The 46,566-nt window shown below is 33.2% G+C and carries 47 protein-coding genes and 2 tRNA genes; 32 read left to right on the forward strand and 17 right to left on the reverse strand.

Annotated features, from left to right (window positions below; genetic code table 11):
* The 3 genes from ABDH49_07770 to ABDH49_07780 form a co-directional block, all read right to left on the reverse strand.
* A partial coding sequence (locus ABDH49_07770) for a hypothetical protein (GenBank protein MEN3046856.1) occupies nt 1–704 on the reverse strand: 704 nt, incomplete at its 3' end.
* Nucleotides 701–2,083, reverse strand: coding sequence for a class II fumarate hydratase (locus tag ABDH49_07775; protein ID MEN3046857.1), 1,383 nt, complete (start codon nt 2,081–2,083; stop codon nt 701–703). The genes ABDH49_07775 and ABDH49_07770, both read right to left, overlap by 4 nt.
* Nucleotides 2,080–3,156: an alanine--glyoxylate aminotransferase family protein gene (locus ABDH49_07780; protein MEN3046858.1), complete on the reverse strand. Its 1,077-nt coding sequence runs from the start codon at nt 3,154–3,156 to the stop codon at nt 2,080–2,082. The genes ABDH49_07775 and ABDH49_07780 overlap by 4 nt, the downstream gene beginning before the upstream one ends.
* Nucleotides 3,157–3,296: 140 nt before the next feature.
* On the opposite strand from ABDH49_07780, the gene ABDH49_07785 reads away from it, so the two are divergent.
* The 11 genes from ABDH49_07785 (at nt 3,297) to hypF (ending at nt 15,224) form a co-directional block, all read left to right on the forward strand.
* Nucleotides 3,297–3,869 (forward strand): 4Fe-4S dicluster domain-containing protein, encoded by a 573-nt coding sequence (locus tag ABDH49_07785; protein MEN3046859.1) that lies wholly within the window; start codon nt 3,297–3,299, stop codon nt 3,867–3,869.
* Nucleotides 3,866–4,753 (forward strand): CoB--CoM heterodisulfide reductase iron-sulfur subunit B family protein, encoded by an 888-nt coding sequence (locus ABDH49_07790; protein MEN3046860.1) that lies wholly within the window; start codon nt 3,866–3,868, stop codon nt 4,751–4,753. The genes ABDH49_07785 and ABDH49_07790 overlap by 4 nt, the downstream gene beginning before the upstream one ends.
* 15 nt (nt 4,754–4,768) lie before the next feature.
* Nucleotides 4,769–6,760 (forward strand): CoB--CoM heterodisulfide reductase iron-sulfur subunit A family protein, encoded by a 1,992-nt coding sequence (locus ABDH49_07795; GenBank protein ID MEN3046861.1) that lies wholly within the window; start codon nt 4,769–4,771, stop codon nt 6,758–6,760.
* Between the two features lie 31 nt (nt 6,761–6,791).
* On the forward strand, nt 6,792–7,247 hold the full coding sequence (locus ABDH49_07800) for a hydrogenase iron-sulfur subunit (GenBank protein ID MEN3046862.1): 456 nt from the start codon (nt 6,792–6,794) through the stop codon (nt 7,245–7,247).
* Between the two features lie 12 nt (nt 7,248–7,259).
* Nucleotides 7,260–8,246 (forward strand): oxidoreductase, encoded by a 987-nt coding sequence (locus ABDH49_07805; GenBank protein ID MEN3046863.1) that lies wholly within the window; start codon nt 7,260–7,262, stop codon nt 8,244–8,246.
* Between the two features lie 6 nt (nt 8,247–8,252).
* Nucleotides 8,253–9,719: a Ni/Fe hydrogenase subunit alpha gene (locus ABDH49_07810; protein MEN3046864.1), complete on the forward strand. Its 1,467-nt coding sequence runs from the start codon at nt 8,253–8,255 to the stop codon at nt 9,717–9,719.
* On the forward strand, nt 9,712–10,185 hold the full coding sequence (locus tag ABDH49_07815) for a hydrogenase maturation protease (protein ID MEN3046865.1): 474 nt from the start codon (nt 9,712–9,714) through the stop codon (nt 10,183–10,185). Before ABDH49_07810 ends, ABDH49_07815 begins: the two co-directional genes overlap by 8 nt.
* A 19-nt stretch (nt 10,186–10,204) precedes the next feature.
* A complete protein-coding gene (locus tag ABDH49_07820; protein MEN3046866.1) occupies nt 10,205–11,872 on the forward strand; it encodes a formate--tetrahydrofolate ligase in 1,668 nt (555 codons plus the stop codon).
* A complete protein-coding gene (locus ABDH49_07825; GenBank protein MEN3046867.1) occupies nt 11,872–12,219 on the forward strand; it encodes a hydrogenase maturation nickel metallochaperone HypA in 348 nt (115 codons plus the stop codon). Before ABDH49_07820 ends, ABDH49_07825 begins: the two co-directional genes overlap by 1 nt.
* Nucleotides 12,220–12,294: 75 nt before the next feature.
* Complete coding sequence (gene hypB, locus ABDH49_07830; GenBank protein MEN3046868.1) at nt 12,295–12,960, forward strand: hydrogenase nickel incorporation protein HypB; 666 nt, start codon at nt 12,295–12,297, stop codon at nt 12,958–12,960.
* A complete protein-coding gene (hypF, locus tag ABDH49_07835) occupies nt 12,957–15,224 on the forward strand; it encodes a carbamoyltransferase HypF (GenBank protein ID MEN3046869.1) in 2,268 nt (755 codons plus the stop codon). The genes hypB and hypF overlap by 4 nt, the downstream gene beginning before the upstream one ends.
* Here the strand turns inward: hypF and ABDH49_07840 are convergent.
* The 5 genes from ABDH49_07840 to ABDH49_07860 are packed head-to-tail and all read right to left on the reverse strand — an operon-like array spanning nt 15,212 to nt 19,841.
* Nucleotides 15,212–16,051 (reverse strand): FkbM family methyltransferase, encoded by an 840-nt coding sequence (locus tag ABDH49_07840; GenBank protein MEN3046870.1) that lies wholly within the window; start codon nt 16,049–16,051, stop codon nt 15,212–15,214. The genes hypF and ABDH49_07840 overlap by 13 nt on opposite strands.
* 8 nt (nt 16,052–16,059) lie before the next feature.
* On the reverse strand, nt 16,060–16,731 hold the full coding sequence (locus ABDH49_07845; protein ID MEN3046871.1) for a segregation/condensation protein A: 672 nt from the start codon (nt 16,729–16,731) through the stop codon (nt 16,060–16,062).
* Nucleotides 16,728–19,280, reverse strand: coding sequence for a S8 family peptidase (locus ABDH49_07850; GenBank protein ID MEN3046872.1), 2,553 nt, complete (start codon nt 19,278–19,280; stop codon nt 16,728–16,730). The genes ABDH49_07845 and ABDH49_07850 overlap by 4 nt, the downstream gene beginning before the upstream one ends.
* Nucleotides 19,277–19,471, reverse strand: coding sequence for a MoaD/ThiS family protein (locus tag ABDH49_07855; GenBank protein ID MEN3046873.1), 195 nt, complete (start codon nt 19,469–19,471; stop codon nt 19,277–19,279). Before ABDH49_07855 ends, ABDH49_07850 begins: the two co-directional genes overlap by 4 nt.
* Nucleotides 19,472–19,478: 7 nt before the next feature.
* Entirely contained in the window at nt 19,479–19,841 is a 363-nt protein-coding gene (locus tag ABDH49_07860; GenBank protein ID MEN3046874.1) for a sulfite exporter TauE/SafE family protein, read from the reverse strand.
* A gap of 70 nt (nt 19,842–19,911) precedes the next feature.
* Between ABDH49_07860 and ABDH49_07865 the strand changes: the two genes are divergently transcribed.
* Genes ABDH49_07865 through hypE form a run of 5 tightly spaced genes read left to right on the forward strand, consistent with a single transcriptional unit; the run spans nt 19,912 to nt 23,563 of the window.
* A complete protein-coding gene (locus ABDH49_07865) occupies nt 19,912–20,895 on the forward strand; it encodes a zinc metalloprotease HtpX (GenBank protein ID MEN3046875.1) in 984 nt (327 codons plus the stop codon).
* Nucleotides 20,892–21,218, forward strand: coding sequence for a hypothetical protein (locus tag ABDH49_07870; protein MEN3046876.1), 327 nt, complete (start codon nt 20,892–20,894; stop codon nt 21,216–21,218). The genes ABDH49_07865 and ABDH49_07870 overlap by 4 nt, the downstream gene beginning before the upstream one ends.
* Before the next feature lie 26 nt (nt 21,219–21,244).
* Nucleotides 21,245–21,496 (forward strand): HypC/HybG/HupF family hydrogenase formation chaperone, encoded by a 252-nt coding sequence (locus ABDH49_07875; GenBank protein ID MEN3046877.1) that lies wholly within the window; start codon nt 21,245–21,247, stop codon nt 21,494–21,496.
* Nucleotides 21,480–22,565 carry a hydrogenase formation protein HypD gene (gene hypD, locus ABDH49_07880; protein ID MEN3046878.1) on the forward strand — a complete coding sequence of 362 codons (1,086 nt, stop codon included), beginning with the start codon at nt 21,480–21,482 and terminating at the stop codon, nt 22,563–22,565. Before ABDH49_07875 ends, hypD begins: the two co-directional genes overlap by 17 nt.
* A complete protein-coding gene (gene hypE, locus ABDH49_07885; protein ID MEN3046879.1) occupies nt 22,562–23,563 on the forward strand; it encodes a hydrogenase expression/formation protein HypE in 1,002 nt (333 codons plus the stop codon). The genes hypD and hypE overlap by 4 nt, the downstream gene beginning before the upstream one ends.
* A gap of 109 nt (nt 23,564–23,672) precedes the next feature.
* Here hypE and ABDH49_07890 read toward each other — a convergent pair whose 3' ends face one another.
* The 7 genes from ABDH49_07890 to ABDH49_07920 are packed head-to-tail and all read right to left on the reverse strand — an operon-like array spanning nt 23,673 to nt 28,766.
* Nucleotides 23,673–24,704 (reverse strand): DUF1028 domain-containing protein, encoded by a 1,032-nt coding sequence (locus tag ABDH49_07890; GenBank protein MEN3046880.1) that lies wholly within the window; start codon nt 24,702–24,704, stop codon nt 23,673–23,675.
* A gap of 18 nt (nt 24,705–24,722) precedes the next feature.
* On the reverse strand, nt 24,723–25,997 hold the full coding sequence (locus ABDH49_07895; protein MEN3046881.1) for a hypothetical protein: 1,275 nt from the start codon (nt 25,995–25,997) through the stop codon (nt 24,723–24,725).
* A complete protein-coding gene (locus ABDH49_07900; GenBank protein ID MEN3046882.1) occupies nt 25,994–26,560 on the reverse strand; it encodes an energy transducer TonB in 567 nt (188 codons plus the stop codon). Before ABDH49_07900 ends, ABDH49_07895 begins: the two co-directional genes overlap by 4 nt.
* The gene (locus ABDH49_07905) at nt 26,560–26,943 is read right to left on the reverse strand and encodes a biopolymer transporter ExbD (protein ID MEN3046883.1); all 384 of its coding nucleotides are present in this window, start codon (nt 26,941–26,943) and stop codon (nt 26,560–26,562) included. Before ABDH49_07905 ends, ABDH49_07900 begins: the two co-directional genes overlap by 1 nt.
* Nucleotides 26,921–27,613 (reverse strand): MotA/TolQ/ExbB proton channel family protein, encoded by a 693-nt coding sequence (locus ABDH49_07910; GenBank protein ID MEN3046884.1) that lies wholly within the window; start codon nt 27,611–27,613, stop codon nt 26,921–26,923. The genes ABDH49_07905 and ABDH49_07910 overlap by 23 nt, the downstream gene beginning before the upstream one ends.
* The gene (gene ybgF / locus ABDH49_07915) at nt 27,610–28,287 is read right to left on the reverse strand and encodes a tol-pal system protein YbgF (GenBank protein MEN3046885.1); all 678 of its coding nucleotides are present in this window, start codon (nt 28,285–28,287) and stop codon (nt 27,610–27,612) included. Before ybgF ends, ABDH49_07910 begins: the two co-directional genes overlap by 4 nt.
* Nucleotides 28,284–28,766, reverse strand: coding sequence for an OmpA family protein (locus ABDH49_07920; GenBank protein MEN3046886.1), 483 nt, complete (start codon nt 28,764–28,766; stop codon nt 28,284–28,286). The genes ybgF and ABDH49_07920 overlap by 4 nt, the downstream gene beginning before the upstream one ends.
* A gap of 184 nt (nt 28,767–28,950) precedes the next feature.
* On the opposite strand from ABDH49_07920, the gene ABDH49_07925 reads away from it, so the two are divergent.
* From ABDH49_07925 to ABDH49_07965, 9 genes are all read left to right on the forward strand, one after another.
* On the forward strand, nt 28,951–31,059 hold the full coding sequence (locus ABDH49_07925) for a hypothetical protein (GenBank protein ID MEN3046887.1): 2,109 nt from the start codon (nt 28,951–28,953) through the stop codon (nt 31,057–31,059).
* A 44-nt stretch (nt 31,060–31,103) separates the two neighbouring features.
* Nucleotides 31,104–31,181, forward strand: a tRNA-Glu gene (locus ABDH49_07930).
* A 9-nt stretch (nt 31,182–31,190) separates the two neighbouring features.
* Nucleotides 31,191–31,262 (forward strand) — tRNA-Gln (locus tag ABDH49_07935).
* A gap of 97 nt (nt 31,263–31,359) precedes the next feature.
* Nucleotides 31,360–32,871 (forward strand): Do family serine endopeptidase, encoded by a 1,512-nt coding sequence (locus tag ABDH49_07940; protein MEN3046888.1) that lies wholly within the window; start codon nt 31,360–31,362, stop codon nt 32,869–32,871.
* Between the two features lies 1 nt (nt 32,872).
* A complete protein-coding gene (gene lepB / locus ABDH49_07945) occupies nt 32,873–33,604 on the forward strand; it encodes a signal peptidase I (GenBank protein MEN3046889.1) in 732 nt (243 codons plus the stop codon).
* Nucleotides 33,585–34,517, forward strand: coding sequence for a TIGR00269 family protein (locus ABDH49_07950; protein ID MEN3046890.1), 933 nt, complete (start codon nt 33,585–33,587; stop codon nt 34,515–34,517). Before lepB ends, ABDH49_07950 begins: the two co-directional genes overlap by 20 nt.
* On the forward strand, nt 34,504–35,253 hold the full coding sequence (locus tag ABDH49_07955) for a glycosyltransferase family 2 protein (GenBank protein MEN3046891.1): 750 nt from the start codon (nt 34,504–34,506) through the stop codon (nt 35,251–35,253). The genes ABDH49_07950 and ABDH49_07955 overlap by 14 nt, the downstream gene beginning before the upstream one ends.
* A gap of 1 nt (nt 35,254) precedes the next feature.
* Nucleotides 35,255–35,944 (forward strand): bacillithiol biosynthesis deacetylase BshB1, encoded by a 690-nt coding sequence (gene bshB1 / locus ABDH49_07960; protein MEN3046892.1) that lies wholly within the window; start codon nt 35,255–35,257, stop codon nt 35,942–35,944.
* Entirely contained in the window at nt 35,945–37,075 is a 1,131-nt protein-coding gene (locus ABDH49_07965; GenBank protein ID MEN3046893.1) for a hypothetical protein, read from the forward strand.
* Here the strand turns inward: ABDH49_07965 and ABDH49_07970 are convergent.
* On the reverse strand, nt 37,059–37,964 hold the full coding sequence (locus ABDH49_07970) for a CdaR family protein (protein MEN3046894.1): 906 nt from the start codon (nt 37,962–37,964) through the stop codon (nt 37,059–37,061). The two genes, ABDH49_07965 and ABDH49_07970, sit on opposite strands and share 17 nt — an antisense overlap.
* Nucleotides 37,965–37,967: 3 nt before the next feature.
* Entirely contained in the window at nt 37,968–38,501 is a 534-nt protein-coding gene (locus tag ABDH49_07975; protein ID MEN3046895.1) for a macro domain-containing protein, read from the reverse strand.
* A 38-nt stretch (nt 38,502–38,539) separates the two neighbouring features.
* Between ABDH49_07975 and ABDH49_07980 the strand changes: the two genes are divergently transcribed.
* From ABDH49_07980 to ABDH49_08010, 7 genes are all read left to right on the forward strand, one after another.
* Nucleotides 38,540–40,231 (forward strand): hypothetical protein, encoded by a 1,692-nt coding sequence (locus ABDH49_07980; GenBank protein MEN3046896.1) that lies wholly within the window; start codon nt 38,540–38,542, stop codon nt 40,229–40,231.
* Nucleotides 40,232–40,246: 15 nt separating this feature from the next.
* Nucleotides 40,247–41,395 carry an ADP-forming succinate--CoA ligase subunit beta gene (gene sucC / locus ABDH49_07985; GenBank protein MEN3046897.1) on the forward strand — a complete coding sequence of 383 codons (1,149 nt, stop codon included), beginning with the start codon at nt 40,247–40,249 and terminating at the stop codon, nt 41,393–41,395.
* Between the two features lie 6 nt (nt 41,396–41,401).
* Nucleotides 41,402–42,334 carry an aspartate-semialdehyde dehydrogenase gene (locus ABDH49_07990; GenBank protein ID MEN3046898.1) on the forward strand — a complete coding sequence of 311 codons (933 nt, stop codon included), beginning with the start codon at nt 41,402–41,404 and terminating at the stop codon, nt 42,332–42,334.
* The gene (locus ABDH49_07995) at nt 42,327–43,565 is read left to right on the forward strand and encodes a sigma-70 family RNA polymerase sigma factor (protein MEN3046899.1); all 1,239 of its coding nucleotides are present in this window, start codon (nt 42,327–42,329) and stop codon (nt 43,563–43,565) included. The genes ABDH49_07990 and ABDH49_07995 overlap by 8 nt, the downstream gene beginning before the upstream one ends.
* Nucleotides 43,562–44,371, forward strand: coding sequence for a nitrilase-related carbon-nitrogen hydrolase (locus tag ABDH49_08000; protein ID MEN3046900.1), 810 nt, complete (start codon nt 43,562–43,564; stop codon nt 44,369–44,371). Before ABDH49_07995 ends, ABDH49_08000 begins: the two co-directional genes overlap by 4 nt.
* 381 nt (nt 44,372–44,752) lie before the next feature.
* On the forward strand, nt 44,753–46,048 hold the full coding sequence (locus ABDH49_08005) for an SNF2-related protein (protein ID MEN3046901.1): 1,296 nt from the start codon (nt 44,753–44,755) through the stop codon (nt 46,046–46,048).
* Nucleotides 46,020–46,566 (forward strand): helicase-related protein (locus tag ABDH49_08010; GenBank protein ID MEN3046902.1); only part of this gene is annotated, 547 nt, incomplete at its 3' end. The genes ABDH49_08005 and ABDH49_08010, both read left to right, overlap by 29 nt.

The following is a 46,566-nucleotide window of genomic DNA, read 5'->3' on the forward strand; positions in this document are numbered from 1 at the left end:
ATTTCTGGATTATATGGATTTTTGTATATAAAATCAAAATAATAGGTATCTTCAGGACTTTTTAATGTTGCTCTTGTTCTTAAAAACCACAAAAATGTTGGAATGAAAAAAATTGTTGCTGAAATTAAAAAATCTTTAAATTTCTTTCTGATTAGAAGAAGCGTAAATAGCCCAAAAACAAGGGCAATTCCTGAATTTCTTATAAAAAATGTTATTGTTGAAAAAATCGAAGAAATGAAATAATTTCCCTTCAATACAAAATATATTGCTAAAAGAGAGAAAAAAAGAAAAGTTGATTCAGATAGTAACTTACTACTATAACTGATTAGAATTGGAGTAACTGAAAAAACAAGTACTATCCAAAAATCTTTGATTATAAAAATAAGAAAAATAAAAGAAAAGATAGAAGAGATGAACGGAAGGATTTTTAAAAATGATTCATTTAATCCAAAAACTTTATAGAAGGGAACAAGAAGTAAAGGAAAAAAGGGTGGGAAACGGTTATGAGGAGGAGAAGAAACTATATGTAAATTAGAGTAACTCTTATGATCAGCAATAGACTTAGCAAGTATCATGTAAACAACATTATCCCCTCCCGTATCAACCTTTATATCAAAAAGCAAAAGACAAAATAAAAGATAAATTAAAAAGGGAACCAGAAATAAAACCCTAAGTTTTAAAGACTTTTTTAAAATCTTTTTCATTTGATCATTTTAAAGGGATCTAAAATTTGATCAATTTCTTTTGCACTTAAAATCTTCTCCTCTAATAGCATCTCTTTGAGTGTTTTTTTCTCCCTCTTTGCCTTTAATACTATCTTCGAAGCTAAATCATAACCTATCTTTTTTGTAAGAGGTGTTATAAGTGCCAAACTCATCTCAGCATATCTCCTACATACATCTTTATTGGCTTTTATCCCTATAAGACACTTCTCGTTAAGTATACTAACCCCCCTCGTTAAGATCTTAATTGAATTTATTGTAAAAAATGCTATCAAGGGCATCATCATGTTAAGTTCAAGAGGTCCAGTTTCAGATCCTATTACTACAGAATTATAAGCACCATGAACAAAGGCACATATCTGTATCATCATCTCAGGAATTACTGGATTTACTTTTCCTGGAATTATTGAACTACCTGCCTGAAGAGTAGGAAGTTCAATCTCATTTAATCCTGCCAAAGGTCCACTTGAAAGAAGTCTTAAATCGTTTGATATTTTCATAAGTGAACTGGCAAGCGTGTTTAAAGCTCCCATAAGCTCAACCATACAGTCTCTTGAGGAAATATACTCAAATTTATTCTTTGCTTCTCTAAATTTAATTTTTGTTCTCTTTGAAATTTTTTCACATATTCTCTTTCCAAACTCTGGATGAGCACCCAAACCAGTGCCAATAGCAGTCCCTCCAAGAGGTAAGGCACAGAGGCTATCATAGACTTTCTTTATTCTTTTTATGTTACTTTCAATTTGAGACCTGTAACCTGAAAACTCCTGTGCAAGAGTCATCGGCACTGCATCCTGAAGATGAGTTCTCCCAATCTTTATAACTCCCTTAAACTCCCTCTCCTTAACTTTAAATGTTTTCGCAAGATTTTTAAGCTCCAAAATTAAATTGTCAAGTAGTATTCTACAGGCAATTTGCATAGCCGAAGGAATTACATCATTTGAGGATTGCCCCATATTTACATGGTCGTTAGGATGACAGGGGCTTTTGCCACCTTTTTTTCCAGTTAATATTTCATTAGCTCTTCCTGCAATTACCTCGTTAACATTCATATTTGTGCTTGTCCCCGAACCTGTTTGAAAAATATCCAACGGAAAATTATCACTTAGTTTACCTTCATAGATTTCCTCTCCAGCCTTTACTATCGCTTTGTAAATCTTTTCATCAAGATTAGAAAGTTCATAATTAACCTCAGCCGCACAGATCTTTATCAAAGCTATCGACCTTATAAGCTCAAAGGGAACCTTAAAATCAGAGACAGAAAAATTCTCTAAGGCGCGTTGAGTGTGTGCTCCGTAATAGTACCTATCTAAAACTTCTACCTTCCCGAAGGAATCTTCCTCTATCCTTTTACCACTCAACTTATTAAATCATCAATGTTTTCTAAGAGTTTCTCAATTTCCTCTACTTTCAAATCCCCCATATGCCCTATTCTAAAGGTTATGTTCTTAAGTTTCCCATAGCCATTTGCTATCTTAAACCCCCTCTCTCTTAATTTATCTATTAAATTAGGAACATCAATATTCCTGTTATTTTTTATTACAGTCACAGTGTTGCTTTCAAACCCCTCTTCTGGAAATAGTTCAAATCCCCTTATTTTTGCCCATCTTCTTACTTTTTCTGCCATCTCATAGTGTCTTTTATATCTATTTTCAATACCCTCCTTAAGCATTCTGTCAAGTTGAACATCTAAGGCATATAAAAGAGAGATCGCTGGAGTAGCTGGTGTCTGCCTTCTCTCATCGTAATATCTTTTCATTTCGAGAAAATCGAAATAGTAGCCCCTATCCTTCACCTCTTTAGCCTTTTCTAATGCTCTTTCACTTACAACCGTGACAGTTAAACCTGGAGGTAAGGCAAAGCACTTTTGAACACTCGCAAAAATTACATCAATCCCCCAGTTATCAATTAAAATTTCTATCCCCGCTAAAGAACTTACAGCATCAACCAAAATAATGGTTTCAGGAGATACGCTTTTTACCGCTTCTATTATCTCCTTTAATGGATTTGTAACACCTGTTGAGGTTTCATTATGTGTTATAAGAATTGCCTCATACCCATTATTTTTAAGCTCCCTTTCAACCATATCAGGCTTTATTGCTTTACCCCATTCAACCTCAATACTCTTTACCTTTTTTCCACATCTTAGGGCAATATCAGCCCACCTGTGGGAGAATGCTCCACATACCGTTGAAAGAACTTTCTCCTTAACAACATTACGTATAGAACCTTCCATTACACCAGTAGCGGAGGAGGTAAAAACAGTAACGAAATTCTTTGTTTTTAAGAGCTTGGTTAACTTCTCTATTATCCTTTCATACAGAACAGAAAAATCTTTCTCTCTATGACCAATCATCCACCTTTTCTGAGCTTCAAGCACCTCCTCCACAACCTCCGTAGGCCCAGGGATGAATAACTTTTTCCTTTTTTCCATTACTAATTATAAGAAAATGTTTCTCTGTGTCTCAAAAAAATGTATCAAAGATACACAAAATAAAATAAAATTCGTATGGAACAGAATTTGCTTATAATTGTTAAAGTTAGGTTCAAATCCGGAGGGCACGTAAAAGGAAGATGGAACATTTTGTAAGAACAATTAAATATGAAAGAGAATTAAATAGGTCTTTTACAAAGGAAGTGTTAAGTATGCCGGGTTGTGAAGGTTTAACCAGTTGCATTCAATGTGGAACATGTTCTGGGACTTGCCCTGTTTCTATTTATATGGATTACCCACCAAGAAGAATTATCGCAATGGTTAGGGAAGGTTTTAAAGATGAGGTTTTATCCTCAAAAACCATTTGGCTATGTGCCTCCTGTTACGCTTGTACAGTTGAGTGTCCTCAAAACATAAAGATAACAGATATCATGTATACCTTAAAAAGAATGGCTATAAAGGAAGGAAAATACCCTAAGGGATTTCCCATTCCTATTCTTGCTAAAGCATTCTTTGATATTGTTGTAAGCAAGGGTAGACAAACTGAATCAAGACTTGTTATGAATGTTTGGCTAAAAATCTCTCTATTTAAAATTTTAAAGAACTCTCTATTTGGTCTTAAACTTTTAAGAAAAGGAAAACTTCACTTTAAAGAAGAAAAAATAAAAGACATAAAATCTTTAAAGACTTTGCTTGAGGAGGTTAAAAAATGAATGAGAATAAAAAATTTTTTTATTATCCAGGATGTTCTCTAAAAGGTACAAGTCTTGCTTATGAGAAGTCTTTACTTGCTGTTTTCAGGTATTTTGGTTTTGAAGCACCAGAACTCCCAGATTGGAATTGTTGTGGAGCAACAAGCTATATGTCTATAGATGAAATGGCAGCCTTTTCCCTTGCGGCAAGAAATCTTGCTATAGCAGAAAAAGAAAATAAAGATATTGTTGCACCATGTCCAGCTTGCTACGCAGTATTAAATAAGGCAAAAAAATATATTGAAGAATATGAAGATGTAAAAAATGTAATACTTAAAGGATTAGAAAAAATCGGTCTAAAAGAATACTTCAAAGGATATGTAAAAGTAAGACACGCTCTTGATGTGATCATAAACGAAATAGGTATAGAAAACATAAAGTCAAATATAAAAAGAAAACTGAATGGCGTAAGAGTTTTCTCCTATTATGGATGTCTTCTTGTAAGACCCTTTACCGATTTTGATAATCCGAGATATCCTACTAAGCTTGATGAACTTATTAGAGCCACAGGGGCTGAAACAGTAGAAAGTCCACTAAAAACAAAATGTTGTGGTGGATCTTTAACTGGAACTCTTGAAAGTGTGGGACTTAGGCTCTCCTATCTTATAATTAAAGAGGCAAAAAGAAGGGGGGCTCATCTGATTGTAACGGTATGTCCTCTTTGCCAATTTAATCTTGAAGCCTATCAAGATAAAATGGAAAAAACCTTTAATGATAAGTTAGGTATACCAGTTATATTCTTTACCCAACTTTTAGGAGTTGCCCTTGAAATAGATAAAAAAGAGTTAGGTTTTGAACATAGTTTAATTTACCCTGATATTTTATATCAAAAAGCATTAGTTTAAAAGGAGGTTTTGAATATGAATAAAATAAGGGGAGACGGGGAAATTAGAGTGGGTGTTTATGTTTGTCATTGTGGAACAAATATAGCTGGAAGAGTGAACATAAAAGAGGTAGTTGAGTTTGCCTCAAAACTTCCCTACGTTGTTGTTGCAAGAGAGTATAAGTATATGTGCTCCGATCCTGGTCAAGAATTAATTAAAAACGATATAAAGGAGCTGAAATTAAACAGAATAGTTGTAGCTTCGTGTTCTCCTCATCTTCATGAGCATACATTTAGAAAGGCTTGTGAGGATGCTGGACTAAATCCCTTTAACTTTCAGATGGCGAACATAAGAGAGCATGTTTCTTGGGTAACAAAAGATTCAAAGGAGGCTACTGAAAAGGCAAAGGCAATGGTAAGAGCTGCTGTTTATAGGGTGGTTTTCCATGAAAGTCTTGAAAGAAAATCTCAAGAGATACATCCAGATGTGTTAGTAATAGGTGGTGGAATAGCAGGAATTTCTGCAAGCCTTGTATTAGCCGATGCCGGTAAAAAGGTATATCTTGTTGAAAGAGAGCCTTCAATAGGTGGCCATATGGCAAAATTTGATAAAACTTTCCCAACCCTTGATTGTGCCTCATGTATTTTAACTCCTAAGATGACTCAAGTTAAAGATCATCCCAATATCGAACTTTTTACTTATTCTGAGGTTGAAGAAGTTGATGGTTATGTAGGTAACTTCACTGTTAAGATTAGAAAAAGAGCTAGATACGTTGATATTGAAAAGTGTGTAGGTTGTTATGAATGTATTGAGGCCTGTGTATACAAAGAAGGAAAGTTTCCTGATGAGTTTAATGAGGGTCTTTCAAAGAGAAAACCGATTTATATTCCCTTTCCACAGGCAGTTCCCCTTGCAGCAGTTATAGATCCAGCAACATGTATACAGTTTTTATCAGGTAAGTGCAAAAGGACTTGTCAACAGGCCTGTGAAAGAGGAGCAATAGACTTTAACATGAGAGATGAAATTGTGGAAGTTAAAGTAGGAGCAATAATTGTAGCTACTGGCTTTAAAACATTTGATCCTTCAAGAATCCCACAGTATGGTTACGATAGGTATCCAAATGTTTACACTGCCTTAGAGGTTGAAAGGCTTGTTAATTCATCAGGACCAACTGGTGGAGAAATTATTCTAAGAGATGGTAGAAGACCCCAATCAGTTGGAATAATTCACTGTGTTGGTTCAAGAGACAAAAATTACAACATCTGGTGCTCAAGGGTATGTTGTATGTACTCTTTGAAACTTGCCCATCTAATCAAAGAGAGAACCAATGCAGAAGTCTACTGTTTCTATATCGATATGAGAACTCCTGGAAAGGGTTATGAAGAGTTTTATCACAAATTAATGGAAGAGGGTGTTCACTTTATAAGGGGTAAGGTTGCAGAGGTTACAGATTGGGCTGTTACACCGGAGGAAGAGGGAAAACTTATTATAAGAGTTGAAGATACACTTATAGGTGTTGTAAGGAGAATTCCTGTAGATATGGTAGTTTTAGCTGTAGGACTTGAACCACGAACTGATGCTGATGAGATAAGGAGACTTTTAAATATATCTTGTTCAAAAGAGGGTTGGTTCCTTGAGAGGCATCCAAAACTTGCTCCAGTAGCAACCTTTACAGATGGAATTTTCATTGCTGGAGCATGTCAAGGTCCTAAAGATATACCAGATACAGTTGCTCAAGCTGAAGCAGCTGCAGCTCAAGCTCTAGCTCTTATAGATAGAAAGAGAATTGAACTTGAACCAAATACTGCATGGATCGATGAGGAAAAGTGCTCTGGGTGCCATATATGCATTGGTCTTTGTCCTTATTCAGCCATCTCTTATAATGAAGAAAAGAAAATTGCTGTAATAAATGAGGCTTTATGCAAAGGTTGTGGCGTCTGTGTGGCAGCATGTCCTTCAAAGGCTGCTCAACAGAGGTTATTCCTTGATGAACAGTTATATGCCGAGATTGAGGGAGCCCTACTTTGAAAGTTATTTAATTTAAAAGGAGGTATAATAGATGAATAATAATAACAATAAGTTTGAACCCAAAATATTGGGAATCTTTTGTAACTGGTGTACTTATCTTGCTGCTGATTTAGCCGGTGTTTCAAGGATGGATTATCCTGCAAACATAAGAATAGTTAGAACTATGTGCTCTGGAAGAGTTGATCCTCAGTTTATTTTCTGGGGTTTTAAAAATGGTGCAGATGGGATACTTATAGGGGGGTGCCACCCAGGTGATTGCCACTATATTGAGGGAAACTATAAGACTTTGAGAAGATATCTTCTTTTAAAAAGAGTTTTAAAAGAAATAGGAATAAATGAAAAAAGACTAAGACTGGAGTGGATATCTGCTTCAGAAGGTGAAAAATTACAAAGGGTAGTAAGGGAGTTTACAGAGGAAATAAGGAGTTTGGGACCCATAACTGAGGATAGGGCTTTTAAATTAAATTTGATAGAACATAAAAAGTAATGGGGGTAAGATATGGCAGAAAAATCAAAGGTAGCTTTTTATTGGTGTGCCTCCTGTGGTGGATGTGAGGAGGCTATGGTTGACTTGGCAGAAGATATTTTGCAGGTTGTAGAAAAGGCTGAGTTTGTTTTATGGCCAGTTGCTATGGATTTTAAAAGAGAGGATGTGGAGAATCTAAAGGATGAGGAAATTTTAGTTACATTTATTAACGGTGCAGTAAGAACATCTGAACAAGAGGAGATGGTAAGACTTTTGAGAAAAAAATCAAAGATACTCATTGCCTTTGGTGCCTGTGCCTATACCGGTGGAGTACCAGGACTTGCTAATTGTTACTCAAGAGAGGAAATTTTAAACTTTTATTATAAAAGCGGTGACACTGTATTTAATCCGGAGGATAAAAAGCCAACACCTCATTTTATTGAAGGTAATTTTGCTTTTGAAATACCAGAATTTTATGGTAGAGTTTATGCAGTTGATCAGGTTGTTGATGTTGATTATTACATTCCTGGCTGTGCACCAACAAGAAAAGTTGTAAAAAATGCAATAGATGCACTTTTTTCATCTCAACTTCCTCAAAAGGGATCTATTTTGGGAGCAAGTAGTAAGAGCTTATGCAACGAATGTCCTCTAAATGAGACAAAACCTGAAAAAATATATGTGAAGAAATTTAAAAGAGTTGATAAAACTCAACCTGAACCTGATAAATGTCTATTAATTCAGGGTTATCCTTGTCTTGGTCCAGTTACAAGAGGAGGTTGTGAGGCTTTGTGTGTTAAAGCTAACTATCCTTGCACAGGTTGTTTTGGGCCTTTAGATGATGTTAAAGATTATGGAGCTAAGGCTGTTTCTTTTCTTGCATCAATAATTGATTCAAATGATGAAAAAGAAATAGAAAAAATTATAGATGAGGGTCTTTCAAACCCTCTTGCCATAGTTTATAGATATTCTTTACCAAAATCTTTAATTTTTGATACAAAGATTAAAAAAAACGGAGGTTAAAAGATGATGCAACATAAAATAACCATTGATCCAATAACAAGACTTGAGGGTCATGGTAAAATTGAAATTTTTCTTGACGAAAAGGGGAACGTAGAAAGAGCTTTCCTTGTCGTCCCAGAACTGAGAGGATTTGAGATTTTCGTAAAGGGTAAACCTGCTGAAGATATGCCTATAATAACAGCTAGAATTTGTGGTGTTTGCCCAACGGCTCACCACATGGCAAGCACAAAGGCATTAGATGACTTATATAAAGTCCAACCTCCATCACCTGCGAAAAAATTAAGAGAGATGCTATACAACATGTTTATGCTTGAGGATCATGCTCTTCATGTTTATATCCTAGGTGGTCCTGACTTTATAGTTGGTCCAAAGGCTAAAAAGGCAGAAAGGAATGTCTTAGGAGTAATTCAGAAAGTTGGTCTTGAGGTCGGGAAAAAGGTTATATCAGTGAGAAGAGAAATAAGAGAACTGATGACACTTCTTGCAGGTAAAGTGATACATCCTGCCTGGGGAGTACCTGGTGGAGTTACAAGAGGAATAAAAAAAGAAGAAGTAGTAAACTTTATAAAAGTTGCTGAAAAAGGAGTTGAATTTGCCCTGTTTACTCTTAAGGTCTTTAAAGATATCGTTCTTTCAAATAAGGAGTACGTTGATCTTATTTTATCAGATGCCTATACCCATAGAACTTACTACATGGGACTTGTAGATGAGAATAAAAAGCTTAATTTCTATGACGGTAAAATAAGAGTAGTTGATCCTGAGGGTAAAGAATACGCTTTATTTGATGTGAGGAACTATAGAGAGTATATAGCAGAACATGTCGAGAATTGGACCTACATTAAGTTTCCCTTCTTAAAGAAAGTTGGGTGGAAGGGTTTTGTTGATGGCAAAGATTCCGGTATATACTCTGTAGCACCACTTGCAAGGCTTAACGCTTGTGAGGGTATTTCTACTCCTAGAGCTCAGGAGGCCTATGAGGAGTTTTATAAAACTTTGGGAGGAAAACCTGTTCATCATACACTTGCTAATCATTGGGCAAGAGTAGTTGAAATGATTTATGCTGCAGAGAGGTTTCTTGAACTTGCTAAAGATCCAGAGATTACCTCAGATAACATAAGAAATATTCCGACAGAGACACCTACCGTGGGAATAGGAGTTGTAGAGGCACCAAGAGGTACGCTTATACATCATTATGAGACAGATGAAAGAGGGTATATAACAAAGGCAAACTTAATAGTGGCAACTCAGAATAATTCAGCTCGTATTTCTATGTCGATCGATAAGGCTGCAAAGAGTCTTATAAAAGAAGGAAAATACGATGAGGGAATTTTAAATATGGTAGAGATGGCGTTCAGAGCCTATGATCCCTGTCATGCCTGTGGTACCCATTCATTACCCGGTAACATTCCTGTTCTAATAAACATAAGAAATAAAAATGGCGAAATAATTAAAACTATAAAAAACTTTGAGTAATCAAAGGAAAAATGTTATTTTAGGGCTTGGAAACACGATAAGAGGGGACGACGGGATTGGTATATACATAGCGGGATTTTTAACTCGAAAGTACAAGGATCTAGTAGATGTGGTGTCGACAGAGGAGATGGGTCTTTCATTGCTTGACTTTCTCTCTCCCTATGAAAAGGCAATAATAATTGATAGTATATACACCGGAAAGCAGGATGTTGGAAATTTATATATATTCAATGGAAAAGACATACAAAGTAATGGAATAAAAAGTAATCATTACGTAGGGATTCCGGAGCTTATTCAAATTGCTAAGAAGTTAAAACTACCTTTTCCAAGGGAGATTCTTATTATAGGAGTCTCAGTTGAAAATCCCTTCACTATTAGACTTTCTCTCTCTGAGAGTTTAAAAAATAAAATACCGGAAATTTTAGACAAAATAGAAAAAATTATTAAGGAGTTTTTTAAAATTTAAATAAAAAATAAAAAAAGCCATGAAAACAGATATTGAAATTGCAAGATCAATCAAATTACAAGATATAAGGGAGGTTGCTGAGAAGTTAGGTATAGACGAGAAATTTTTGGAGTTATATGGAAAATATAAAGCGAAAATAAATTTGGATTTTTTAAAAGATAGGGCAAGAAGGGCAAAGTTAATACTTGTCACAGCCATAAGCCCTACACCGTTTGGTGAGGGCAAAACAACTGTTTCAATATCGCTATCTATGGGATTCTGGAAAATAGGTAAAACTTCAGCTGTTGCCCTAAGAGAACCATCACTTGGTCCCGTATTTGGAATTAAAGGAGGAGCAACAGGTGGAGGATATGCCCAGGTCTTACCAATGGAAGATATAAATCTTCATTTTACAGGAGACTTTCATGCTGTTACCTCAGCTCATAATCTACTTTCAGCAATGATCGATGCATCTATTTTCCATAAGAATTCCTTAGGAATAGATCCAAATAACGTGTTATGGCCAAGAACTATTGATATGAACGATAGATCCTTAAGAGATGTGGTAATTGGACTAAATCCAATCAAAAACGGTCCTTTAAGACTTGAAAAGTTTGTAATTACGCCAGCTTCTGAGGTAATGGCAATTTTAGGTTTATCTAAGAATTACGCTGAACTTAAAGAAAGACTCTCAAATATACTTATAGGTTTTACCTTTAAGAAGGAGCCAGTATTTGCAAGAGACTTAAAGGCGCAGGGTGCAATGACTGTTCTTTTGAAAGATGCTATAAAACCTAATCTTGTTCAAACAACCGAAAATACACCAGCGATAGTTCATACAGGACCTTTTGCAAATATAGCTCACGGAACATGTTCGCTTGTAGCAATTGAACTTGCCTTAAGAGCTTGCGATTATACTGTTGTTGAAAGTGGTTTTGGCTCTGATCTCGGAGCAGAAAAGTTTTTAAACATAGTAACAAGAGAACTTAATGTTATCCCAGATTTAGCGGTTCTTGTTGTTTCAATAAGAGCCTTAAAGTTCCATGGTGGTATTAAAAAAGAAGATTTAAAGAGGGAAAATGAAGATGCCCTTGTTAAAGGTCTTGATAACCTAAGGGCACACCTGAATATACTCAAAAATACTTTTGGAATCAGAACCTGTGTGGCTATAAACAGATTTTCTTTTGACACAGATAGAGAAATAAAAGTTGTTCAAGATTTTCTGGATAAAGAGAAAGTTCCAAATGCAATATGTGAGGGGTTTTTAAAGGGAGGAGATGGTGCGAAGGATCTTGCAAAAAAGGTGATTGAAGTTATTGAAAGAGAAGAAAATAACTTTAGAAGAGTTTACGATGTGAATATGGGTATCAAGGATAAGATAGAGAGGATTGCAAAAAATGTTTACGGTGCGGCTTCTGTTCATTATTCGGATGAGGCTTTAAAGAAGGTCGAGTTATGTGAGAGGTTGAATTTTAAGGACTTTTATATATGTATGGCTAAGACTCAGTATTCACTCTCTGATAACTCTAAACTAAAGGGCTGGCCGAAAGGTTTTGAGATTAAGGTTGATGATATAAGAATTAAGTCTGGAGCTAAGTTTTTAGTTCCTCTCTGTGGTGACATACTTGAGATGCCTGGACTTCCAGAACAACCAGCTGCTACGATTATTGATATGGATGAAAATGGCGTAATTTCAGGCCTCTTTTAATGCATGAATACTCTTTAGCTACAAATTTAATAGAAATTTTAAGGGAAGAGAAGAAAAAAAGGAATATAAAAAAAATTTTAAAAGTTGAATTAGAGTTTGGTAAGTTGGCATCCGCTGAACCACTGATTTTTAAAGAAATTTTTGATATAATAAAAAAAGATACAGAATTTGAGGAAACGGAACTTATAATTGATCTGATTGAACCAGAAGTTAAATGCTTAAATTGTGAAAAAGATTTTAAAGCCGATACTTTTCCCTTTTTATGCCCCTACTGCGAAAATATGGGAGGTGAACTGCTAAGAGGTGATAAGATAACGATGAAAAGTTTAGAAATAATAAAAGATTAGTATATAAAAAATTTTAAACTTTTTTAAAATTTGAAAGTTTTTGAAAGCTGCTAAGTAAATCTGTTAAAATTAGTTATGGCAGAGGTAATAAAGGAGAGTGTCTCAATTTCTATACTTAAGGTTAATGAAGAAATTGCTAGTGAATTAAGGCACTTTTTTAATCAAAGAAGAATTTTCACTATAAATTTAATATCTTCACCTGGATCAGGAAAGACGATGCTCATTGAAAGGTTGCTTGATTATTTTGATAAGGAAAAGGTCTTTGTTTTTGTTGGTGATATTGAAACAGAAAGAGATGCAAAAAGAATAAGAGAAAGGGGTGGAAAGTCCTGCCAAATTATAACAGGTAACACTTGCCACTTAGAAGCTATAATGATAAAAAAGGGATTATCTTTTTTAGAAGATGGTACTGAATATTTATTTATAGAAAACGTAGGAAACCTTGTCTGTCCTGCAAGCTACGATCTTGGCGAACACCTAAGAATCTCGATGATCTCAACTCCTGAAGGTGATGATAAGATTCTAAAGTATCCCAAAGCTTTTTTAACCTCTGATGTTTTAGTTATTAATAAAATAGATCTTTTAAAGTACTTGCCCTTTGATATACAAAGAGTTGAAGAGGAGGCAAAAAAAATAAAAAGGGAGATAAAGATTTTTAAAACCTCTGCCTTAACGGGAGAGGGTGTTAAAGAACTTGCAGATTTTATAAAAAAGGAGCGAGAGGGAAGATTTAAAGATTGAAAAAAAGATTTTTAATAAGGCTGCAAGGAAAAGTTCAAGGCGTGGGATTTAGGCCTTTTGTATATAGGATTGCTTTAGAAAATAATTTAAGCGGATTTGTCAAAAACAGCACAGAGGGCGCTGTCATAGAAGTTGAAGGTGAAAGTAAAAATTTGAAAAAATTTATAAGAGAACTAAAAGAAAAGAAACCACCTTTAGTTGAGTACACTCATATAGAAATAAAAGAAATAGGGATTAAAAACGATCACAAGTTTGAAATTGCCAAATCTGAGGAAAAGGGAGAAAAAATAGCCTTAATTTTACCAGATATTGCAATATGTGAAGATTGTAAAGAAGAGATCTTTGACGAAAAAAATAGAAGATTTCACTATCCCTTTACAAACTGTACTAACTGTGGACCAAGATTCAGTATCATCCAGAATATTCCCTATGATAGAAAAAATACTACTATGAAGATATTTGAAATGTGTAAAGAATGTAAGATGGAGTATGAGGATCCCCTCAATAGGAGATTTCATGCTCAACCTAACGCTTGTCATGAATGTGGCCCCCAGGTCTTTCTATTAGATAACAGAGGTAATCTCTTATATGAAAAAGAAAAGGCTATTGAGGAAACAGTTAAAATTTTAAAGCTTGGTAAGATAGTAGCAATTAAAAGTATAGGTGGATTTCAACTTTTAACAGATGCAACCAAAGATGAATCGGTGTTAGAACTACGAAAAAGAAAAAAAAGAGACGAAAAACCTTTCGCATTAATGTTTAAAAGCTTAGATCATTTAAAAAAGTATGCCTATGTTAATAAAATTGAAAAAGAGATTCTACTATCTTATTCTTCGCCAATTGTTATTTTAAAAGCAAAAAAGAAAAATAATCTTTCAAAATATGTTTCCCCCTATAATCCTTACATAGGGGCTATGCTTCCCTATACTCCACTTCACCTTTTATTAATGGATAAAATCGATTTTCCTCTAGTCTGTACTTCCGGAAACATATCAGATGAACCTATAGCCTTTGACAATGATGAAGCATTTCACAGATTAAAAGATATAACCGACTATTTTTTGATGCATACAAGACCTATAGAAAGGTATATCGATGATTCAGTAGTTAAGGTGGTAAATAAAAAAATTTTAATGATAAGAAGAGCAAGAGGTTATGCCCCTTTACCTATAATAGTAGAAAGAAAACTACCGCAGATTTTAGCCTTAGGTGCTTACCTTAAAAATACTATAGCAATATCCAAAACAGATAGAATTATTGTTTCTCAGCATATTGGTGATCTTGATAATGAAATTTCTTTTAATGCTTTTAAAAAAGTTATAGAGGATTTTAAAAATCTTTTTGAATTTAAACCTGAGTTTATTGCCTGTGATGCTCATCCTGAATATTTGTCTACAAAATACGGTGAAGAATTGAGTAAAAAAGGAAACATACCGCTGATGAAAATTTTTCACCATCACGCCCATATTTCTTCGTGTATGGTAGAAAACAGGCTCGAAGAAGAGGTTTTAGGTGTAGCCTGGGATGGGACAGGATACGGAAAAGATGGAAAAATCTGGGGAGGTGAATTTTTAATCTGTGATTTTAGGGATTTTAAAAGGTTTGCAACTTTCAGAGAGTTTGGAATTTTGGGGGGTGACAAGGCAATGAGAGAACCAAGAAGAAGTGCAATAGGAATTTTATATGAAATCTATAAGGAAAAAACCTTTGAAATGGACATTGAATCCATTAAAACACTATCTGATGAGGAAAAAAACATTTTTAAAACCTGTTATGAGAAAAACATAAATATTTTTAAGTGTACTTCAGTTGGTAGAATTTTTGATGCGGTTTCTTCGCTACTTAATTTAAAACAAAAGATTACCTTTGAGGGTCAATCAGCTATGATACTTGAATGGTTAGCTGAGGACTTTAAAAAAGGTAAAATAGCTCACTATGACTTTGAACTTGTAGGTAGTGATCCTATTGTTATTGACTTTGTTCCAATAATTGAAGGAATATTAAATGACCTGAAAAATAATGTTAACAAATCTTATATAGCTTTTAAATTTCATGTGACGTTAGCAGAGATAGTTAAAAAACTTGGAGAGATAGCTGGTAATTACAAGATTTTGTTAAGTGGAGGTGTTTTTCAAAATAAACTTCTTACTGAACTTATATTAAAAAAAGTTAAGAAAAATAAATTATATACGCATTCTTTGATACCGCCTAATGATGGTGGAATTTCACTTGGTCAAATTATGATTTTATATCATAACTTATAAAACCAGAAACTGTTGTAAGTTGTTAATTTACACATAAATTTAAAACCGACTTTTTGTAAAAATTCTTTTATCGATGGATTGATAAAATCTTCAACAAGTAGTATAATTTCTCTTGAATTTTTAGTGAGGATTTTTTCAGCACCTTTTAAAACTTTTTCTTCAAAACCCTCAACATCAATTTTCATAAAAATAATGTCGAAATTTTCTATTTCATCTTTGATAACATTATCGAGTCTTTTTGTCTCTACTATAATTTTCTTTGATTTAGGAGGAATATTAACTATTGAGCTGTCTCCTGGAGAAGCTTCATCATAATTTATTGTTATGCTATCTTCAGAGTCTGACAGCGCAAAATTAAAGGATTTTACTATATCTTCAAGGTTATTTATTTTGATGTTCTGTTCTAACAATTCAAAGTTATAGGGTACTGGTTCAAAAGAAAATATTTTTATTTTTTCTTTAAATTTATTGCCAATTAAAATAGAATAATAACCGAGGGCTGCTCCTATGTCTATAAATAAAACTTTTTTATTTTTTTTAAGATATTCTCCGATTTTTTTGATTAAGAAGTTGACGTCTCTTCTTTCGTAGGCAGGTGAAACAGAAGCAGCATCCGATGTCTTTTTTCTTGTTTTGAATTTCCCAAACTTCGTTACTATTAAATCATCACTAAAAAAGTAGGGAAAATTTTTTCTATAATCAATAAATTTATAAAAAGAATAAACTAATTCGTAAATAAACATTTTGATTCTTGGTTTTTTGACCTCAAAGGGTATTATCGACTTGTAAAAGAGGTAAGAAATATAGAACAAAATTTTTTCTTTCAAGCTAAAATTCATTCTCTTCTATAAATTTTTATATCTTCAAACAGTTTTTCCTGCACACATTTTATTTTTTCAAGCCTAATAAGTTCAAGTAAAGCAAGAAAAGTAACGATTGCCTCGATTTTACTTTTTGCACTTAATATTAGCTCACTAAATAAAATAAAATTTTTTTTATTCAAGCTATCCATTATAAGCTCTATTTTTTCTTCAATTTTCGGAATTTCAGGTAACTTTTCCTTTATTTCAGGTACTTTCTGAATAAGTTTTTCAAAAATTGAAAAAAGTATAGATGGATCTAATTTTTCCTCCTCTGATACTATATACTCTGTTTCTTCTCTTGTAAACATCTTTGACATTGTTTCAAGTCTTTTAGTTAAAAATTCGATAATTTCAACAAAAGATACACTCTCTACTTTTACCTCCTCTTTATTGTCGATAGTTTGGTTCTCTTTATATCTACCAAAAAGAAGATTAGTTTTATATAGCATAAAAAAACTTAGGGCAAATAAAAATTCAAGCTTTTCTCTAAAAGTTAATTCCTTTTCCTTTAAATAAAATTCCGCGAACTCCTCTAATAAAATTGATATTTCTATTTTAAATGGGTCTATTTCTTTTGATAAAAGCCATTTTAAAAGTATCTCGAGTGGTCCATAATAGTACGTTGTTTTTATAACTGCGTTCATCTTAAATTAAGATACATAAACTTAAAAATCTTTTTCTTTTCCTCAAATTTAACGAAATAGACTCCAGAATTTTTGAAATTATTTAACCTTATAATATTTAACCCTTCATTTAAAGTAGAAATCGTTGCTGTTTTTCTACCAGAAATATCATAAAAAATTAGTTTCCCCTTCCCATAGGTCAATATTTTTAAATTTTTCTGGTAAGGATCAATAAAAGGATTGGGATAAATTCTTGATATCCCCCTAAAAGTATTTTTTTGAGTTAAATTTAATTTACCTAAAATTCTTTCTCTCTTTGATAGTAATGAATCAAAGTTCTCCCCGGCAAAAAGTACGTATACTAAAGAATCTGGTGGAATTATTTTCTTTGAAATATAAATCGAATAATCTCCTATGTCTTTCCAAAATCTCTTTAGCTCTCCCTTCATAAGAGAAAACTGTATAGAATCTGGCAATCCACCATAAGGATAGACAAATTCCTCATTCTTAATTATTCCGCATAAGGAGTGTTCATCAATATCTAATAAACCGAAAACAGGCCCTTCAGAGATTGAGGTAAATAAAATTTTTGAGGCACTATCATAATCAGCATAATTAAAAAGTGGAGACTTAATATCAGGATCTAAAAATGTGGCAAGATAAACCTCCTCACTTAAAAAATTCTCTGTTTTTAAATTTATTAGAAAACCCTCATTTAAATCTCTAATTTTTACCTTTAGAACATTTCCCTTTGGGTGCTGGGAATACTCATCTTTTATTTTAAAAACTATATACTCTCCCTCTTTATTAAAATAAAAGCGACCATCTTTTAGGGGCCTTGTATCTCTATCATCAATATTAAATTTTTCATAAAATCTGTCAACAACATAGTTATAATCATTTCCAAAGGCGATACTGCCGTAATATAAAAGATTACCAAAATTTTTAAAAACAAATCCTATTCCTTTTTTTTGATCTGAGCTTGCAAAACCTAGTGCTCCAGTAGCTGATATCGAAAAAGTATAATTTTGATTTCTAAAAGTTATTAAAGTATCAGAAAAAACTTTTTTTAACTTAAATAACTTCGAAAAGTTCCTCGAACTTAATGAAAAGTAGATTTCTAGAGTATCTTCAGGATAACTTAATAAGATTCCTTTAGTAAAGAATTTAACGTTTCTTCTAACCTGCGGGAATTTAAAAAGAGTATCAAAGAAAAAAATGTTTGAATTATTTAAAATTTTTATTTTCACACTATCGTTTAGTACTCTGTTCGAAATTAAAGATACCCCTATTTCAAGTGTATCTGAAGGAAAAGGTGGAGCTGTCTTTGAATCTACATAGAAATCCTCAACAGCGAAAATTAAAGTATCATATCTATTTATTACCTTAATCAACTCTTCAAGATCTATGTATCCGTATCCCTCTTCATAGTTAGGATAGGCTCTACCATATTTTCTTTTAAGGTTTTCTTTAAAGATCTTAGCGACGGAATCAGGAGTTAAAAAAGGATTATATTCAAGTAACAAAGAGAGTGCCCCTGCAAGTATAGGTGAGGAGGCGCTTGTTCCATCTGCTGTTACAAAACTTTTGTTTAAAAAAGCTCCCTTTATGCTTTTTCCAGGTGCAATTAAAAGTGGAGATAAAAAATTCCAATCTTTAAAAAACCAATATGAGGTATCTCCCCAAGGCAGTGAAAAAGGTGAGGGCCCTCTAGATGAAAAGTTTGTGACATTAAAGTGCGAGTCGCAGGCTCCAACCGAAAAAACAAAAGGGTAATTTGAGGGTGATGAAGTTGTTCCTGATGATGGCCCCTCATTACCAGCCGCAAAACATAAAAAAACTCCCTTTTTCTTTAAATAAAATAGATCAGGAAAAAATTCATCAAAGTTTGGATGAGTTCCAAATGAACCATTTAAAATTCTAATAGAAAGTCCACTTTCTAAAAGCTCTGCAACATAATCAAAAGCTTCATGTATATCTGAAACAAACCCTCCATATTCAGAAAAAACCTTTAAAACTATTATTTTTGACTCAGGTGCGATTCCTGCTGAATCCCCAACAACAAGGGATGCAACAAATGTACCGTGTCCAAGCGGATCTGAAGGCGGTGAGTAACTTACAAAGTCTTTAAAACCGATTACTTTTCCTTTTAACTCAGGATGAGACGTATCAACGCCCGTATCAATTATTACAATTATATTCCCTCTTCCCCTAATATTTAGTTTATAGAAAGTGTCAGCTCCTATAAACTTTTTGTGCCAAAAACTTTTAACATAATTTGAATGAAGAAGTTTAGGTAAAGGGATAAGATGATCATATGAGTAAGGTATAGAAAGTTTCTGAAACTCATCTAAAAGAGAATCCGGAATTTCAACGAGAATTTTTTGTGATAAAATAAGTTCCTTTTTAATTTTAATTTTATCTTTCAAATTGCTATTTAAAGAGTAAATTTTTTGAAGAAATTTTTCCTTTTTGTTTTCTATTTTTTTCTTAAGTTCGTTAAATGAAAGATTATATTCTTCTCCTAAGGAAATAATTAGATTGATTGAAAATATTAAAATACCTATCAAATTCCGCCTGAGATAACTCTTATCAGTTCTATTTCGTCGTCATCTTTTAAAACTTCATCTTCCGTTAAAACTTCGCTGTTTCTAATTACAATGTATTCTTCTGGATTAAAGTTAAGTATTTTGAAAATATCGTATACCCTGTAATTTTCTCCCTCAATTATTTTTATTTCACGACCTATTTTTACTTTCATAGATTAATTATTTAAGAAAAAAGAGTCTAACTGCAACAAACATTAGGAAAATAGCAAAGAGTTTTGAAAGCTTTTTTGTGGGAATCAGATTCGCAATGAAGGCGCCAAAATAAGTTCCTACAAAAAGTCCCAGTGCTATTATAAGGGATGCCTTTAAATTTACATTGTTATTTCGCATGTACTCAAGGAATCCGAGAATTCCTACAGGTAGCAAGAGAGATCCTAAGGATATACCCTGAGCAAGGTGTTGGTTCATTTTAAAAATCAAAACAAGAGAAGGAATAATAATAAGCCCTCCTCCAATACCAAAGAGTCCAGAAAGTATCCCAGCAAAAATTCCTATAAAAAGTAAAACGACATTTTGAATCATATATATATATTAAGGGATGTTGAAAACCAATTTGAATCAAATGTATTATATTTACTTAAAAGGAGGCGCTATGACTGGTTTAAGATTTAAATTATATTTACTCCTTATGATATTTTTTGGACTTTTATATGTTGTTGCTTCTTTAATCGGGTATGCTATAGGGATTAAAAGTTTTTACTTTTATCTTCTTATGGCTCTTTTCTTTACCTGGGTGCAGTATATGATTGGACCACATATTGTAGAGCTTATGATGAACGTTCGGTATGTTGATAAGACTGAGGAACCTTGGCTACATGAGGTAGTAGAAGATCTTTCAAGAAGAGCAAATATTCCCAAGCCAAAAATTGGAATAGCAGAAATCAGTTTGCCCAACGCTTTTGCCTTCGGTAGATCCCTAAAAGATGGTAGGGTCTGTGTAACAAGAGGAATATTAAAACTTTTAAACAAGGATGAACTCAGAGCAGTCTTAGGTCATGAGATATCACATCTTAAAAACAGAGACGTAATGTTTATTACGTTACTTTCTGTTTTACCACTTGTTCTTTATCTCATTGCTAGGAATCTTATTTTCATAGGAATGTTTGAAAGAAGGGATGAAAGAAGTAGTGGTAACTTGCCCTTAGTTTTGGTTGGTTTCCTTGCATTTATTCTTTATTTCATAACTAACTTACTTGTTTTGTATGCATCGAGAATAAGAGAGTATTTTGCTGACACAGGTTCAGTAAGCTTAGGATCAAGACCAATCCATTTGGCCTCTGCACTATATAAGCTTTCTCTTGGAAGTGCCAGGATGGATAGAGAAGAAGTGAGACAGTATGAGGGGATAAAGGCCTTCTTCTTAAACGATCCTTCAAAGGCCTTAAAGGAAATTAAAGAGCTAAGGGAAATAGACATAAACTTAAGTGGGAAAATAGAGGAAGATGAGCTTATAGCTTTAAGGAATAAGAAAGTAAAACTTTCCTTTGCAGATAAACTTTTAGAGCTTCTGTCTACTCACCCAAATATGCTTAAAAGGATAAAATATTTATCAGAGCTAGATAGGAGGATCGCGTGAGGAAACTTTTAATTTTTTTAACTTTTACCTTAGGATGTGTTGCTTTAATTGAAGAAAAAAAGGGGCCACCTCCTCATGCAAAGGCCTATGGCTACAGGGAAAAGTATTTATTTTGGTACTATCCCTCACTTGAAATTTATTACGATGTAAAAAGGGATATCTACATAGTTATGGAAGGGGGCAATTGGGTAGAAGTTAAAACAAAACCTAAGGGTATTGAAATTGCAGAATATGTAATTATAGAAACTTCTGAAGATAAGCCCTGGAAAAAACACTCCTATTATAAAAATAAATACAAAGTAAAAAAAGAAAAAGGTAAATAAAATAAATTAACTTCAAATAATTTTAAATGTGCCTCGGCATCCCAGGAAAGATTGTAAATATTTACGAAAAAGATGGAGTAAGGTTTGCAAAGGTAGAGTTTGGAGGCATAAAAAGAGAGGTTTGTCTTGATTTAACTCCAGAAGCTAAGGAGGGTGATTACGTCATTGTCCATGTAGGTTTTTCTATCCAGATACTTGATCAAAAAGAGGCAGAGGAAACATTAAATACTTATCGGGAATTCTTAGAAAAAATAGAAAAAAATGAAGTATCTTTATGAGTTTAGAGAGAGTGAGAAAGTTAAGTTAATCATCAAAAGCATAGAGAAGATTTGTAAGAGTAAGTGGACAATAATGGAGGTTTGTGGTTCTCAGACTCACTCTATTTTAAGTGCAGGAATTGACGAACTTTTACCTTCAAATATAACTCTTGTTCATGGCCCCGGATGCCCTGTATGTGTAACACCTAGGGAGGTTATTGATAAAGCCATAGCTCTTTCAAAAATGAAAGGTACAATTGTCTTTACCTACGGTGATATGTTAAGAGTACCGGGATCAAGAGAATCTTTATTCAGAGCTAAGGCAGATGGAGCAAAGGTTAAAATGGTCTATTCACCATTTGAGGCACTCGAATTTGCTAAAGCTAATCCTGATAAAAAGGTAGTATTTTTTGGAATAGGTTTTGAAACAACTGCTCCTTGTAATGCTACTGTTATATTAAAGGCAAGAGGATTAAATTTAAAAAATTTTTTCGTACTGATTGCTCAATTTAGAGTTCCTCCTGCACTTGAAGCAATACTTAACGATCCCTTTAACAAAGTCCAGGGTTTTTTGGCTCCTGGACACGTTTGTACCGTTATGGGAATAGAAGAGTACTTACCAATTTCTGAAAAGTATAACGTTCCCATCGTAGTTACAGGTTTTGAATCTTTCGATATCTCACAGGGAATACTTATTTTAGTTTCTATGCTTGAAAGAAAAGAGAAGGGTGTTAAAATACAGTATAAAAGATCGTGCAAGCCTGAGGGTAATCTGAGAGCAAAGGAAGTTATAAACAAAGTTTTTAAAATTGGTGATTTAAAATGGAGGGGAATCGGGGTAATTAAAAATGGGGGGTGGGTTTTAAAAGAAGAGTTTTTAGATATGGATGCAAATAACTTATTAAAAAATTATTCCGAGGAAATTGAGGAAAAGAAAGAGGGGTGTATAGCAGCTCTGATTTTGCAAGGGAAAAAGAAACCTTTTGATTGCCTACTTTTTGGTAAAGAGTGTACTCCTTTAAATCCACTAGGAGCACCGATGGTTTCATCTGAGGGAGCTTGTGCTGCCTATTATAAGTACAAAAGATGAGAAAAATTGAACTTGCCCACGGAGCTGGTGGTATTTTAATGAGAGAATTTATAGAAAAAGAAATAAAAGAAAGATTTAAAAATGAGGAACTTAGCAAGCTCCTTGACTCAGCTATATTAGAAAATAAAAGCAAAAGAATAGCTTTTACAACGGATTCTTACGTTGTCTCCCCAATTTTTTTTCCCGGAGGAAATATAGGAGAATTAGCTGTAAACGGAACTGTAAATGACCTTGTTGCTGTAGGAGCCTTTCCAGAATTTATCTCTCTTTCACTTATAATTGAGGAGGGTTTTTCTTTTGAGGATTTGGAAAAAATCTTAGATTCTATAAAGTATGCCTCTGAAAAAGCAAGAGTAAAAGTTGTAACAGGTGATACTAAAGTTATTGAAAAGGGTAAAGGTGACGGAATCTTTATTAACACTTCGGGAATAGGTTTTATTCCAGACGATGTAGATTTTGGTTATCATAGAATAGAAGAGAAAGATAAGTTAATAATTAACGGTCCGATAGGTTTACATGGTTTTTCTATTCTAGTAGCAAGAGAAAATATTAATGTAGAGGGAAATTTAAAGAGTGACACCGCTCCTTTGATAGACTTATGGAAAGCTCTCTATGAGAATGGAATTGAGGTTCATTTTATGAGGGATCCCACAAGGGGAGGGGTTCAAGGTGTTTTAAATGAAATTGCTAAGGAGTCTGGTTATGACATCATTTTGTTTGAGGAAAATCTCCCTATTACAGACGAGGTTAGGGGTTTATCAGAGATTTTAGGTATTGACCCTTTACTTATGGCAAATGAGGGTAAAATGATTTTTTTTGTTAAAGAAAGTGACGCTGAGAAAGCTCTGAAAATTTTAAGAGAATATGAATTGGGAAAAGAGAGCAAAATAATAGGAGAGGTCTATAAAAAAGGTGGAAGCCTAAAACTTTTAACTTCACTAAAGGTTGTTAGAATTTTAGATATGCCTTATGCTGATCCTTTACCCAGAATCTGCTAGTCCTTTATATTTTTTGCGATTAATTAAACTGGAACTTCTTAAAAAATGAGTATAACCCTAAAAAACTGTGAACAGGAAGGGTTTAGTCTTAGATACTTAAAATTTAAAACTATTTTTTAGATTTTTCTAGTGCCCTTTTAAATTTTTCCAGTTGTTTTTTAAAGAACATGTTTTGGGGTTCTTTTTCAAGAGCTTTTTTCTCCCAGAAGATAGCCTCCTTATACATGCCTGCTGCATAATAAGCTTCTGCGAGTGTATCCATAATATTTGGATCCTCTGGAGATAACTCATGTGCTTTTTTTGCAGCTTCGATCGTTTCTTTTGGAAATTTTTTCATTAAAGCAAATTCCCATGCCAAATTGTTATAAACATCTGCATTTTTTAAATCAGCTTCAAGAGCCTTCTTTAAAAGTAAATAAGCCTTTTTCAAAAAGATCTCCTCCTTATCTTTTTCTTCTTGGCTGAGCCTTAAATAACTTGTTGCAAGGAATGCGTACTGCCATAATTCATACATTCTTCTTAATTCCTTTAGAGGCTCAGGATGATCCACTACTTTTAACTCAACCAGCTTATCATTAACACCTTGATATCCACCTCTTCTCCTTACAACATAAATAGCTGCTGATTGTTTTCCCCTTTTATCACCTCCTACTGCTTCTCCTGCCTCAAGAGCCAAAAGTATCCTCTCCGCAAGTGGTAATCCTACAGTGTTCTTGAAAACTTTAAACATTGTATCAATAACTTGTGGGCCTATAAGTATATTTCCCTGTACTGCCACGTATTTGTCGTTTTTATGACCTGCCCAAGAGATTGTATTTTTACCAGTAAAAGATACTGAGTTACCGTTTCTATCAACAATCCCTATCTGTCGATCTTCCGGTGATGTATCTCTTTCCAAGATTATTTTAAGAACTTCATCAGCCCTTTTACCTTCCCTAAGTAATTCGATTGCCCATTTTCCTAGATAAGGGTTCAAAAGGGCCTGTGTTGCAACTGCTCCCACATCTGCTTCTACCCAGGGAACTAAATAGCCGACATCTAAGACTTTTGAAGCAACTCCGACACCAAATTCTTCTGTTTCTGGATCCATTGCAACTATTGAAAACGTTCCGTAAATTATTAAAGATAAAAGAGTGCCCATACTAACCTCTTTTTAAAATTAATCTTTTGGAATGCCTGACCAATAGGGGAAGTGGCAACTGCCAAGACTTGTCAATTTTTTTACATTTGATCCATCTAAATTCATTACGTAAATGTCGTAGGCTCCATCTCTTGTTGAAACAAAAACTATATGTAAACCATCAGGTGAAAAGCAAGGATCTTCATTTCTCCCCTCACTTGTAAGCTTAAAAACCTTTTCTCCGAAGGGATCAGTTAGATATATCTGATTTTCTCCTTTTTCATCGAGAGCCACAAAGGCAATTAGGTCTCCCTTTGGTGAAAAATTGGGTGAAGTGTTAAACTCTGTTTCAAAAGTTACTCTTCTTATGTTAACACCATCTTTATCCATAACAAAAATGTGAGGGGAACCTAATCTATCTGAGACAAAGGCTATCTCGTTTCCCTTACCCGACACACTCGGTGAAATCTCTATAAAGGGTGAGTAAGTTAATCTCTTAATTTTCTTATTTTCAATATTTAAAATATATATTTCAGGGTCACCTTCTTTTGAAATAGTAATACAAAGTTCTTTTGAGTTTGGAAAAAATCCGCCAGGTAGCACAATTCCTCCATTTTGAGAAAAAAGTAAGAAAAATTTATTGCTTAAAAGGTCTATTAAATAAATACCCATTACGTCTTTTTCTAGATAAGTTGAGTAAATTATTTTTTTACCACAAAATGAGACTCTTGGAAAAAGTTTTTTCTCTCCAGCTGACTCTATTTTCCTTAGGTTATATCCATCGTAATCCATCATGTAAAGTTCCCTCTTTCCATTAATGTCCACTGAAAAAACTATATAAGTTTCGAATATTCCATCTTCTCCAGTTAATTTTTTAACAACAAAGTTCGCAATTTTATGAGCTAACTTTCTGTCCTGGATTGAAAGATTAAAATTTTCAGAAGCTATTCTCTTCTCAAGAATAACGTCATAAAGTTCTATATTTAATAAATTTTCTTTTTCCAATGTTTTTGACCTTAAAAGTACATTTGTTCCTAAGGTTCTCCAAAAGCTAAAATCACTATAGTGTTTTTTTTCTAAGATATCCAAGGTTGGAACTGTTAAAGTAAAATAAAGTGAAAATTCAAGATCACTTATTAAAACTTTCTCAACCTCTCTTAACTTTAGTTTTAACTCATCAGATAAATTCTCAAAAATCCCGAGGGGGAAAATGCCGATATCAAGTTTTTTTATTTCCCCTCCCTTTAATTTCAGATAAACCTCTCCTTGAGCAAAAATTAAAAAGGGCAATAAAAAAAGTAAAATTTTTTTCATGGAACTTCAAATTCAAGAAAAACTCTTAAATACTCCATGTTAAACTCATCTGGCAAGGGGGGAACTCTTTTTGTTAAATATACTGCTCTATAAGCTTGTTGATCAAAAATAATATCACCTGAGGTTTTCTCAATTCTTATATCTTTTAAGCTTCCATCTTTTAATATTGAAAAGTAAACCGTAACTCTTAAGGTATCGTTACCAGAGTATGAATAATGCCAATTTTCACTGATTTTTCTCAAAAGTACTTCAAAATAGTAAGAATAGGGTAAGTCAAGATTTATTTTTGCCTTACCACCACCCCTTAATGGAAGATGTGTTCTTTCCTCAGATTTTTTCTCCTTTTTTGCCTTTTTTGGTTTTTGAGAAACTTCTTTTAATTTTTCTACCACCTGAGATTTTTCGTCCTTTTTTTCGATTATCTTAGCTTCACTTTCTATTTCTCTAAGTTCTATATAAAAAACAGTTTGAGGAAAATATAATTTTCTTTTTTCCTTTTCAAAAATATAGGGGGCTAAAATTAAAATGTGAAAAGCAAAAGAAAGAAGAAACCCCTTTAACATTATCTTTTTTTCTCAAGTATAAATCCCACTTTTTCAAATCCCTTATCTTTTACTTCTCCCACTACCTCCATAACAAATCCATAGTTAAGTTCCTTGTCAGCCTTTATAAATACATTCTTTTTTCCTTTTTTGGATAGCACATCAAGGTAAAAGGGAAGCTTTTCTAGAGTAACTTCTTTTTCTTCTAAGTAAATTTTTTTGTCTTTAGTTAAAGTTATTGTAATCCCCTCTTCTTTTAGTTCTTCTGTTTTTTTCGACTTTGGGAGGTTAACTTCAAAGCCTGTCTGAAGCAATGGGCTTGTGATTAAAAATATAACAAGGAGAGTGATACTCACATCAGCTAGGGAAGTTATGTTAATTTCAGAGATGTAATTCCTTCTCATTTAAAAGTAAATACTTTTTTACTTTTATTCTCAATTCTGATAAAAAGTCGTTGCATAGATTCTCGTATCTTACAATTTCATTGGTTACGTAATTGTAAAAAACAAGTGAAGGAATCGCAACAAGAAGACCTGCGATTGTTGTTATTAGAGCATCAGCAATTCCTGGGGCAAGGACGCTAATATGAGCTGATCCTGTTCTTTTTATTTCAAGAAATGCTTCCATTATTCCCCAAACAGTTCCTAAAAGCCCAAGGAAAGGGCTAACACTTGTTACAGTTGCAAGAATTACATTGTATTTTTCAAGTTTTGTTATTTCTTTCTTATAAATTTTTTCAATTTTTTCAAAAAGAATACTGATTGAATGTTCCTTAACCTTCTCATTTTCTAAACTTCTTATCTCTTCTACCACTGTTTTTAGAATCAAAGAGGGTAAACTCTCTTTATTTAGATAGGTAGGATTTGTTTTAATAAAGTCTCCAAAGGAAAAGCTATTAAATTTTTTAATTATCTTTTTAGTTTTCCATTTTAAAATGAAAAATTCGATAAGTTTTTTAAAGAAGATTGCCCAGGATAAAACTGAGAGGAAAAAAAGGATAATAAGGATAAGTTTAGCAAAGGGGCTTGCTGTTTTAAATCCCCTTACAACAATATCTAAATTTAGTCCTGTCATCTAATTTCCATCAATTTTTCTTTTGCTTTTTTTGCTTCCTCCGATTCTGGAAAATCTTTAATCAAAGTGTTAAAGTACTTTTTAGCAGCATCATAATTTCCCTTTCTTAGCTCCATTTCCCCCAATTTCAAGAGTGAGTATTTTGTTAATACCGATTTTGGATAATCTCTAATTATTTCTTCAAATATCAGTTTGGCTTTCTCTTCGTCCCCAACTTGAAAATAGGCATCAGCAAGATAGTATTTTGCGTCTATTATGTAATCACTTTGTGGAAATTTTTTTATAAACTCTTCAAATTGATGAATCGCAATTTGATATTCACCAGCAGTATAGTCTCTCAAGGCTTGTAAAAATAGTCCTTCTTCATCACCACTCTGAATTTCCTGTATTTTCTCCTCCCGTTTTAAACTTCTTTTTCTTATTAAATTTTCTATTTCCTCTAATCTTGATTCAATAGAGGTAAGTTTTCTTTCAATTATTTCCAGTTTATTTGTAACATCAGCTTTTAATTCTTTTGTTTCTCTGTATTCCCTCCTCTGGAGGGTATCAATTTTTTGTGTTCTTACATATATTTCGTCTATTTCGTCCCTTATTCTATTTAATTCATTTCTTACAGTTCTAATTTGAGCGCAAAAAGTAAAGGTTAAAAATAATAAAGTTAGTTTTTTTATTATTCTTTTACTTTAAATTCTGCTCTTCTGTTTATAGGTTTATTTTTTATGTCAACTAGTCTTGTTTCTCCGTAGCTTACAATTGAGATCCTTGCCGGGTCGATTCCAAGTTTAATCAAGTAGTCTCTTGCCGCCTTTGCTCTTCTTTCACCAAGTCCCATGTTGTACTCTTCGGTTCCAATATCGCATGTGTGTCCCTCAATTACGATACTTACTTCAGGATATAACTTTAACAATTCAGCATTACTTTTCAGTATTTCAGCATCTCCTGGTCTTATATCATATTTGTCAAAGTCAAAGTAAATTGTTTTAAGAACAAGTGGTGGACGAGCTGGAGCTTCTTCTTTTTTAGGCTCTTCTACTACCTCCGTGGGGGGAGGAGGTGGAGCTTCTTCTTTTACTGGTTCTACCTTAACAGCCTTCCTTGGAGCGCACATCTGGGAAAGTGATATTATCAGTATGTATAGTATTATTTTTTTCATTTTTTTCCTCCTTTTTATTGTTATAAATATACACTTAAAGTGATTTAAAATTCAAACTTATTTGGGTATTGTGTAGAATTAATAACATTGTTTACTCTTTACTGTTTAAGGAAATGAAATTGAAGGTTTGAAATTTTCTTAATTTGCTTATTATAATGTTCACACGTATTTAAGTGTATTTAAAATGAAAAAAAGGTTTTTTGAGACTATAGTTTCTTTGCTTTTTTTTACATCAGTTACTTTATTTATCTTTAGGCAGCTTTTAAAGGTGTCATTAAAAAGGAACGTTATAGCGGATTTAGGGGATCCGCTTTTAAATCTTTATGTTTTAAAGCACAACATAGATAGAATCTTATCTTTAAATTTTAACCAATTTTTCGATGCAAACATATTTTATCCCTATCCCCTTACCCTTGCCTTTTCAGAAAATCTCCTTTCTTCTTCTGTTATTTTGATACCTATTTATCTTATATCAAAAAGTATTGTTGCTACATATAACATCTTCATTATTTTGAATTTTATCTTATCAGGCTTTTTTATGTATTTACTTAGTTATCGGTTTACTAAAAATTTTATTGCTTCTATTATAGCAGGAACAGTATTTTCTTTTGCTCCCTTTAAATTCTCGCATCTTTCTCATATTCACATTTTAACCACTATGTGGATTCCCCTTATTTTTTTATTTTTACACATGTTCTTTGAAAGCAAAAAATATAGGTTTATTATTATTTCCTCGTTATTCTTGGTAGTGCAATCACTTGGTTGCGGCAATTATATGGTTATAATTTCCCCTTTTATTCTAATTATGTTTGTTTTTTACTTTTTAAAAGAAAGAAGGGCTATTAAAGAATATTTTCTCGGTTTTATAATTTTTTTAATTATTTCAGGGGTATTTTTAATTCCTGTTTATTATCATTACGTTTTAATTGAAAAGCTTTACGGATTTAAAAGAGAAATAGAAGAATGTATATATTTTTCTCCTAACTTGCTCTCCTTTTTTACATCCTGGTTTGAGACTTTTTCTGGAAAACTCTTGAGAAAGTTTATTCCACATCCCACTACTGCTGAAACTACTTTTTATATTGGTATTATTCCACTTTTTTCAATCCTTTTAATTTCTCTTTTCACAATTAAAAAAAATATTATCTTTTTCAAATTCAGAAAAGAGAGTTATGAATCGGCAACTCTTTATTTTCCCTATTTAGAAAAAAGAAATTTTTTACCTCCCCATTTTTTTATTTTTTATTTTATTGTTGCCTTTATAAGTCTTATTTTAGCTTTTGGACCACTTTTTTTCAAAATAAAAAATTTATATAATCCTCTTTATTATTTATTTTATCACTTTTTTCCTGGTGCAAAAGGCATTAGAGCACCATCAAGGTTTTTCATAATGTTTTTATTTGCCGCTTCAATTTTAATTTCCTATTTTTATTCTCTTTATTTTAGAAAGAGAACTCTAATTATTTTTGGCTTAATAATTCTTTCAGAATTTGTTCCTATCTATAATGTTCCAAGTAAAATGCCTTACAGGGGTGAAATGCCCAAGGTCTATGAGTGGTTAAAGAGAATGGAGGATAAGTTTGCGATAATGGAACTTCCCTTAGAAGATGCAAGATGGTGGGATATTCCCTACGGTCTAGATAAAGGTTTCTTTTATACTTACTTTTCCGCCTATCATAATAAAAGATTATTTAATGGATATAGTGGGTATTTTTCGCCACTTTTTCGTTATTCAAAAAGTCTTGAATTTAAAAAACTTATTGAACTTGCTAAAACTATAAACATAAGGTATCTTATAATTCACAAGGATATTTATAGAGACAACTCCCATGTTTTTACTGATGAGCCTAACAATATAATTTCATTAATTGAGAATAACTTTAAAGGTGAATTAGTTAAGGTTTTTGAAGATGATATTGCTCTTGTCTATGAAATATTAAGTAGAAACGTAAGTTTTGATCCGAAAAGTTTATACATAAAAGATTATGAATTTGATATTCATTTTGAAAAAGAGGATAAAAGAAAAGGTAAACTTGTTTTTACATATAAAGGAGATATTCCTTGTGTTTTAATATACGTTAATGAAATTTTTTTGAAGTTTAAAAGTGAGGGGAATTTAGTTGCAAGAAGGAAAATTATTATAAATCCCAAGGAGCAATCACCTTTTTTATTAAAAGGTGAAAAATTTGAAAAGGTAGTAAAATTAGGAGGTTTAAAAGCTGGAGAATATTTAGTTGAAGTTGAGCAAGATAAGAAAATTATCGCAAAATTTAAAGTAATAATTGAAGATTAAATAGATTTGCTTTTTAAGGGCAAAGAAAATATAATTAATAAAGTGGCGCCATCGTCTAGCAAGGCCTAGGACACCTGGTTCTCAGCCAGGAAACCCGGGTTCAAATCCCGGTGGCGCCACCAATAAAAAATTGGGGGATCGTCTAATTGGCAGGACGTCTGGCTCTGGACCAGAAGATCGGGGTTCGAGTCCCTGTCCCCCAGCTTAAAAAGAAACTAAATTAATTTCTTTTTCGTCTTTAAGATAACTTAGGATGAGGGTTCAAACCCACATTACCTTTATTTAAAAATTTAAAAAGATATGAGGAAAATAATAATAACTTCCTTAGTTTCAGTCTTCGTAGGCTTTGCCATTGCAAGTCTTCTGCTTTTTAAATTCGATAAAACAAATAACCTTGAAGCTGAGATAAAAACCTCTCAAGAAAAAAAAGAAGAAAAATTAAAAAAACTGGAAAGTTTCCCCTCTATCTCTGAACTATCTAAATTCGTTATCCCAGGCGTTGTTAATATAAGAGCTACAAAAAAAGTCAAAATCCCCTCCTTCCATTTTGGAGACCCTTTCTTTAGAGAGTTCTTCAGAGAATTCTTTAGATTCTCACCTCGGGAAGAGGAAGAATTTGAGTCCGATGTCCTTGGCTCAGGCTTTATATTCAGAAAAAATGGTAATAAATACTACATAATGACAAACTACCATGTTATAAGGGGTGTCGATAAAATAAAGATAATACTCTGGGATAGAAGAGAATTTGGGCCCGATGAGGTAAAAATAGTTGGAAAAGATAGACTAACTGATCTTGCCGTCCTAATGGTCGAGTCTAAAGATGAATTAGTTGTTTTGCCACTTGGAAATTCTGACGAAGTTGAAATCGGTGATTGGGTCATAGCTGTTGGTAATCCCTTTGGACTTAACGGAACTGTAACTTTCGGTGTAGTTTCTGCTAAGCATAGATCAGGAATAAATTTACCCGGTGGAACAATTTATCAAGATTTTATTCAAACTGACGCAGCTATAAATCCTGGAAACTCAGGAGGGCCACTTATAAATATGAAAGGAGAGGTAATCGGTGTAAATACCGCTATAACCTCTCCAACTCAAGGTAATGTTGGTATTGGCTTTGCAATACCTATTAACATTGCCAAAAATGTAGCTACTCAGCTTATTGAAAAGGGAGTTGTAAAAAGAGGTTATCTTGGAGTTAGGATTCAGGAGGTAACTCCAAGTATTGCTGAAAGGTATAAACTTAAAAAGCCAATGGGTGCCCTTGTAACCAGTGTAGAAAAGGGGACACCAGCTGAAAAGGCAAAAATAAAAGAGGGAGACATCATTATTGCCGTTGATGGAGAAGAGGTTACTAGTGCAGACGATCTAAGAGTTAAGATAGGTTCACGATATCCAGGTGATAAGGTTAAGATAAAACTGATAAGTAAGGAAGGGAAAGAAAGAGAGGTAACAGTAATTCTGGCGGAACTTGAAGAGGAAAAAATAATTGGAAGAGTTGAAGAGGAAAAAGAGGAAACTGAAACTGAGGGACTCTCCTGGTTTGGAATGAAGGTAGAAACACTGAGTGAGACTCTAAAGGAAAGGTATGGAATTGAGGAAAGTATGGGTGTAGTTGTCATTGATGTAGAGACTAACTCTCCAGCTTACGAATCTGGTATAAGAGAGGGAGATCTTATTGTTAAGGTTGAGGATATGAAAATAGAGGATGTAACTGATTTTAAAAGAGCAAAGGAAAAATATGGTAAACAAGAGGTTGTGCTATTTACTATAATAAGAAACGGAGTTAAGTTAATAATAGGAGTAAAGGGATAATTTGGTAAAAAAGGGATTAAAAAAACATATTGAGGAGTGGGTCTGGGCTTTTATTGTAGTCTTCTTTGTAATAAGACCATTTTTCCTTCAAGCCTATAGGATTCCCTCTGGTTCTATGGAGGATACTTTGCTACCCGGAGATTTTCTCTTTGTTTTTAAACCAATCTTCGGTTTTGAGCTTCCCTATACTCAGATAAAGTTTTTCCAATTTATAGAACCGAATAGAGGAGATATAGTTGTTTTTAGATATCCGGTTGATCCCTCAAAAGACTTTGTAAAGAGGGTTATAGGACTTGCTGGTGATACAGTTATGATAAGAGATAAAAGAGTTTATATTAACGGAAAACTGCTCATAGAAGAGTATGCGATTCATAAGGATGAGAGAATAATTAGTTCGCCTTACAATATGGAAAATAAGGCGTTTGCTGAGTATTTTCAGAAAGAATGGGAAAATAGAGCCTTTTTAAATGACATAAACATAAGAGATAACTTTGGGCCTGTTGTGGTTCCTCAAAATTCTTATTTTGTCTTAGGTGATAATAGGGACTTTTCGTCAGACTCAAGATTTTTTGGACCTGTTCCCAAAAAATTACTTAAAGGTATTCCTCTTTTGATCTATTTTTCATGGGATGGAAGTGTTCCCTTTTATAATCTTGCAAAAAGTATAAGATGGGATAGAATTTTCCAATTACCTTTCTTATGGAGAAAAAATTATGAGATGCAAGATATGTAAAGAAAAAGCCTGTATAAAAATAAGAAGACAAAACCTTTCACTATGCAAAGATCACTTTGTAGAAAGATTTGAGTCTGAAACTAAAAGAATAATAAAAAAATATAAGATGTTTACTTATGAAGATAAAATAGGCGTAGCTGTCTCAGGCGGAAAAGATTCCCTGTCACTTCTTTATGTCCTTAATAAACTTGGATACAATACTCTCGGAATTCATATAAATTTAGGTATATTTAAAGAAAATTATTCAAATAATTCAGAAGTTTATGTGAGAAATTTTATGGAGAAGTTTAATATACCTGTTTTGATCTATAATTTAAAAGAAAATCAGGAAAAGGGAATAGAGGATATTGTAAAGGAAAAGTGGAGAGATAAACCCTGTGCTGTTTGTGGAGCAGTAAAGAGATATTTGATGAATATTCTCGCTTTAAAAAATAACTGTACTGTTCTTGCAACAGGACATAATCTTGATGATGAGTCTGCAAGACTCTTTGGGAATGTAATTTACTGGCAAGAGGAACACTTAGAACATCAAGAACTAACCTTACCTGAAGAAAATGGTCTTTTAAAAAAAATTAAACCTTTTTTCCTTTTTACTGAAAAGGAGATAGCCCTTTATGCAATTTTAAATAAGATCGATTATATAAGAGATGAGTGTCCCTATTCTGTTGGCGCTAAAACCCTAAAATATAAAAGCATACTAAACTCACTCGAAAATGACTCTCCTGGCACAAAATATAGATTCCTCATCGGTTTTTATAACTTTAAAAAGAAGATAGATAAAAAAGTTTTAAAAACTTTCAAAGGTACAAATAAATGTATTCAATGTGGTATGCCTACTAAAAGAGAAGTTTGTACATTTTGCACAATTTTTGAAAAACATCCCTTCAAGATTTCTTTAAATGTCAATAAATAAAGAAAAAATTTTTGTTGTAATTCCTGCTTATAATGAGAAAGAATCGCTTTATAGAGTTATTTCTGAAACAAAAGATATTTTACCTGAATCAAAAATAGTTGTGGTAGATGACGGTTCTGATCCACCAGTTAGAATTATTAAAAATCCAAAGCTCAATTTACTTAGGCATGAATACAATATGGGATACGGGGCAAGCTTAATGAGCGGAATAGAATTTTCAATATCTAGCGGCGCTGAAATAATAATAACCATAGACGCAGATGGACAGCATTTTCCAAGAAGAATTCCAGATTTTCTTAATAAAATTGAAAAAAATGACTTTGTATCCGGCTCAAGATATCATCCTCTTTCCCTTAGACTTTCAGATTCTCCTAGCGACAGAAGAATCATAAACATGATAATTACAAAGATTTTAAATGAACTAACAGGCTTTAATTTAACAGACTCTTTTTGTGGCTTTAAATGTTATAAAAGCCATGTTTTTGAGTATTTTGCCCCAGAGGAAAAGGGTTACGGTTTTCCCCTTGAGTTTTGGTATCATGCCTATAAGTTTAAATTTAAATTCGAAGAAGTTCCATGTGAGCTTTATTATCCCCTAAGAAAAGAATTTCCAGGAGATTTAAAGGATGTAAAAAAAAGACTTAAGTATTACCTTGAAATTCTCGAAAAAAAATTTAAGGTGAAACTTGTTGAAAAAGGATTAAAGATGTTAAAAGAATATTTAAAAAGTAATTAAAATGAGTAAGGTTCTTATTGCTTTTGGAGCACATCCGGATGATGTGGAGTTATCAATTGGTGGTTTTATTGCAAAACTATCAAAGGCAGGTTATAAGGTGGTAATATGTGATTTAACAAACGGTGAACCCACTCCCTTTGGCGATCCAGAGACAAGAAAAAAAGAAGCAGAGGAGGCTGCAAAGATTTTGGGTGTAGAGCGAGTTACTCTTGATTTACCTAATAGATTCTTAATGGATAACGTTGAATCGAGAATTAAAGTGGCTGAAATAATAAGAGAATATAAACCTGAGGTTATTCTTACCCATCATGGGGATGATCAACATCCAGATCATATAGAGGCAAGAAAAATTGTTCAAGCTGCCAGGTTCTATTCAAAGTTTACAAAGGTGAATTGGAAAGGTACTCCCTTTTATCCTCCGAAACTAATTTTTTTTCATGCCTCCCACAAAAGAAAGGTATATCATCCTCATATTGTTGTCGATATAACAGATACTTTTGATATAAAAATGAAAGCAGTAGACTCCTATAAATCTCAATTTGGCTTATATGAGGAAAAAAGAAGGGAGTTTCTAAGTGTTATTGAGACTATCAATAAATTTTACGGAAGACTGATAGGGGTCCATTATGGCGAAATTCTTTTATTAGAAGAACCGTTGCCTCTTAGAAATCTCTCTGTTCTATTCGATTAAATGTTTCTCTATAAGGTTCCCGAGAAAGACAAAGAAATTGTTCTTGAACCTTCAAGAAAAGAGGATATAATTAGTTTATGCGAGGAAAATAGGAAAAAGAGAGAAAAGTTTAGAGAGTTTTTTCTACTTGAGAACGAAGATAATTTTAAGGTTGCATCAGGACATCAAACTGTTTTTTATCATCCAGGTATATGGGTTAAATCTTTGTTTTTAAGTGAACTTGTAAAATTAGGATTTAAAACAGAATTTTTTGAAAATGATATAGATGGGGTTGATAGAATCTTCTTTTATTATCCCGATGTTAATAATAAAATAAAAAGGGAATTTTTATTCTATAGTCCACAGAAAATCACTCTTGAGACTCTAAAGAGCGAAGAGATAAAGAAAAATATAAATTTAGTTTTTGAAGTGGAGAAAAAAATAAAAGCAGGGGAAGTCAGGGAAAGAGCAAAAAAATTTTTTGAAATTTTCATAAAAAATTTAGATCTGCATCCATCTTTTTCTCAGGCTTTTTCAATTTCAAGAATGGAGTATGAAGAAAGTGTTTTATATAAAACAAGTTTTTTATCTGCTTCTTTGAGCTCTGAACCTTTTTTGCATTTTTTCTCCTACTTTTTTATAAACGCTCAAAGAGTTTATGAGTGTTATAATGAAGCAATAGCCGAGTATAGAGAAAAGTTCGGAATAACTAACAAAACCGAGCCAGCCCTACCCTTGGAAAAGGATGGAGATTTGATAGAACTTCCCTTCTTTTTAAATTTAAGAGAAAGACTTAGAGTTTTTAAAAGGGGAGATAAGCTTATCTGTGAAAAGTTTGAGATTTCTCTTGGTAATCAAATAGAAGAGGTTATTCCCAAATTAAAGAACATCCCATTAAGGCCTAAAGGTTTAATTCTTTCTATGTATAACAAAATTTTTGGAGCCGATCTTTTTTACCATGGTGTATCTGGAAAGAATTACGATGAGGCTACAAACATTTTTATCAAAAAACTCTTTAAGTTAGATCCTCCTAAATCAGGAGTTATTAGTCTAACAATTTATCTTGGGGATATAAAAAAAAGAGATTTTCCGTTTTTTCTATTTGATAAGGAAGAAATTGTAAATATAATAAGTTCTACTTTGACTTTATAATCTTTACTATAACGTTTTCTGGTTCAATTTTAGTTACTTCTAGGTTTTCTGGTACTCTAACTTTAGGTGTTAAAAAAAATTCTCCCTCAGGAAAATTTAATGCATTAACTATTACGTTTATGTTACTTAGCTCTAAATTTTTTACAAAGCTTTCAGGTCCCCTTATTCTGACAAATAGTTTCTCAGGCTTAGTTATTGCCTTATAATTTTTAGGTGTTAGAACGATATAGGGTACATTAAAAAAGTCTCTTTCTTCTAATTTTTCTATTTCTATGGTAACTTTTACAGACTCAGGATATACCTTAACAACCTGTGATGGAGATATTACTTTCACCTTTTCAACAAAGCTTTTTTCTCTTTTTTCTACTGAAACAAAGTTTGTTCTTATACTATCAATTCCTAAAAGAAGTGTGAGAGGGCCGATTAATTTAACATCTCCCTCGAACTTTTTTGACTTAACAGTATAGCCAGCTCTTGGAGTGCCCTTTATTCTAACACTCACTGGCACTTTTTTTTCAACCTTTTTATCTAACTTGACACTGATAAAATTTTGTTCAAATTTAAGTTCATCTATCTTTACAAAATTGGGTACATCAAGTATAAGACTTTGTATTTCGTATGTGTTCTTACCTTTTATAGGATTTTCAAACCTAAGAAAAATTTTAGGTTTAAAAATTTTTAGTATGAGAAGGTTTCTGCCGTTTGCTTTTATTGTGGCAGTTATTTTTTTAGGAGGTGGTTCAAGGAAGGTAAGGGAGTCAGGAAGTCCAACATACTCAATATTTATATCTCTTTTCACAGTATAGTTTTTTTCTGTTACTGTAAAAAACCAAATTAAAACACCAACTGGAATAGCGATTAAGATTTCTACTATATCTCTTTTTTTCATTAATTAGAGATAATTTTCAAAATACTGAACTGTTTTCTCATCTATATCACATAGGAAAACTTCTTTAAGGCTCTTAGCTTCGTTTTCTAAAAAGTTTTTTACGGTATCTACTATAATTTTTGTGGCAACGTCCTTAGGAAAGCCAAATATTCCGGTTGAAATAGCAGGTATTGCTATGCTTTTTATTTTTAGGTCTTCACCTTTACTAAGGGAGCTTCTCACTGCACTTTTTAGTTTTTCTTCCTCATTTCCCTCTCCCCACCTCGGACCAACCGTATGTATTACATATTTTGCTTTTAGATTACCTCCAGTTGTTACAACTGCCTCTCCTACTTTACAGTAGCCTATCTTATCACTTTCCTCTTGAATTATTTTTCCCCCTTTTCTCACGATATGGGCAGCAAGACCGCCCATATGCTTTAGTCTCTCGTTAGCAGGGTTGACTAATGCCTCCACATTTAGTTCTGTTATATCCCCCTGACATATATATACCTTTTTGTCACTTATTGTCTTTTCTTTAATGTATTTAATTTCCATGCTTTAATTATATATTAGCTTTGGGTTAAAATAAAAGGATGGAAAACAGACTTTCAAAAGAAGAAAAGAAAATTCTTGATAGGATGATTAGAATCGCAAGTAAAAGAGAAGTATGTGTGAAGGTTGATGAAGAGGGGAACAGAGGAAAGATATATGTAGTGGCTAAGGATTGGCCAGGTTTGCAGGATGCCATTTCCACATCAATTCATGAAAGGGGATTTAACATACATTTTTTTATGGGATTTGTTCTTGATAATAATTTAGCAGGAATAATTGCTGAAGTCGACATAACCGATGAAAAAATTAGAGAGAAGTTTAGAAAAGAAAAGGAATTTTTAAAAAAATATTTACCCGATATTGCTAAGTTTGATCCCTGGATGAAAAGTCTTTTGGATTCAACTGCTTCAAAATTAAGGATCTTTAGAGAAGTTTTAAGGATTTTGACAAAGGAGGTAAAAAAGAAAAAGTTAATAAAAGATATAGTTCTTGAAACTGAAAAATTTTTCTCCTCAAGATCCTGGGCTTATATTGGAAATAGAAAACCAGAAGACTTAGCTCAGCAAATTTTGATGCAGATAGAATTAAGAAATTTAGTAAAAGAAAAGGGAGGAATTCATGTTCATATTAAAAACTTTAGAACCTTGTCGGAAGAATTAACAGGAATATTAGTTGCAGGTTCCTCAAGAGAGCTTTTCCTTGACCAAGTACTGGATGTTCTAAGGGATATTATTCCCGATTTTAGAAGAAAATTCGAAAAGGTTTTTACTGAGGATGGAGTTACAGTAATAAGAATTGAAATTCAAACACCGGAGGAAACGTGGTATCCTGAAGAAAAGCTTCTTATAATTGAGAACTACTTAATTGAGCACTTGAAGTTAAGAAGGAGAAAAATATTGAGTGAAAAATTAAGGGTAAGCCCAGAGATAATCGGTAGAGTAATCATTCCTTCTCTTATTCAGGAGGCAAAAAGAACAGGTATTCCTCAAATATATATTTCCCTTACTGGTGTGACGGATGAACACTTTTACTTTAAGATACTTGGTGTTATTCCAAGAAAAAGTGAAGGCTCCTATACCGATGAGATTATAAAGTCTTTAGATAAAATAAGGGGAATTAATGTGGTGTCTTCTAAGGCTCCAAGTTTTTCTCATGATTTTGAAATTTTAATAATTAATACCTGTTCTGAAAGCGCCCTTTTTGATTCTCCTGATGATGTTTACAAGATCTTAAATGATACTTTAAGGGATGTAATGGGTAACTTTAGGGATTTCGATCAAGGTTTAAGAGTATTAGAGAATTTGAAGTTTAATCAGCTTGAGGAAAAAATGGCTGGCTCCGGAATTGAATTACATCTTCTTCGCAGGCTTTTTTACTCTTTAGATGAATTCTTTAGGGTTCAAATAGATATTGAAGATTTAACTATAGGGTTTAAGATGCTCTGGGATAGCGTAATGAAGTATGCAAGTACCCATGAATTTCTTTGCGACTTTAAAAATGGTAAAAGAACAACCATAGTTACCTTTTGTGGAGATAAAGCTGAAAATCTATTTGAATCGCTTTTAGATGAGTTTAAGGGAAAGGAATTTTCTGCTCTGAGGTTTGATGATTTTGGGTTTGTTGCCTATTTAATCTTTTTGTCCTATAATCAAAAACCAATTGAAACTGAAGAAGTTAGTAGTAAATTAAAAAAAGTTTGTCATAAACTTTTTATAAAGGTTCAAATCCCATAACTTTTCTAAATAAATATGAAACTTCTTGAATATCAGGGAAGATTACTTTTTGAAAAATATAACATACCTGTTAAAAGGGGAGAAGTTGCTTACACACCTGGTGAAGCCTTTGAGATACACAAAAATTTAGGTGTAAAGGAAGTGGTAATAAAAGCTCAGGTTCCAGTAGGTGGTAGAGGAAAAGCAGGAGGTATAAAACTCTCTGATTCTCCAGAAAAAACAAGAAAACTTGCAGAGGAAATTTTATCTTTGACAATAAAGTCAATTAAAGTAAAAAAAGTTTTAGTTGCAGAATCAGTAAATATTTTAAAAGAAATGTACGTTTCCTTAACTTTAGATAGAAGATCAGGAGAGATTTTACTTATGGCAATAAAGGAAGGAGGGGTTGAAGTAGAGGAGATTGCTAAAGAAAGGCCTGAAAGTATTTATTCAGATTATATACCAATAATGAGGGGTATCTCACCCTATCAGTTAAGAAGGTTTTCTGATTTTCTTCTTCCTGAAAATAAGGAGTTAAAAAAAGAGGCTGAGAATATTTTGATGAATATGTATAAGCTTTTTAAAGAGTGTTATGCTACCTTAGTAGAGATAAATCCGTTAGGACTCGGTGATGATGGTAAGTTATGGGCTGTTGACTCAAAGATAATAATAGATGATAACGCTTTATTTAAATTACCCAGTTTTGTTCCACAGAGGGACATGGATTATGAAAATATAAAGGAGCATGAGGCAAAAGAGCATGGTCTATCTTACGTAAAGTTAGAAGGAAAAGTAGGTTGTGTAGTAAACGGGGCTGGTCTTGCAATGGCTACAATGGATACTTTGAAAAAATTTGGAGGTGAACCTGCCAACTTTCTTGATATCGGTGGATCTTCTTCACCTGAGAAGGTTAAGGCTGCGATGAGAATTCTTCTATCCGATGCTAACGTAAAGTCAGTTTTCCTCAATATTTTTGGTGGAATAACAAGGTGTGACGATGTAGCAAGAGGCCTTGTTGAAGCCTTTAGAGAGTTAGATCCGAAAGTTCCAATAGTTATAAGATTAACTGGGACTAACGAAGAAGAGGCAAGAAAAATAATTGAGAGTTCAGGGTTAAATCTTTATACGGCAAAAACAATGGATGAGGGTGCAAAATTAGCTTGTGAGATGGCAGAGAAAACATAAAAATCTATGAGAGTATGTGTTTTAGGAGCAGGCGGAATTGTAGGTAGAACTCTTTTGAAAGTTTTAGAAGAAAGAAATTTTCCCGTAGATGACATTATACTTTTTGGAACAGAAGAAAAGGAGTTAATTTTAGAGGGGAAGGTCTTTAAAATTGAAAAATTTAGGGGGAAGGTGCCAGATTGTGATATTTTCTTTTCTTGTTTAGAAGATGAAGAGGCCAAGGAAGTGGTGCCCGAGATAGTAAAAAGGGGAAAAAGGGTTATAGATAACTCATCAGCTTTTAGGCTAGAGGAGGGTGTTCCTCTTGTTGTTCCTGAGGTAAACAAAGATCATCTTAAAAAGAGTGATTTGCTTATTGCAAATCCAAATTGTTCTACAATTCAGCTTGTTCTTTCAATTTCACCCTTTCTGAGATTTGGTATTAAAAAAATATTTGTTTCAACTTACCAATCAGTTTCAGGTGCGGGAAAAAAGGGGCTTTATGCTTATCAAAAAGAAAAAAGGGGGGAGATTTTAACTAATAGTCCCTTTCCATTTAAGATATTTGAGAACCTTTTTCCCTATGTTGGCGAGATAAAAGATGGAGAGTCTAAGGAGGAGAGGAAAATTTTTTTAGAAAGTAGAAAAATTTTAAAAAATGATAATTTGGAGATTTATGCAACCTGTGTGAGGGTGCCTGTCCCTTACGTTCATTCTCAGTCTGTTTTTGTAGAGTTTGAAAAAGAGGTTAGTTTAGATGAATTAAAGGATGAGATTGAAAAAAGGAGTTATTTAGTTTATGATGAGATTCCGGTCCCTAATAGGTATATAGATAAAGATGTGGTAGGTGTTGGAAGGATAAGAGTAAGGAAAAATGTTTTGAGTTTCTTTTCCTGTATGGATAACTTAAGGAAGGGAGCTGCTACCAATGCAGTACAGATAGGTGAATTTTATGTCTGATAAAAAGTCTTTTGGAGATAAGGTTTTAGAGATCTATTTTAAGGAGATTTCAAGATATGAGATATTACCTCCTGATGAGATAGATGCGCTTGTTTTAAAGGCACAAAAGGGTGATAAGGTAGCAAAAGAAAAGGTTGTTCATTCTTTGTTGAGGATGGTTGTAAGTATTGCGATGAAATATAGGGATTATGGAGTTCCAGTTCAAGATCTTATAAACGAGGGTAATTTAGGGCTTTTAAAGGCAATTGATAAGTTTGATCCCTCTAAGGGTGTTCATTTTATAGGTTATGCTCCCTATTGGATAAAGCAGGCTATAACAAGAGCACTTGATGAGCAGTCTACTACGGTTAGGATTCCTTCTGAGCATAGAGCAGCTTTAAGGAAAATAAAGAGGGTAAAGGAAGAGCTTGGATATAGAAAGGGGGGAATAAAGGATGAAGAGATAGCGAAGATGACAGGTTTACCGCTTGAAGAGATAAAATTTGCAAAATCTATAATCTCACAGGAGTTATCTTTGGATCATCTTCCTTTAGAGGGTGAGGAAAAGTCTTCATGGGAGGAAATACTTGATCAAAAGTCTTTACCTTCTCCTGAAGTTGAGTTTGCCGAGGAAAAGAAGAAGTTAAAAATAAGGGAAATATTATCAACTTTATCTTTAAGGGAAAGGTTAATAATATATCTTTATACTGGTACTGAGTTTTCCTGTTATGAGATTTTAAAGATAGTAAAGGATTATGTAAAGATGATGGGTTATGATGTAAATCCGAAGCAAGTTATAGTTGATACTATTCATAGGATTATAAATGAGTCGTTAGATGAAAAGACCAAGCTCGGGAGGATAAGTGTTAAGTACCTTGAGATTTTAAAGAAGACGAACGATCTTGATTTATGGAAAAAGCTGGCTGAGAACAAAAATTTGATAAAAAGTATCTTTTCTTCAGATAGAATAGATTTAAGGGAGGCGGTTCTTATTCATAGATATTGGAAGTATATTGAGGATGAGGTTGAGAGGAAGAAGATATTTTTGAAGTGGTTAAAGGAGATTTTTCCGAATGAAAGGGAAAAGAGGAATGTTTTTTTGCTTTATTATGCTCTTGATTCAGGATTTCCTCAAATCCTTGAGGTTATTGGGGATTTACTTCACATATCAAGGGAAAGGGTAAGGCAGATAAAGGAGAGGACTATGAAGGAGCTTCAAAAAATCTTTAAGAGGGAGAAGATAGAAATTTGAGGATAGGTTTTTATCAACTTAAACCTTTACATGGTGAAAAGGAGAAGAATTTAGAGATTATTAAAGAGGTAATAAGAAAGAGTAGAGCTGAGATTCTTGTTTTTCCAGAGCTTGCTACGTCTGGTTATTTAGTTCCTGATAGAGAATTTTTAGAGAAGAATTCTTTTAGTGTTCCGGATAGTAGAGAGTTTGAGGATCTTTTGAAAGTAGTGAGGAGTACGGGTACTGTTTCAGTTATTGGATTTCCTGAAAAGTTTAATGAAAGATTTTATAATTCAGCTTTATATATTTTGCCTGATGGGAGTTTTGGTGTTTATAGGAAGGTTCATCTTTTTTATAAGGAGAAGTTATATTTTGAGGGAGGGGATAGTGTAGAAAGTGGTATATTTGAGTATGGTGGTTTTAAGTTTGGTGTTATGATTTGTTTTGATTGGTTTTTTCCTGAGCAGGTGAGGTATTTAGTGTTAAAGGGTGTGAATATGATTTTGCACTGTGCCAATTTAGTTTTACCCTGGTCTCAGAGGGCTATGAGGATTTATTCAGTTATAAATAGAGTTTTTACGTTAACATCAAATAGGATTGGTGAGGAAAGATACAAAGACGATGTTTATGTTTTTACTGGAAAGAGTCAGATAGTTTCGCCATCGGGAAAGATACTCGCAAGAGCAAATTCAAAGAGTGAGGTACTAAGAGTCAAAGATTTAGATCTAAGCGAATCTTATAATAAAAATATCAATGAGTTTAATAATATCTTTGAAGATCTTAAAAGATTTTATCCTTACAAGGAGTTAAAGGATTGGAAATAAAAGAGCCCTTAGATTTAACTTTTATAGTTAACGAACCTGGTAAAACTCTTAAGGATAGATTTGAGCAATTAATAAAGGACTGTAGATTTTTGACTGTCTTGTTGGTTACTTTTATGTAAATGGATTCTATTCCATATACAGGGCGCTTGAGAATACGGAAAGAATAAGGATTCTCGTAGGAATTAAAACATCTAAGGAAATTTATGATTTAATAAAAGCGGCAGAAAGTAAAAATCAAGATCTATTTCAATTTTCTCACTTTGAAGCAAAACAGATGATCGGAAAAATAGTGGAGGAGGAATTTTCAGAGTCAGAAGATAATTTAGATGTCGAAGAGGGTGCCAAAAAATTTGTTGAGTGGATTAAAAGTGGTAAACTCCAGTGAGGGTCTATCCCCTGCAGAATATCCACGCAAAGCTGTACATTATAACTTTCAAGGAGGGAGATAGGGATGTGGGAAGAGTAATTACAGGTTCGAGTAATTTTACTCAATCTGGACTTATTGATAATTTAGAGTTTAACGTTGAGTTAAAAAACCGTGCTGACTATGAGTTTGCAAAAAGAAAATTTGAAGAATTGTGGGAAAGGGCTGTAGATGTAAATGAAAGCTTTGTTCAAACGATAAACAAGAGAACTTGGTTAAACTCAGAGATTACTACCTATGAACTCTATTTAAAATTTCTGTACGAATATTTTAAAGATAAGTTAAGTAGAAAAGATGAGGTATCTCTTGAATATGTGCCTGAAAATTTTAAGAAGTTTACCTATCAAGAGCAAGCGGTTTTGAACGCTAAAAGGGTTCTAGAGGAGTATGGTGGAGTTTTTATTTCTGACGTTGTTGGTCTTGGTAAAACCTACGTTGCCGCGATGCTAGTAAGCCAGCTTGGTGGAAGAATAGTGGTTATAGCGCTTCCTGCACTTCTTAGTAGAAATAACCCTGGTTCTTGGCCTAATGTTTTTTCTGATTTTCACGTTCGGGCCGATTTTGTTTCTACCGGTAAACTTGATGAGGCAAAGGAGCACATGAAAAAGAGAGAATATAAAAATATCATCATTGACGAATCTCACCGTTTCAGAAATGAATCAACTATAAGTTATGAAGAAATATCCGAAATATGTCGAGGTAAAAGAGTGATCCTTGTCTCTGCTACGCCCTATAATAATTCGCCAAGAGATATCTTTAATCAGATAAAACTATTTCAGGCTCCCAGAAATAGCAGTATTCCCAATCTTCGTAATCTTGAGGATTTCTTTAAAGAAATGGAAAAAAAGATAAAGAAGGTAGACAGGAGTAAAGACTACTCAAAATATCTTGAGACTGTTAGAAGTTGTGCAAGGGAAATGAGAGATAAAGTTTTAAAGTACATAATGGTTAGAAGGACAAGGAGTGAGATTGAGAGATATTTTCCTGAGGATTTAAAAAATAACAACGTTAAGTTTCCGGAGATAGAGCCCCCAAGACCTGTTTTCTATGAGTTAAATGATGAGGAAGATAAAATATTCATGGAAACTGTAAGTCTTATAACTCAGGATTTAAAGTATTCACGTTATAAGCCCCTAATTTATTTAGTTAAGCCTGTTGGTCCCTTGGAGATACAAGCCCAGCAAAACTTAGACGGGTTCATGAAGGTTCTACTTGTAAAAAGGCTTGAAAGTAGTTTTTATGCCTTTTTGTAAAAGTATCGAACGGTTCATAGTTTCTTATGAAAAGTTTATAGAAACATATAAAAAGGGCTATGTTTATGTGAGCAAGAAATACATTAATAGGATCTTTGAACTTAGGGATCAAGGAGATGATGAGGCAATTCAAAAGCTGGTTGAGGAGGGTAAAGCAGAGTGCTATAGAGCAAAAGAATTTAAAGAAAACTTTATAGATGATCTTAACCACGATCTCAGGATCCTAAAAAATATTAAGTCGATGTGGGAAAATATAAAAAGAGATCCTAAATTAGAGACTTTTATTAAGAAACTTGAGACCGATCCTATTTTAAGTAAAGACTCAAAGCTAATCATATTCACTGAGTCCAAGGAGACGGCAGAATACCTAACTGAGGCCATAAACTCAAAGTTTGGTGAAATAGCTCTGATGTTTCATGGAAACTCGCCTGAAATAGTTAGGGATAAGGTTATAGAAAATTTTGATGCAAGAGCAAAGGTTAAAAAGGATGATTGTAGAATTTTAGTTTCTACCGAGG

It is taken from the genome of Candidatus Hydrothermales bacterium, from assembly GCA_039630235.1.
GTDB lineage: Bacteria > Hydrothermota > Hydrothermia > Hydrothermales > JAJRUZ01 > JBCNVI01.

Excerpts from the sequence above, each read along its gene's own strand:
- ABDH49_07920 (MEN3046886.1), bottom strand. The coding sequence starts at position 28,766 with ATGAAAAAAATAATACTATACATACTGATAATATCACTTTCCCAGATG.
- ABDH49_07845 (MEN3046871.1), bottom strand. The coding sequence starts at position 16,731 with ATGAACGCAGTTATAAAAACAACGTACTATTATGGACCACTCGAGATA.
- ABDH49_07940 (MEN3046888.1), top strand. The coding sequence starts at position 31,360 with ATGAGGAAAATAATAATAACTTCCTTAGTTTCAGTCTTCGTAGGCTTT.
- ABDH49_07810 (MEN3046864.1), top strand. The coding sequence starts at position 8,253 with ATGCAACATAAAATAACCATTGATCCAATAACAAGACTTGAGGGTCAT.
- ABDH49_07990 (MEN3046898.1), top strand. The coding sequence starts at position 41,402 with ATGAGAGTATGTGTTTTAGGAGCAGGCGGAATTGTAGGTAGAACTCTT.
- ABDH49_07860 (MEN3046874.1), bottom strand. The coding sequence starts at position 19,841 with ATGATTCAAAATGTCGTTTTACTTTTTATAGGAATTTTTGCTGGGATA.
- ABDH49_07805 (MEN3046863.1), top strand. The coding sequence starts at position 7,260 with ATGGCAGAAAAATCAAAGGTAGCTTTTTATTGGTGTGCCTCCTGTGGT.
- bshB1 (MEN3046892.1), top strand. The coding sequence starts at position 35,255 with ATGAGTAAGGTTCTTATTGCTTTTGGAGCACATCCGGATGATGTGGAG.
- ABDH49_07865 (MEN3046875.1), top strand. The coding sequence starts at position 19,912 with ATGACTGGTTTAAGATTTAAATTATATTTACTCCTTATGATATTTTTT.
- ABDH49_07800 (MEN3046862.1), top strand. The coding sequence starts at position 6,792 with ATGAATAATAATAACAATAAGTTTGAACCCAAAATATTGGGAATCTTT.
- sucC (MEN3046897.1), top strand. The coding sequence starts at position 40,247 with ATGAAACTTCTTGAATATCAGGGAAGATTACTTTTTGAAAAATATAAC.
- hypE (MEN3046879.1), top strand. The coding sequence starts at position 22,562 with ATGAGAAAAATTGAACTTGCCCACGGAGCTGGTGGTATTTTAATGAGA.
- ABDH49_07965 (MEN3046893.1), top strand. The coding sequence starts at position 35,945 with ATGTTTCTCTATAAGGTTCCCGAGAAAGACAAAGAAATTGTTCTTGAA.
- ABDH49_07995 (MEN3046899.1), top strand. The coding sequence starts at position 42,327 with ATGTCTGATAAAAAGTCTTTTGGAGATAAGGTTTTAGAGATCTATTTT.
- ABDH49_07955 (MEN3046891.1), top strand. The coding sequence starts at position 34,504 with ATGTCAATAAATAAAGAAAAAATTTTTGTTGTAATTCCTGCTTATAAT.
- ABDH49_07875 (MEN3046877.1), top strand. The coding sequence starts at position 21,245 with ATGTGCCTCGGCATCCCAGGAAAGATTGTAAATATTTACGAAAAAGAT.
- ABDH49_07780 (MEN3046858.1), bottom strand. The coding sequence starts at position 3,156 with ATGGAAAAAAGGAAAAAGTTATTCATCCCTGGGCCTACGGAGGTTGTG.
- ABDH49_07905 (MEN3046883.1), bottom strand. The coding sequence starts at position 26,943 with ATGAGAAGGAATTACATCTCTGAAATTAACATAACTTCCCTAGCTGAT.
- ABDH49_07895 (MEN3046881.1), bottom strand. The coding sequence starts at position 25,997 with ATGAAAAAAATTTTACTTTTTTTATTGCCCTTTTTAATTTTTGCTCAA.
- ABDH49_07910 (MEN3046884.1), bottom strand. The coding sequence starts at position 27,613 with ATGACAGGACTAAATTTAGATATTGTTGTAAGGGGATTTAAAACAGCA.
- ABDH49_07790 (MEN3046860.1), top strand. The coding sequence starts at position 3,866 with ATGAATGAGAATAAAAAATTTTTTTATTATCCAGGATGTTCTCTAAAA.
- hypD (MEN3046878.1), top strand. The coding sequence starts at position 21,480 with ATGAAGTATCTTTATGAGTTTAGAGAGAGTGAGAAAGTTAAGTTAATC.
- ABDH49_07950 (MEN3046890.1), top strand. The coding sequence starts at position 33,585 with ATGAGATGCAAGATATGTAAAGAAAAAGCCTGTATAAAAATAAGAAGA.
- ABDH49_07890 (MEN3046880.1), bottom strand. The coding sequence starts at position 24,704 with ATGGGCACTCTTTTATCTTTAATAATTTACGGAACGTTTTCAATAGTT.
- ABDH49_07925 (MEN3046887.1), top strand. The coding sequence starts at position 28,951 with ATGAAAAAAAGGTTTTTTGAGACTATAGTTTCTTTGCTTTTTTTTACA.
- ABDH49_07820 (MEN3046866.1), top strand. The coding sequence starts at position 10,205 with ATGAAAACAGATATTGAAATTGCAAGATCAATCAAATTACAAGATATA.
- hypB (MEN3046868.1), top strand. The coding sequence starts at position 12,295 with ATGGCAGAGGTAATAAAGGAGAGTGTCTCAATTTCTATACTTAAGGTT.
- ABDH49_07970 (MEN3046894.1), bottom strand. The coding sequence starts at position 37,964 with ATGAAAAAAAGAGATATAGTAGAAATCTTAATCGCTATTCCAGTTGGT.
- ABDH49_07855 (MEN3046873.1), bottom strand. The coding sequence starts at position 19,471 with ATGAAAGTAAAAATAGGTCGTGAAATAAAAATAATTGAGGGAGAAAAT.
- ABDH49_07825 (MEN3046867.1), top strand. The coding sequence starts at position 11,872 with ATGCATGAATACTCTTTAGCTACAAATTTAATAGAAATTTTAAGGGAA.
- ABDH49_07975 (MEN3046895.1), bottom strand. The coding sequence starts at position 38,501 with ATGGAAATTAAATACATTAAAGAAAAGACAATAAGTGACAAAAAGGTA.
- ABDH49_07900 (MEN3046882.1), bottom strand. The coding sequence starts at position 26,560 with ATGTTAAAGGGGTTTCTTCTTTCTTTTGCTTTTCACATTTTAATTTTA.
- ABDH49_07980 (MEN3046896.1), top strand. The coding sequence starts at position 38,540 with ATGGAAAACAGACTTTCAAAAGAAGAAAAGAAAATTCTTGATAGGATG.
- ABDH49_07795 (MEN3046861.1), top strand. The coding sequence starts at position 4,769 with ATGAATAAAATAAGGGGAGACGGGGAAATTAGAGTGGGTGTTTATGTT.
- ABDH49_07785 (MEN3046859.1), top strand. The coding sequence starts at position 3,297 with ATGGAACATTTTGTAAGAACAATTAAATATGAAAGAGAATTAAATAGG.